Below are 55725 nucleotides of genomic sequence, written 5' to 3' on the forward strand. Positions count from 1 at the left end.
TACGAGGGCGCGCAACCTGATGCGTCTGGGCTTAAGCGAAGAGCGTGCCTGTAAATCGGCCTATAACGGCCGAGGCCCGTGGTGGAACTCGGGGGCGCCACATATGAATCAGGCGCTGCCGAAGAAACTATGGGATCGACTCGGACTGGTCTCGATACTGGATACGATCAACCGGCTTAGCCGCACAGCCTGAACCGCCGTGTACGGAACCGTACGCACGGTGGTGTGAGAGGACGGCGGGTGTGAACCCGCCTCCTACTCGATCCTGGGCCAAAAAACTCAATGACTTAGGTGATTTGCGGGCTGCTGAGCTCCGCGAAACCTTGCTTCGCGACGTCTCCAAAACACGCGCAGCCAAAGGCATGGCGCCAGTTTCCTAGCACCAGTGACCTGGGACAGTTATGCGCTATCTGCCCTGTTTCAGTTAACCATGTAGTGGCTCATTGCCATTCGTCGGTTCAAAACTTCGGGGAGGCACGGGCGTTGTACACAGTGCCTGGGTCAGCAGAATGAGATCGAGCAAAAGGTGGAGACCCTGTCGTCGATGCCATCAGGCTGAACAGAAGGCTTGGTTGAAAGAGATCTTCGGGCGGTAGCAAAGCACTGGCACAGCTCTGCCTGAACTCAATCAGCAGATGTTCTGGTGCCGAGCAGCCACCTCCTAGATGATCTTGTTCGATCGTTAGTCGTCGACCAGGCTCTGTGCGGATACCGCTTTCACCTGGACGCGAATTTGGTGCACTACTTTCATCCACCCGACGTACAAGCCTTAATGCTCCCTGCTGCATGCTGCGCTCGTGCAATACGTCTCGCATGTGGTCATAGTCGGCTTCGATGGCTGATAGCGGCAGTCATCACGATCTGTCCTGGGTTAAACAGCGGTGCTGTGACTGGTTCGTCAACTTCGGGCGCTTCGTCAGTGCTCGCCGGCGAGGAACTGATGATCAGAACCTGGCCGTGATGCGCTGAGGAAGGCGTCATCTCCCAAGCACGAATGATTGGGATGAAGCGGTCGGTGAGGATCCTGACTTCTGAGACGTTACCCTTCTCGTCTTCGGTGAATTCGGTCTTGCGCACCTTGTCCTTGTAGGTATCACCCTTCACGACCAAGGTCCGCCCCAACTTCGAACGTACAACACCGGAGATTGCGCCGGCGGCCAGGGCCAGAGCGAGGTGCCAGCGGGAAAGCTCGCGGACAGGGGCTCGAGGTTGAAGGCCGGCTTGCCCGAAGTGCAAGTTGAAGTCGGGCCAGAGACCCCGCAACCGCAGAATCTCGGCGGCGAATTGCTCCGGCTCTCCGCCCGCGCATTGATCGGGTCGGCCCGCTCCCCTTGGCCCTGGATTTAGAGAATTAAAACTGTCCCTGCGAAGGCAGGATTTCCGGGGCCTCAAGCCAGCTCTGAGGGAAACGCAAAACTGTCGCAACCCCCAAGAAAGCCTATATAGACACATGCTCTAGAGAATTAAAACTGTCGAAGCCAGGAACGACGCAATCTTACGCACATCCATTGGGACCTGTGGCTGTTAGGTTGCGGGTGTAGGATTTTTCAAAATGGCCCAGCACCTCAACGTCAGCCAGGGACGTGAATGATCCAAATGATCTGAAAGGCCGCCGCTACAGCTTCATGCTGACGCCCCAGCGGGTGTCACGGGTTGTCTTGTCGTAAGCATTGAGGGCGGTGAAATACCTCACCGTGAAGAAATTATTCACTGCGGTACCGATACTCAACGTCGCCCCCTCGCTAGCTCCCCAAGCTCCCGACACAAACCCAAGGTTCAGGTACGGGCGGCAAGCTGATGTCGAAGGCAATTCTCGATGTTCCACCCATACAGCCATTGAACTGCATCATAGAATTGATCTTGGCTTCGACCAGCCCAGAGCTGATTGCGCACCAAACGCTCGACTCCTTTCGCATGATACAGACGACCCATTTCTCGCGCCGACCACAGCACTCGCGCCGTGCGCGGAATGCGGATCGACTCGTACAGGCGGAAGGCTGCCTGCAGGTCGTGTTCGCAAGCCTTTACCGCCTGGCCCAACACCACTGCGTCTTCCAATGCCATGCACGCACCTTGGGCAAGGTACTGGGTCATCGGGTGGGCGGCATCACCAAGGAGCGTCGAACGACCTTCACCCCACTGGTCCACTGGATCGCGATCGGCAGTGGCCCAGCGGCGCCAAGAGGTGGGCCGGTCAAGCATCTGATGCGGACGCTCGTGAATGCCTTCGAAGTACGACAACACTTCTTCTTTGCTGCCATCAGTGACGCCCCACTGCTCCTCGTTGCGGCTGTGGAAGGTGACCACCAAGTTGTACTGCTGACCACCACGCAGGGGGTAATGCACCAAGTGGCAACGTGGCCCCGCCCACAGCATCGGGGCGTTGACTCGCAGATCTTTGGGCATGTTCTCGACATCCACCACGGCGCGATACACCACGTGACCGGTAACCCGAGCCTGGTCGCCGACCATGCGCTCGCGGATTACCGACTTCACGCCGTCGCAGCCGATCACCGCATCAGCCTGATAGCGATTGCCCTTGCAGTCGGTCAGGGTAACGCCATGATCGTCCATTTCCATGCTGACGATGCGAGTCGAAGTCTGGAAGCGGATCAGTGGGTTCTTCTGAACTGCTTCCAGAATGGACAGGTGGATATCGGCCCGGTGGATTACGCCGTAGGGGTTGCCAAAGCGTTGGCGGAAGCGCTCACCTACCTCGATGCGTCCTACCTCATGGGCATCGATGGCGTCCATCATGATCAGGTGGTCGGTGAAGACCGAGCGGTTTCGTGCTGCATGCCCAACGCCCAAGGCGTCCAACGCCGCATAGGCATTTGGACCAAGCTGGATACCAGCGCCGATCTCACCGATATGATCTGCCTGCTCTAGCAGGAGAACCTCTATGCCCTGAGCGGTAAGAGCTTGGGCTGCCGCCAGCCCTCCAATGCCACCGCCGACGATGATGATTTTTTGTTGTTTTTTGACAGTCATGATTCGGATCTCCGTTCAGGCGTGAACCTTTACTTCTTATTGAGTGAAATCAGGTTGCTGGCTGGGTGCAGCGCGCTGGAAGGCCGGTTGCGCTTGGCAATGATCGTACACAGCCACAACCCTTGGGTAGGCTCTGAGATCGCACCCCATCCGCTCGGCATTGGCTACCTGGGGCACCAGGCAGCAATCAGCGAGGGTCGGTTGCTCGCCGAAGCAGTACGGGCCGCTACCATGGCGCTGCAACAATACTTCGAGGGCAGACAAGCCTTCGGCAACCCAGTGCGCGTACCAGCGGTCCTTTTCCTCAAGGCCCACTTCCAGCACGCGCTGCAGGTAACCCAACACGCGCACGTTATTGAGTGGGTGGATATCGCAGGCAATTAGCTGGGCAACTTCAAGTACCCGCGCACGCAACAGTGGTTCCGTAGGCACTAATGGGGCCTGAGGATAAAGGGCATCAAGATAGTCGATGATGGCCAACGACTGGGTCAGAGCTACGCCATTGTCGTCAACGAATACCGGCACTCCGCCGATCCGGCTGAGTTCCAGGTGCTGCGCCAGACGCTGCTCGCCAGCGCGCAGGTTGACGCCGTGGTACTCCACCTCCTGTCCCTTAAGCGCCAAGGCGATGCGCACGCGATAAGAGGTGGAACTGTTGAAAAAGCTATAAAGCTGCATGGCAGTCATCCTGGTTTTTCAGAGGGGAATCGGTGCTTCTGCGCGCAGCTGATTTCCCGCTTGCACGCCTTTGAAAAGGATCGCCAACGCCGCCACGATGGCGGGCAGCATCAATACCGCGAACAACATTTCGAAGGACAGTCCGGCGTCCACCAGTAATGCGCCGCCGAAGGTGCCGCATACCGAACCGATGCGGCCTACCCCGTGTGCCCAACTGACGCCAGTGGCGCGGCTGCTGGTGGGATAGAAGGCTGCGACCAGGGCGTTGGCACCCACCTGCGAGCCGCTGATACAGAAGCCCATGCCCGCGACGCTTAGGCCCAGCAGTACATAGTCGTCGTGCAACTGGCCGATGGCGAACAAGCAGCCTGCGCCGCCGAACAAAGCTATCACCAGGACTTGGTGCGGATCGAAGCGGTCCATGGCTGCTCCCAGACACAACGCGCCGATCGTGCCGCCGATCTGGAACAACGCACTGATCAGCGCCGCCTGGCTCAGGCTCAGGCCGGTGTCCTTGACCAGCAGGGGCAACCAATTGGTCATGCCGTAGATGATCAGCAGGCTCATGAAGAACGCCAACCATAGCGCCAGGCTGCCCCGGCGCAACGGTTCGGCCAGGATTTGCCTTACCGGCGACTGGTGTTCGACGATCTCATCAATCCGCACGCTTTGGCAGCCAACCGGTAACAAACCGATCCTTTCCAGGATGGCCTGGGCAGCTGCGGGTTGGCGGCGTGCGAGGAAGCCTACTGATTCAGGTAGAGCCAGTATCAGCACCGGCAGCAAGGCTAAGGGCAGCACGCCACCCAAGACCAGCACGCTGCGCCAACCGAACAGCGGCAACAGCTGCGCAGCGACTACTCCGCCCAGCGCAGAGCCGAGAGTGAAACCGCAGAACATGCCGGTAACCATCAGCGAGCGGCGCCGTTGCGGACAGTATTCAGAGGTTAAGGTAATGGCGTTAGGCATCGCGCCGCCCAGACCCAGGCCGGTGAGCAGGCGTAACAGCGCCAGGGTGTGCAGATCCTGAGCGAACGCGGCGGCCAGGCTGAACACCCCGAAGCAGGCGACCGATAACAGCAGCACACGCTTGCGGCCAAATCTGTCGGCAAGTGGTCCGGCCATAAATGCACCGAGCATCAGACCGATCAACGCGGCGCCCAGCACCGGACCCAGTTCAGCGGCACCGATCTGCCAATGCTCGCGCAACGCCGGCGCGATGAAACCGATGGCCGCTGTATCCAGGCCGTCGATGGCCGTGACTAGGAAGCACAGCAAGAGAATACGCCACTGGAAGGCGCTTACCGGCTGGCTGTCGATGAAGACTTGTACATCCACAGTGTTGTTTTTGTCAGTGGAAGACATGAGCGAAACCTCCGAGCCTGCGCAGGCGCGGGCTACGTGAATAAAAACGGAGGAAAAGGCCGGCGATGCCGGCCCAATGCAGTCAGATGACGCGAACCTGCAGCTCGCCCAGCCCATCGACGCCGCCGACCATCAGCTCGCCGGCCACGACCGGGCCGACACCCTCGGGGGTGCCGGTCATGATCAGGTCACCGGGCTGCAGCTCGAAGAAGCGCGATAGATAGGCGATGGTTTCCGGCACCGACCAGATCAGTTTGTCGATGTCGCTGCGCTGGCGGTCCTGGCTTTCTACTTGCAGCCAGATGGCGGCCTGGGTCGGGTGGCCGACCCGGCTGGCCGGGTGTAGTGGGGCGATCGGCGCGGAGGCATCGAAGGCCTTGCCAATTTCCCATGGGCGGCCCATTTCGCGCATCTTCATCTGTAGGTCACGTCGGGTCATGTCCAGGCCAACGGCATAACCGAATACGTGTCCATTGGCCTGCTCCAGTGGGATGTCACGGCCCCCCTTACCGATAGCCGCGACCAGTTCGATCTCGTAGTGGTAGTTATTGGTTTCAGCCGGATACGGCAGTTCCAGGGTCTGGCCGTCGGCCACTGGCACCACAGCATCGGCCGGCTTGCAGAAGAAGAACGGCGGTTCGCGATCCGGGTCGAAGCCCATTTCACGAGCGTGGGCGGCGTAATTGCGACCCACGCAGTACACGCGGCGTACCGGGAAGCGCTGGTCGCTGCCGGCTATAGGCAGGCTGATGGTGGCGGCAGGTTCGAACAGGTAAGTCATGGCAAGGTTTCCTCGGGTCATTATTGTTCGCGGACTTCGCGCAGCAGCCCGAGGGCCTCCTGCACCGGCCGGTCGGAATAGCTGAACAGCACGCACTCGTCGTCGGCCTGCAAGCTCAATGCTGCCCAACTCGGCACCATGAAGGTGTCCTTGGGCTCGAAGTGGAAGGTTTGCCCGCCAATGATGGCGCGCCCCCGGCCCTCGACCACTGAATAAACGGTGGCGTCGGTGCAGCGAGCGGTCTTGCCGACAAAGCCACGTGGCAGGAGTTGCATGCAGGTGCCGATGGTCGGCATCGCCCACCCGCCGGTGGCCGGGTTGACATAGCGCAGCTTGACGCCGTCCCACGCATCAATCTCGGCCTGACGTTCGAGGGTGGCCAGGGCCTCTCGGGTACGGGTATAGGGGTAGCTGAAAATCGGTGATGTAGCCCCATTAACTTCATGACGCAGCGGCAGCATATTGGCGCCGTAACGGGCCAGGCTATTACCTTCCGGACGGCTGACCGGCTGTACGGCCTCGGGGTAGTTTTCGGCGAAACCAGCGCCGTAGAAACGCACCGTGGGGATGTCCAGGCCATCGAGCCAGATCACTGGCTCACCACCTTCGGCTTCGCTGAGATTGCCGTGGTCGTGCCACGTCCAGGACGGGGTGATGATGAAATCGCCCGGGTGCATGGTGGTGCGTTCGCCGTCCACTGCGGTGTAGGCGCCCTTGCCTTCGACCACGAAGCGCAGTGCTGATTGACTGTGACGGTGGCTGGGGGCGATCTCGCCCGGCAGGATCAACTGTAAACCGGCATACAGGCTCGGGGTGATCGAGGCTTGACCGCGAATACCGGGGTTCTCCAGCACGAGCACCCGGCGCACGGCCTCTTCTGCGCTGATCAGTTGCCCGGCTTCCATCAGGTAGGGCCGTACCTCGCTGAAACGCCATAGGGCAGGCACACACGCCGTGGTTGGCTGGGGCGGCACCAGGTTGTGTAGCTGCTCCCACAGCGGGAACAATTCCTGACTGTCGATGCGTTGATAAAAGTCGGCGCGGGCCGAACCGATGTTGTCTTTGTTATTCATCGCTTCACCTGTGGTGGGCTGTGATTTGGGGCTCACGGCATCATTAACGCCCCTATGTCGATGCGATTAAACGCCCGCTCTACATACAAAAAAAATGATATTTTTATATGCATCCATATGAAAAACCTGATGGGGTATCAACGTGCATTGGACTCGACGCTTACGCCCACGCCACCTCCAGCTGTTAGTTACCCTCGCTGAAACAGGCAACCTCAGCGACACAGCGCGTCAGGCGTACACAACCCAGCCGGGACTCTCAAAATTCTTGAAGGATCTTGAGGAAGATGCGGGAACACTCTTGTTCGAACGGCACGCTCGTGGGCTACGCCCAACCACGGAAGGCACGCTATTGGTCAACCATGCACGGCGTATCCTGAGCGAGATGGAACGGGCGCAATCGAACTTGGATGCGCTTCGCGAGGGCAACACTCACAGCGTCGCCATCGGCACCTCTCCAGCTGCGGCACCCAGTCTGGTACCCGATGCCATCCTGTACTTCCTCAAGCGACACCCCAAGGCTCAGATTTCGCTTCACGAAAGCACCATGGACGTACTGCTCGAACGGTTGAGACTGGGACATCTGGATGTGGTGGTAGGACGGATCGACAACTACCAACCCAGCCATGACCTCAACAGCGAGATGCTCTTCCGTGAACCGATGCAGGTGGTCGGAAGGCAGGGACACCCGCTGTTGCAGCGCCAGGGTCTTGCCTGGAGCGATCTCTACGAATATGAGTGGCTGCTGTGGCCACCCGGGTCGCCGATACGCAATCGCCTGGATGCAGCGCTGACTAATGCTGGCCTCAAACCGCTGCCTTGCAGAGTGGAATCCTCTTCGCTGATGGCTAACCTCTGGCTGATGCAAAACAGCGACATGCTCTCCGCAGTTTCCGGTCGGGTTGCTGAGCATTTCCATGCGCGAGGCTTGGTGCGCCGCCTGGACTTCGAACTGGAGGCGGAAGGCGCAATCGGCATGTGCTGGCGTGATGAGTCTCACCCAGACACTGCGGTTCTGGATCTTCTCGATAGCTTGCGCGAGGCAGCACAACATCCGATCCGAAGAAGACTCCTAGGCGTAAGCGAAATTGGAATTGACCCAAGCTAAGGAAACTCCGAACAAGTTGCTCATCAGTCGGAAATGTGCGGTTTAGGGATGCCGAAAAGCCCGCTTTTCAGTCGCCGATTATTGGATAACCAAGGCAAAGCCTTGGTTATCTGGACTCACGGGCGCACCTCTCCCGCAGCAGGCAATAATTGCCGGCGCACCATCCACAGATTCGACAGGGCAAACAGCGTGGTCAGTTGCGCCGTATTCTTGGCCAAGCCGCGAAAACGAGTCTTTACATAGCCGAACTGGCGTTTGATCACCCGGAACGGGTGCTCCACCTTCGCACGCACTTGCGCCTTGGCCTTTTCGATCTTGCGCTTGGCTTGGTAGAGCACGCTGCGTTTGCTCAAGTGTTTGTAGGTGCTGCGGCGGGCAGCGACCTGCCATATCACCTGCCGTCCCTCGTGTTCTGGCCGCTTTTCCACGCCTGTGTAACCCGCATCCGCACACACGACATTATCTTCGCCATGCAATAGCTGAGCGACCTCCGTCACGTCAGCTACGTTCGCGGCGGTACCATGAACGTGATGCACTAGACCCGATTCAGCATCCGCGCCGATGTGGGCCTTCATGCCGAAATAATACTGGTTGCCCTTCTTCGTTTGATGCATTTCAGGATCGCACTTGCCTTCCTTGTTCTTGGTCGAACTGGGCGCGTGGATGATGGTAGCGTCGACAATGGTGCCCTGGCGCAACGACAGGCCCTTGTCTTGCAGGTAATTGTTGATGGTTTCCAGAATGCCGGCCGCCAACTGATGCTTCTCCAGCAGGTGCCGGAAGTTCATGATCGTCGTGTCTTCGGGGATCGGAGCGCTGAGCGTCAGACGAGCGAACTTGCGCATCGAAGTAATCTCGTACAGCGCCTCTCCCATGGCTGGATCACTCAACGAGAACCAGTTCTGCAACAGGTAAATGCGCAGCATGGTTTCCAGTGGATACGGCTTGCGGCCACCGCCAGCCTTTGGGTAATGCGGCTCGATCAACGCCACCAACCCGCTCCACGGCACCACCTGTTCCATCTCGGCCAGGAAACGCTCGCGACGGGTTTGCTTGCGCTTACCGGCGTTGTCGAAATCGGAAAAGCTCATCTGGCTCATGGGATGGCGGGCTTGTAGAGGGCAGTTGGACGGAGGGCTATTTCAGCACAGGTCAGATGGCCTGTGCTGACTTGATCGGAGAATCCTTAGGCTGGACTCATTCAGTGCGGTAGACACGCCATCTGGTTGAGGACCCCATCCCTGATGTCTAGGCTGTAGCCGTATGTTCAAAATGGAGGTCCTGAACTGAGGCTTGGAGGTGTATAGGAAACCAGGGGCGATTCACACTTAATGCCCCTCAGGCCAAGCTCACAGTACTGCATATCTCGACTCGAAGCGTCGATCTGAGCAGCAAATCAAGGTCGATTCATACATAATTCACAACAGTTACGTGCGTAGCACTCAAAAAGTTCTGTTGGAAAATACATTACACTCGCGAATGGACTAGAAGTGCCTAGTAACATCTGCGGTTTATACAATCGTCAGCCTCCATATTCTCTTCATTCCCATACAAAAACGAGCGTTAATACTTGCATGCATGATTCAAGACAGCGCTACCTCGGCTCTTCCGGGTTGCAGGCCTGCACGATCACCTTCGCGCTGCTCAGTGGCTTGGCATTGGCCAGCCCAGCCTCGGCAACGGATGCGTTCGATAGTCAATCGCCCTACATGTTCGGCAACTGGGGCGGCACGCGTGACGGCCTTGCGCAACAAGGCATCGAGTTCAACGCCAGCTATGTCGGTGAAGTCGGGGCCAACCTGGGCGGGGGCTACAACAACAGCCGCGCCACCCGTTACAGCGATCAGTTCGCCTTCGGCGCCAAGTTCGACCTGCAGAAGCTGCTGGGCTGGCACTATGCGGCCTTTCAGCTGACCGTCACCGATCGCAACGGCGACAATATCTCCAACGACCGCGTCGGCGATCCACGGGTCGGCACGCTGAGTTCCTCCCAGGAAGTCTGGGGGCGCGGCTCGCACTGGCGCCTGACGCAGATGTTCTACCAGCAAAAATTCCTCGACCAGCGCTTGGACATCAAGGTCGGCCGGTTCGGCGAAGGCGAGGACTTCAACACCTACGACTGCGACTTCCAGAACTTGGCGTTTTGCGGCTCGCAGGTCGGGAACTGGGGTGGCATCTGGTACAACTGGCCGGTGAGCCAGTGGGCCGCACGGGTCAAGTACGCGATCACCCCCGAGCTCTACGCGCAGATCGGCGCCTACGAGCAGAACCCCTCAAACACCGAGTCGGGCAACGGCTTCAAGCTCAGCGGCAGCGGCACCGAAGGTGCGGTGTTGCCGATCGAGCTGGTCTGGCAGCCACGCCTCAATGGCCTGCCGGGCGAGTACCGCGCGGGCTACTACTACAGTACCGCCGATGCCAAGGACGTCCTCAAGGACAGCCATGGCCAGCCCGCTGCCATTTCCGGCAACGACTACCGCAGCGCGTCGAGCAAGCATGGCCTGTGGTTCGGCGTGAAGCAGCAGGTCACCCAGGTGGGGGCCGACACCTCGCGCGGGCTGAGCCTGTTCACCATGGCTACCGTACATGACAAGAAGACCAACCTGGTCGATCACTACGTGTCCGCGGGTGCCATCTACAAGGGCCTGTTCGATGCTCGCCCGCTGGACGACATCGGTTTCGCCGTGTCGCTGATCCACGTGAACCCTGCCTACCGCAAGAATGCCAAGGCATCGAACCTGGCCAACGGCGTCTACGATTATGACGACCCAGCCTACCTGCCGGTGCAGGACACTGAGTACAACGCCGAGCTGAACTACGGGGTGCATGTCACCAACTGGCTGACCGTTCGCCCGAACCTGCAGTACATCCGTCACCCCGGTGGCGTGTCCCAAGTGGACGATGCCTGGGTCGGTGGCCTGAAGATTCAAGCGTCTTTCTGACGTGAAGCGCGCCGGCCCCGGTCGGTTTTTTGACCAACTCTAAATGGAGTTTTTTCTATGAGCACTCAGGGTGCTTCGAACCGTAGCCGACTGCTACCGAGCCTGCTCGGTATCGTCCTGCTACTGATGGGCCTGGCCCTGGTGGCGGGCGGTATCAAGCTCGCTACCATCGGTGGCTCGCTGTATTACCTCATCGCCGGCGTGGGCATTGCCCTGACCGGTATCCTGCTGCTGGCCGGCAAACCAGCGGCGTTGTGGCTGTATGCCCTGGTGCTGTTTGCCAGCACGGTCTGGTCGCTGGTCGAAGTGGGCCTGGACTGGTGGCGCCTGGTGCCACGCCTGGCGCTGTGGTTCGTGCTCGGCATCGTGATGCTGCTGCCCTGGTTCCGTCGTCCGCTGCAGGCCAGCGAAGCGGCAGGCAAGGGTACCGGCGCACTGGGTTTCGCTGTGGTGGTGGCGGGTCTTGCGGCCCTGGCCAGCCAGTTCGTCGAGCACCGTGAAATCAACGGTACCCTCGACCGCGACAGCACCGACGTGACCCACAGCGCACCGGCCCAGCCCGATGGCGACTGGCAGCACTACGGGCGTACCGCGTTTGGTGACAAGTACTCGCCGCTCAAGGAAATCACCCCCGAGAACGTGCACAAGTTGGTGCCGGCCTGGACCTTCCGCACCGGTGACATCCCGACCGAGAACGACCCGGGCGAGACCACCGCGGAAAACACCCCGCTGAAGGTCAATGGCATGCTCTATGTGTGCACCCCGCACAGCCAGGTGATTGCCCTGGATCCGGACAGCGGCAAGGAGATCTGGCGCTACGACCCGAAACTGTCGACGCAGAACGCCGACAACTTCAAGGGCTGGGCGCACATGACCTGCCGTGGCGTGGCCTACCACGACGACGCGGCCTATGCCGAGGCGTCTGCCGAGCAGAGCCCGAGCACCGACGCCGCTGCCAATGCCTGCCCGCGTCGCCTGTTCCTGCCGACCGCCGACACCCGCCTGATCGCGCTCAATGCCGACACCGGCAAGGTCTGCGAAGGCTTCGGCAACAAGGGCCAGATCGACCTGACCACCAACATAGGCACCTTCGCCGCGGGTGGTTACTACTCCACCTCGCCGCCTGCGGTGACCAAGGACCTGGTGATCATCGGCGGCCACGTTACCGACAACGTCTCCACCGACGAGCCCTCCGGCGTAGTGCGTGCCTATGACGTGCACGATGGCCACCTGGTGTGGAACTGGGATCCGGGCAAGCCGGACGCTACCGCGCCGATCGCTGCCGATGAGTTCTACACCCGCAACTCGCCGAACATGTGGTCGGTGGCTTCGGTCGACGAAAAACTGGGCATGGTCTACCTGCCCATGGGCAACCAGATGCCTGACCAATGGGGCGGCAACCGCACCCCTGAGTCGGAAAAATACAGCGCCGGCGTGACCGCCCTGGACCTGGCCACCGGCAAGGTGCGCTGGACCTACCAGTTCACCCACCACGACCTGTGGGACATGGACGTCGGCGGCCAGCCGACCCTGATGGACCTGAAGACCGCCGACGGCGTCAAGCCGGCGCTGCTGGCTTCGACCAAGCAGGGCAGCATCTACGTGCTGGACCGTAGCAACGGCCAACCGATCGTGCCGATCGAGGAACGTCCGGTGCCGCAGGGCGCCGTGGAAGGCGACCACACCGCGCCGACTCAGGCCTTCTCGGACCTGAACTTCTCGCCGACCACGCTGAAAGAAAGCGACATGTGGGGCGTGAGCCCGTTCGACCAGATGCTCTGCCGCATCCAGTTCAAGTCGCTGCGCTACGAGGGCATGTTCACGCCGCCGTCGCTACAGGGCTCGCTGGTGTTCCCAGGCAACTTCGGGGTGTTCGACTGGGGCGGCATTTCGGTCGACCCGGTACGCCAGGTGCTGTTCGCCAACCCGGACTACATGGCCTTCGTCTCGACCCTGGTGCCGAGCGCAGACGTGGCTGGCGGCCCGGCTCGCAAGTCCGAGACCGAGGGCGTGCAGCCTAACAAGGGCGCGCCGTACGGTGTGATCATGTCGCCGTTCCTGTCGCCGGTCGGCCTGCCTTGCCAAGCTCCGGCCTGGGGCTATGTGGCCGCGGTCGACCTGACCACCCACAAAGTCATCTGGCAGCACAAGAACGGCACCGTTCGCGACAACTCGCCACTGCCGCTGGCCCTGCCGATGGGCGTACCGAGCCTGGGCGGCAGCTTCATGACCGCCAGCGGCCTGGCGTTCCTGTCGGGTACCCTGGACCAGTACCTGCGCGCCTATGACGTGCGCGACGGCAAGGTGCTGTGGGAAGGCCGCCTGCCGGCCGGCGCGCAAACCACGCCGATGACCTACCAGGGCAAGGACGGCAAGCAGTACGTGCTGGTCATGGCCGGTGGTCATGGCTCGCTGGGCACCAAACAGGGCGACTATGTGATCGCCTACAAGCTTGCCGATTGATGGAAACGATCCAGTGAAAATGCCGCTCTTGAGCGGCATTTTCATTTTCTGCGAAGTAGCCAACCTGACGTCTAGCCATTGCAGTTACACTTAACCCCGAGCAACGCACGCTGGCTGACGGACGCGCAAAAGCAGGCGATCGAAACGGCCTTGGCCGAGGAAGACGCAATCGCAAATCCGGCGGGCACCAGCGCTTCATCGAAGCCCTGGGCGACCGCAAGGTGTGGTTCATCACCTTGGCCTACTGCCTGAGCATCATGTGCACCGGCAACGTCACCAATATCTGGGCGCCGTCGATCATCTGCGACGCCGGGGTCAGCAACCTCGGCCAGCTCGGCCTGTTCTCCGCCCTGCCCTATGTGGTCGGCGTCGGGGTGATGCTGTGGGCCTGCCGTCACTCCGACTTGCAATCGGACACCAGAACCCAGGTCTCGTCCGTGAGTTCGTAACGCTTTGCCATCACAGTATTCCTTTCAGCCGCTGGCGGAGGACGAACGGGTTATATCGCTGATCGAATCGATGGTGCCTGCGGCCGAGGTCTACTCGATGAATGCTTCGCTGATCTCACTGGCGTGCAGGGGAGTCTGACCCAATTCGGCCGGGAGGTACGCGCCAAGGTGCTGCGCTGCACTGGCATCCCTGTCGGTGTGGGGATCGCCCGTACCAAGACCCTGGCGAAGCTCGCCAACCACACAGCGAAGCGCCTGCAGGCGCATACGGGTGAGGCTGAAGTCGTAAACAACAGCCGATGTTTCGCAAAACGGGCTGGTGGCTTAGGCCCAAACATAGGAACGATGAGTTTTCTTCGTGCCCGGCATGAGCATTTGCACCGGCGTTTCATCAACATGAACGACCGGCTGCTCAAGCACCACTTCGCGCAGCGCATCGACCAGTGGCTGCAACTGTATACCGCAGGCGCCAACCCATTGGGCGAGAGTAGAACGCGGGATAGCCAGGCCGGCGCGGCCAAACATGGCTTCCTGACGGTACAGCGGTAGGTGGTCAGCAAATTTCGCAATCATGACGTGGGCCAACAAGCCCGCAGTCGGGATGCCCTTGTCGATCACCTGCGCCGGCACCGGTGCCTGAATCAGTGTTTCGCAACTGTCGCAGACCCACTTACCACGGATATGGCGCTCCACGGTGAACACGCCGGGTGTGTAATCGAGCTTCTCGCTGACATCTTCACCGATGCGTTTGAGCGCGCAGCCACAGGCACACTCCCTGTTGTCCGGCTCATGATGGATCAGCGTGCGGGGAAACTCAGGCGGCAAGGCGCGACGTTTGGGTTTCTGCTTTTCCTGGGTAGGTGCCGGAGTAACTTGCAGCGACTCCAGCTCTGCTTCAATGGCAGCGATATCGGTATCGATCAGATCGTCGAGCAAACTGGCCTATTCCGGGCTCATTTGCTCGCTGCGTTTGGCGAACTTGAAGCGCTTGAGCTGGGCGATTTCGTGGCTGAGTTTTTCGATCAGCGTTTTGTCTTGATGGATCTTCTTGTCCATGACCTGAACGGTCTTGCCCATCGTTTCGACTTGCTCGTCGAGCGCCGAGACGCGTTGCAACAACTGCGCCGCCAGAGCGCGCAGTTGTTCGGGATTCAGGTGGTCGAGGTCAGGGATCGAAGTCATGCCGACAATCTTGCGAGATCAGCATAAACAAGACGACAGGCTGATCGGACAATTGCACTGCCGGATGGGGCATGGCTCGATTCAGATGATGGAAATGGCGTTTCCGGGGCCAACTCTTTGCCAAGGCAAGCCCAGTATCAAGGCGTGTAGCTGTTCGGCGCTCAGCTCCATTTGTGAACCTTGGCGCGTGCCAGGCCAGGCGAATTTTCCTTGGTGAAGCCGACGTGCCGCCAACCAGATACCCAACCCATCATGCACCAGAACTTTCATGCGGGTGGCGCGGCGATTGGCGAACAGATAAGCACAGTGCGGCTGCGCCGCACCGAACACCGCGATCACGCGGGCCATGGCGGTGTCGGTGCCGGCACGCATGTCCATCGGCTCGGTGGCGAGCCAGATGGTATCGATGCGGATCATCTCAGTAGCTCTCGAAGAAAGCTCGCGCAGGCGGCTGCGCTTTCCACTGGCCAAGTCATCTTAATGGGCGTTCGCGGGTGCTGGATGTCAAGGCTGATACTGGAGGGCTGAGCATGCGTGCCAGCGCCGAGCATCTGCGGATGCAGCGGGATGAACGCAGGCTGAAGCGCCACGGCTTTTTGATTATGCAGCCGAATCCATTTATGGACGAGGTTGGCATTAAGGCTGTAGCCCAAGGCGATGTTTGCGATGGAGGCACCGGGCTCTAAGCACTCTTGGATGACCTGGGCTTTGAAAGATTTGCTGTAGGTTCGGCGCTGAGGGTGCATAAGAAATCCGCTTGAGAGGCCAGAAATGGTGTCCGCTTAAATTAGGTGGACACCATGGCCTTCGGCGGTTGCGTCAGGAAGATGTGTTGGCCGGACGGATACATTCATGGACCTGCTTTGCAGACCTTTCGCTGCCACGGGCCGCTCCCACAAAAGCAGTCTGTGCACTTCAGGAAGCAGGCCAATTTTGAAGCTTAGAACATCAACCCGGTAACAGGTCAGCGCGCAAAAGTAAGTAATGGCCATCTGAACGTGGCTGATTAGGAGGCGTGATGCGTGCTGCTTACCCCTAGTGGTTTCCTGCTGCCGAGCATCTGTAATTGGAGCAACGCTTTGTAATCGCCAGCCTGTGCCTGTGTTCATCGCATCAAGCTGTGAGACCGGTAGGCTTAGGTGGGAAACTGTAAGCCATACCTACAGAACGTGGTGCCGTGTGAATGAAACCAAACTGTGCGTAAAGGTCTTGTGCTTGGCCATCCGCGATAAGGCTGACGTACCCACTTTCAGGGACGTTGGCTTGAATGTATTTAATGATTTCAGCCATGATTCGTTTTCCTAAGCCTTTGCCTTGATGCGCGGGAAGGACGGCTATATCCACAACTTGGAAGAAGCATCCTCCGTCACCGATTACGCGCCCCATTCCCACGGGTACCGTCCCATAAAGGATCTGAACGGCGAAGAGCGTATTGGGCAGGCCTCGTTCAGAGGCTTCATCCGTCTTGCCGCTAAGGCCGGAGCCCCTCCGTAGTGCTTGGTAAGTCTGCACTGACGGCAGTTCCAGTAAACATGAATATGAGGTCATCCGCGCCACCGTCCTACAAGGACTCTCAAGAGTAATGACATAGGTGCGTCCATTTATGCGGCAACACCGGATAAATTTCAAATGCTTGCTGCGTAGCAAGCCGCACTAGCAATACACAGCGCAACGCGTGCTGGATAAAGCGGTGCATTACCTTTCGGCGCTGGAGGGGGGCGCCTTAGCTCCAGGCCCCTATTGGCATTGCGATCAATACTGGAGTCACGCCGCAACAACTGCGCCATGTGAGTCGGCTGTTGGCCGAGCAAGTCAGTGCAGAAGCATCACGGCGTACCACCGATGCACTGAAGTTGCAGATTGCTCCACAGTAAGCACCGTCAGTAACCCCTTCCCGGGGCTACTTCCCCAAGCATCGGTTGCCCATGCTGGTAGTTGCGCAGGTTGTCCAGCAATACCCAGAATGCTGATTCTGGGTGGGTCACTGCACCAATGTGCGGAGTCACCCACACATTGGGATGTTGCATGAGTTTATGTTCCGGCTGCGGTGGCTCATGGACCAGCACATCCACGATCGCTTGGCGCAGGTGACCGCTGTCCAGTGCCTGGATCAAGTCTTCCTCTACCAGGTGAGCACCGCGTCCGAGGTTGATAATGCTGGCGCCCCGCGGCAGGGCGGCGAACAGGTCGGCATCGAGGATCGCGGTGGTGTGTGGGGTAAGCGGAAGCAGGCAGATCAGAATTTCACAACCGTCGAGAAAGTCCGCTAAGCCAGCGTCACCTGCATGGCAAGCAACCCCCTCCAACTGTTTCAATGTGCGCGACCATCCCCGCAAGGCAAAGCCAAAACCCTGCAACCGGCGCAGTACCGCCTGGCCCAGATTACCCAGCCCCATCACGCCAACGCTGCGCTGCCGGGCTGGCACATTTTGCTGCACATGCCATCGCCCCTCGCGCTGCTGTTGAAGATAACGCGGCAAGTCTCGGTGCAGTGCCAGTACCGCCATCGTCGCGTACTCGACGATGCCCTCGGCGATACCGGGATCAAGCATCCGCACGATCTGTACGCTCGATGACAGTGCAGTGGTGTCGAACTGATCGACGCCTGCCGACGTCGCGAACAGCACCTCAAGGTTGGGAAATCGCTCGGCGATACCTTCCGGGGGTTGCCACGTGGCAAGGTAGCGGATATCCGTGGGTTCGCCGACCTCCGGCCAGAGCCGCACTTCGATATCCGGCGCGTGTTCGGCGAACAGGGCTTTCCAGGCCCGGCCTCGGTCTGGGTCGACTTTGAAGAGCAGTGCCATGGTGCTCGCTTCCTGGGTAGCTGAAGGGGCCTCAAGCATGTCAGAGGTGCACGCAACATTCGTCTGGGCGCCAGGGGAAATTCAGCAGGTTATGCCTGCCTCGAACGGTGAAAACGGAACATTGGCGCAGGTGATGGCGCCGATACTGTTTGCACACCGTCACTCACCCCAGCGGAGCGCCCCATGTCCTTCACGTCATTCAAAGCCTTGACCTTCGATGTTGTCGGTACCCTGATCGATTTCGAGGCTGGCATCCTCAATCATATCCGTGGCGTAGTCGCCGAGGCCGCCAAGCCCTACACCGACGACGAAATCCTCAAGGCCTACCGTGAAGCCCGCGCGGAGTCGGATGCAGGCTGGTGGCCTGACGACCTGGAGCGTTGCTACCACCGCATCGCTGCCAAGCTCAACCTCCCCGACAGCGCCGAATATGCGCGGGGCCTTGCGCTGTCGGTAGAGAATTTCCCGGCATTCCCCGATTCGGTAGAGGCCCTGCAACGCCTGCGTAAGCACTTCAAGCTGGTCGCCACCACCAACTCACGCATCTGGGCGCTCAACCACATGGCCCGTACCCTGGGTGAGCCTTTCGATGTGCGGGTCACCGTGGACGATGTGCGCTTCGAAAAGCCCGACCCGCAGTTCTTCGCTTACACCCGGGGCGTTCTGGCTACCCAGGGCATCGTCTTCGAGCAAATCCTGCATGTTGCGCAAAGCCAGTACCACGATATCGGTGTGGCCAAGCGTTTGGGTTACCAGGTGTGCTGGATCGAGCGCCGCCATGCGCAGAAGGGTACCGGCGGAACGCTGGAGTCCGAGCGCACCGAGCCCCACTACCACTTCACCTCACTGGCGCAATTGGCCGATGCGGTGGAGAAGGAACTGGGCTGAATTGGAGTGGGGCCGCATTGCGGCCCCGGTGTCATGACATTGCGGACGAGTGCATCATGAATATCCAGTCTCTATGGGCCGCCACTGCCGAGCCCGACGTGCCGCTCTCGTCGCTGCAAGGCGATCGCAGGTGCGACGTGGTCATTATCGGTGGCGGCTATACCGGCCTCAGCGCCGCCCGCCACATCGCCGACAGTGGCCGTGAACCGGTGGTGCTGGAGGCCAACAGCCTGGCCTCCGGTGCCAGTGGGCGTAATGGCGGCGTGGTGTCGCCGAAGTTTCGCGTCAGCTTCCAGAGCGTGATGCAACGTTTCGATCGCGACACCGCACTGCACCTGTATCGCACCGGCTATGACGCGGTAGACAGTGTGATAGAGACCGTCGATACCCTGGGCTTGAGCGAGGCCAAGCTGACACTCAATGGTCACATTGCGGCGGCCCACAATGATAAGGCGCTCGCTGGCCTGCAGGCGACGTCGCAATGGATACGGCAGGAAACCGGTACTCGCAGCTCGGTAATGCTGGATGCCGAGGAAGTCGCGCAGATGACGGGTTCCCAGCGCTTCAGGGGAGGCATGTTGACCCCCAAGGCCGGGGGGCTGCACCCGCTCAATTTTGCCCGTGGTATCGCACGCCATTTGCACGGGCGCGGGGTTCAGGTGTTCATCGACAGCCCGGCCCAGCGTGTGGAGTGCCGCGCCGATGGCGTGGTGGTTGAGACTGCCCAAGGGCGCGTGCACGCCCAGCAACTGGTGTACGCCACCAATGCCTACTCCGACCTGACCCCCGTCACCGCCAGCTTGCACCGGCGTATCGTGCCGTTTTGCAGTGCGATCATCGCCACCGAGCCACTGCCGAGCGCAGTGCTGGCCAGCCTCCTGCCCGGCGGCCAAGTGTGCGGGGATACCAAGCGTATGCTGCGCTGGTTCCGAGTGATTGGTGACCGCCTGATCTTCGGTGGGCGCGGGGCATTCGGCAAGGATGGCAGCAATGCTGCCTACAAGGCGCTGGAGGAGAACATGGCGGAGATCTTCCCGCAGTTGTCTGGCCAGCCGATCGCTTATCGCTGGTCAGGTTTGGTAGACATGACCCTGGACGGCTTGCCCCATGCCGGTAAGTTGGATGAGCGGCGTTTCTATGCCATCGGTTACAACGGTGGTGGGGTCGCCATGTCGACCTATATGGGCGCCCGCCTGGCCGAGCTTACCGCAGGTCGTCCGCTTGACTTGCGTCTTCTGGCTGGCGAGCGTCTCAACCCGATCCCCTTGCATGCCTTCCGAGCGCCGGGTGTGCGCCTGGCCGCCGGCTGGCAGCAGTTTCTCGATGCCATTGGCCATTGACCAGGAGCTTTCATGGCGCAGGTTCTGCATTACCGTCCAACCGATCCGATCAGCCATCAGTATGGGCCAGGTTACGAGGTGGGCCGTGGCGAAGGCGCGCAAGCGCTTCGTTGCGCAGCATTGGATGCTGTGCTGCTGGGGATGCTCGAAGAGGGCGAACTGAAGCTGAGCGGGGAGGGTTTCGTGTTGCAGCTCAAGGCAGGTGACTGCTTTGTGGTGCCCCAGGGCGTGGCGCTCGACTGGCAGGCGCAAGGCGCGCTGCGTTATTGGTTCATTCGCATTCCGGGTGTGGAGGGGGCTGCCAGCCATGGCCAGCCGCTCAAGTTGGCACTCGATGGTCGCTTGCAATCCTGCAATCCGCCGTCCGCCAACGTACTGCTCAGCCCCACGCCAAGCGCCTGGAGCCAGGCGGTGTTCGAGCAGGGCGCGTTACGCATTGGTGTATGGGCGTGCGAGCCGTACCAACGGCGGCAGGTGGAGCCGGGTTACAGCGAGCTGATGCACATCATCGATGGCCAGATCACGCTGACGGAGAGTGATGGCACCCAACACACCATTGCCGCGGGTGAAACGGTAGTCGTGCCGGCCGGAGCCACCAACGCCTGGGCCAGTGAAGTGCTGGTGCGCAAGGTCTATTGCATTTACGGTTAGGCCGAAGGCTGCCTCATCGCCTTATCCAGACACGTCGGAAAACGGTCAGATTTAAAAACCCGGTTGGGCTCACGCAGATAGTTACCGAGCCCACCAGCCCCCAGCGAGCATTTCTACTGCGCTTCGATGATCATACGGCTTTGACCAGGCTACGCACTGGCACGGTGCTCTTGACCACGGGCGACTTGATCACGATGTAGCTGAAGTATTTCTCGATGCCGATGTCCTTCTCCAAAATCGATTCCATCAGTTCCTGGTAATGCTGGATGCTGCTGCACAGGAAGCGCACCAGGTAGTCGTAGCCCCCACTGATCAGATGACACTCCAGCACCTCATCGATGTTGCGGATACTCGATTCGAACTTCACGAAATCCGCACGCTTGTGGTCCTGCAGGGTAACTTCTGTGAACACGGTGACCGAGTTGGCGAACTTGGCCAGGTTCACGTGGGCTTCGTAGCCACTGATATAACCCGCTGCCTCCAGGCGTTTGACGCGCTGCAGGCAGGGGCTGGGGGAGAGCCCCACGGCTTCGGCGAGGCTGACGTTCGTCATCCGCCCGTCCTTTTGCAACTGGACAAGAATGTTGATGTCGATGCGATCAAGTTTGGTTGCCGCGTCCATCGTTGAGTCCTCAGTTGATTGCGCGCCGATCTGCCTGCTTCAGGCCCTCAGTGCCCATTGGTGGGCATGGGCCATGTCGGCCAGGCTTGCGTATTCACAACGTTTGGCGTCGAGTGCCGAATGCGTGAGGTTCCAGGGGGTGGACTGTGCGCGCCGCAGGGTACAGATCGGGAAGTCGACCAAGCTGTTCCAAGGGTCGTCCGGTTCACTGCTGCGAACGGGCAGCATGCCCATCCGTTGTACTTCAATCTCCTGCAGAGCCTGTGCCAAGGCCGGCCGCCAGTCGTCGTCAGCCGGTTCAACGACAGCATCGAAGGCCACCGGCAAGCGCCGGGTCAGGCTTTCGATATCGATGCCGTGCCGGGGGGCGATGAGCACCAGGCGATAGAACTTGCTCAGGTACTGCAAGGCGCCAGGAGCGTCCTCGTAGATCGGCCACTGCGCTGCAGCGCTACCAAACGCCACACTTGCATCCCAGTCCGGAACCACAAGCAATTGCTGCGCCAGGCGTTGGTACAGTTGCCCGTGCAAGGCGGCCGGGCTGTTGGCCTGGCGCGCCAGTTGCAGTGTCAGCTGGCGATAAGCGGCGAGTAACTGTTGGTCGTTGAGCCGCTGGGCAGATTGCGCCGCAAGGGGGCGCAGGCCTTCGAGAATGCCCCGTTCGCGGTCGACCAGGGTGGCATACGACAAGCCCAGTGCCTGGTAATGCGTGATTTTCATGGGTATTGACTCCTGTGATGGTTCAGCGGGTCCGTCCGGGGCTATAGCCAGGGCCGCGTCAGCAGCCCTGGGCGATTCATCAGGCACCCGCGGCATCCAGTGCCTGGCCAAGCATCTGCAAGGCCTCGGCCAGCTGCGCCGGGGTAGTGACCAGTGGCGCCAGGAAGCGCACTACGTTGCGGTGCACGCCACACTTGATGACCAGCAGGCCGGCATGCCGGGCCTCATCGATCACGCGTTGCGCCAAGGCAGCGTCCGGGCTGTTGGCAGCATCCCCGGTAACCATCTCGATCGCTTGCATGAAGCCCAGGCCGCGCACCTCGCCGATACGCGGGTGTGCCTGTTGCAAGGCCAGCAACCCTCGGTGCAGTTGCTGCGCCAAGGCTTCGCCCTGTGCCAGCAGGTCCTGGCTTTCAAACAGGTCCAGCACCGCGAGTGCGGCCGCGCAGGCCACACCGTTGCCGCCGTAGGTGCCGCCCAGCCCACCAGGTGCAGGGGCGTCCATGATCGCTGCACGGCCCACCACACCCGACAGCGGCATACCACCGGCCAGGCTCTTGGCAACAGTGACCAGGTCAGGCTGGATGCCGGCGTGCTGGAAACCGAACATCTTGCCCGTGCGGCCGAAACCGGCCTGGATCTCGTCAAGGATCAATACGATGCCGTGGTGATCGCAGCGCTCGCGCAGCCCTTGCAGGAATGCTTTGGGTGCGGCGATAAAACCGCCGTCACCTTGAACGGGCTCGATCAGAATGGCCGCGACCCGGTCTGGCGCAACATCGGTGGTGAACAGTTCATCGAGGCGCGCCAGGGCTTCATCACTGTCGATGCCGCGATAGGGGTTGGGGTAGGTGGCATGGTAGATCTCGGCCGGGAAGGGGCCGAAGTTCTGCTTGTAGGGTTGGCTCATGCCGGTCAGCGTCACGCCCAGCAAGGTGCGGCCGTGGAAGCCGCCGGTGAAGGAAATGACTGCAGGGCGGTTAGTGTGGCCACGGGCGATCTTGATAGCGTTTTCTACGGCTTCGGCCCCGGAAGTGAACAGTGCCGTCTTGTAATGCTCACCGTTGCCTACCAACGCGTTCAGGCGTGCGGCGACTGCGATATAGGGCTCGTATGCAACCACCTGAAAGCTGGCGTGTGAAAGCTGCTGAACCTGGCGTTGCACCGCCTCCACCACCCTGGGGTGGTTGTGCCCGGTGTTGAGTACGCCGATGCCGCCAACGAAGTCCAGGTAGCGACGCCCGTCGACATCCCACAGTTCGGCACCGCTGGCACGCGCTGCCACCAGCGGATGGGCGGTGGCGATGCCGCGTGGCACGTTCTCTTCGCGCCAGGCAAGCAGGCGTTGGTTTTCGCTCAAAGGTGGATTCATGGTGATCTCCGGGGCAAGTCAGGGAGTGGGGAGATTTCAGGATAAAGACTGGCCGGGGTGACAAGCGCTGAAGTTGGGGGAGGCGGTGGCGAGATCGGTTGTTTTGCAGGGGGGTTACGAAATATTACGCTGGTCAGTGGTCCTGGCTGGATGGCGAGGACCACGCCAGGCCACTCAACTCGCCTGGGGCACCACGATGGTGTCTTGCGGGTGCAGACGCATCCACAGGGGCGCGCCGACCTGCGGCAGGCTCAGGTTGCCTTCATGATGGCTGGGCTGACGCAGGCTGATGGTCGGCCCATCATCGAGGTCGACGAACACCTTCAGGCTCTCACCCTGAAAGACGATGTCCGAAACCCGGCCGTGCAAGCGGTTCCATTCCGGCCCTGCGCTGCCATTGTCCAGCAGCAGTTTTTCCGATTGCAGGGCCAGGAACAGCGCACCACTGGCCGGGACTTCGCGGCTGGTGCGCAGCGGGGTCGCGCCCAGGCTAAGGCCTGTAGCGCTGCGTTGCAGGGGCACCAGTGTGCTTTCACCGATGAAGCTGGCGACGAAGTCATTGGACGGGTGGTCGTGAAGCCTGCGCGGGGTGTCCACCTGCACCAGTTTGCCGCCACGCATGATTGCGATGCGGTCGCTCATGGTCAGGGCTTCGCGCTGGTCGTGGGTCACGTAGATCATGGTTGCCCCCAAGCGTTTATGCAGGGCACGCAGCTCGATCTGCATGGTTTCGCGCAGTTGCTTGTCCAGCGCAGACAATGGCTCGTCCATCAGGATCAACTTGGGTTCGAAGACGATTGCCCGGGCCAGGGCCACGCGCTGGCGCTGGCCGCCCGACAGGGCGCTGATCGCGCGGTCTTCATAGCCGGCCAGTTCCACCGTGGCCAGGGCCTTGGCTACCTGCTCGCGGCTGTTGCTGGCACTGATGCCGCGGGCGCGCAAGGGAAACGCAACGTTCTGCCCCACGGTCATGTGCGGGAACAAGGCGTAGTTCTGGAATACCACACCGATGTCACGCTTATTGGGGGGCATCAATGTGACGTCACGCTCGCCAAACAAAATGCTGCCCGAACTCACCCGCAAAAAGCCGCCAAGGATACTCAGCAGCGTGGTCTTGCCTGAGCCGGAAGGCCCCAGCAACGACATGAATTCCCCGGCCTCGACCTTCAGGTCGACCTGATCCAGCGCCTTGAGGTTGCCGTAGTGCTTGCTTACCTGGTGAACGGTGACCGATTCGAAACCATCAGTGAAATGCATCGCGAATTCTCCTGCACTGGGCAACTGGGCTAGCGGGCTGTGTTCATCTGAGCACAGCCGGCCACCCGGTTCGTGCTGTTTTGCTCCGGTTCAAAAGTCAGATCTGCTGAGTCGGGCTCAGCCCAGGCCACCCATGTGCCAGGCTTTGATCTCCAGGAATTCGTCCAGCCCGTACTTGGAGCCCTCGCGGCCGGTACCCGACTGTTTCATCCCGCCGAACGGCGCCACTTCCATGGAGATGACCCCGGTGTTCAGGCCGACCATGCCGAACTCCAGGCGCTCGCCGACGCGCCAGGCACGGCGCATGTCTTGGGTAAAGTAGTAGGCGCCCAGGCCATAAGGCGTGGCGTTGGCGATTTCCAGCGCCTCGGACTCTTCAGTGAAGCGGAACAGCGGCGCCACCGGGCCAAAGGTCTCTTCGCTGGCCAGGAGCATGTCGGGGCTGGCGTCGCGCAACACGGTCGGCTGCACGAACAGGCCATCGCCTTGAGGCAGGCCACCGGCGATCACCGAGGCGCCCTTGGCCACGGCGTCGTCGATGTGCCGGCGTACCTTGTCCACGGCGGCAGTGTTGATCAGCGGGCCGAGGGTGACCCCGGGGGTGAAGGCATCGCCGACCTTGAGCTTGGCCACCTCGGCGCTGAGGCGTTCGGCGAACCGGTCATAAATGCCGTCCTGCACCAGAATGCGGTTGGCGCACACACACGTTTGCCCGGCATTGCGGAACTTGCTCTGCATCACGCCCTGGATCGCCAGTTCAATGTCAGCATCGTCGAACACGATGAAGGGCGCGTTGCCACCCAGTTCAAGGCTCAGCCGCTTGATGGTGGCCGCGCACTGGCTCATCAGCAGTTGGCCGACCTTGGTCGAGCCGGTGAACGACAGCTTGCGCACGCTGGGGTTGGCCGTCAGCTCGCTGCCGACGCCAGCGGGCAGCCCGGTCAGCACATTGAATACCCCGGCGGGAATCCCCACACGCTCTGCCAGCGCTGCCAGCGCCAGCGCCGACAGTGGCGTCAGCTCGGAGGGCTTGACCACGATGGTGCAGCCCGCCGCCAGGGCCGGGGCGCACTTGCGCGTAATCATGGCATTGGGGAAGTTCCACGGGGTGATGGCGGCCACCACCCCGACCGGTTGCTTGAGCACCAGGATGCGCCGGTCGCTGCTGGGCGCGGGGATGGTGTCGCCGTAGATACGCCGGGCTTCCTCGGCAAACCATTTGACGAAGCTGGCGCCGTAGCCGATTTCGCCTTTGGCTTCGGCCAGTGGCTTGCCTTGCTCGGCACTCATGATCACCGCCAGGTCGTCCTGGTTGGCCAGAATTGCCTGGTGCCAGGCTTCCAGCAAACGGGCCCGCTCCGCCGGCGGCACGTCGCGCCAGGCCTGGAAGCTGGCTTCGGCGGCGGCGATGACGCGGCGGGTTTCGCTGGCCCCAAGTGCCGGAACATGGGCCAGCGTCTGACCATTGGCCGGGTTGACGACAGCCAGGGTGGCGCCATCGTCGGCGTCGATCCACGCACCATTGGCGTAGGATTTCTCCATCAGTAGAGACGGGTCACGTAATTGGGCTTTCAACATAGGGTTACCTGTAGCTCGGTTGCCGTGATAGGCAAAGTGTAAGAAGCCGGCGCCAGCGCCCGATGCCAAGTTGGCCCGGGCGGGCAGCCAGAGATGCCGAATTGAGTGAGGTGACAGCAGGACCTGCCGCTACGCTCGAAGCGAAGCGGCAGAGGGTCAGGCCTGTTTGTTGCGCCCGGCGATGACCACCAGCAGCAGGGAGGCGAGGATCAGCATGGAGCTGATGGCCGCGATGGTCGGGTCGATTTCGTCACGCAGTGCCGTGAACATGCGCTTGGTGATGGTCTGGTTGTCGCCGCCCGAGATGAACAGCGCCACCACGGTTTCATCCAGCGAGGTGATGAAGGCGAACAAGGTGGCCGATACCACGCTGGGTTTGATCTGTGGCAGGGTCACCGCCATGAATGCGCGAAAGCGGTTCATGCCCAGGCTACGCGCCACCATTTCCTGGGACATGTCGAAATTGCGCAGGCCTGCCAGCAAGGCAATGATCACGTAGGGCAGCGCCAGCATGATATGCGCCAGCACCAGGCCGGTCAGCGAGCTGACCAGGCCGACCCGGGCGTAAACGAAAAACACCCCAGCTGCGATCAGGATGATCGGCACCATCATCGGCAACAGCAGAATGATCTGCAGGGTGCGGATGATCTTGAGCGACGAATTGTTGATCGCATAGGCCGCGGCCATGCCCATGGGCAGCGAGATCAGGGTCGTGGCCAGGGCCGTGATCAGGCTGACCTTGGCGGCGCTCATCCACTCGATGCTCTGGAAGAACGCCGCGTACCAGTTCAGCGACCACTCCTTGGGCGGAAACTGCAGAAAGCGTGCTTCGGAGAACGACATCGGCACCACGATAAGCACCGGCACGATCAGGTAGGCGAGGATCATCGCTACCAGCAGCCCGAACACAACGTTCGAGATGCGCAGGTTGGAAAACAAGGCTTTCATGTCAGCGCGCTCCCAGAACACGTTCGATCGGGATGAAGCGGTTGATGCCCCAGAAGATCAGGAACACCACCAACAGAAGGACCAGGCCTACAGCACTGGCAGCGCCCCACGCGTGGTACAGCTCGACATTGCGTTGCACCAGCATCGACACCAGGATGGTGCGCCCGCCACCCAGCAACTCGGGTGTGATGAAGAAGCCCAGGCAGATCACGAACACCAGGATCGAGCCTGCCATGACGCCGGGGGCAGCCATGGGCAGGAACACCCGGCGGAACGAATAGAACGGCGAAGCACCGAGGCTGCTGGAAGCTTGCAACAGGTCCTGGGGGATCTTGCGCATGACTGCATACAGCGGCAGTACCATGAACGGCAGCATCACATGCAAGGTACCGATCACCGTGCCGGTGGTGTTGTGCATCAGGTTCAGTGGCCTGTCGATCAGGCCCAGGTCGAGCAGGGTCTGGTTGACCAGGCCGCGTCGCTGCAGCAGCACCAACCAGGCATAGGAGCGCACCAGCACGCTGGTCCAGAAGGGTATGATGACGCAGACCAGAATCAAGTTGCCCCACAGCCCCTGCAGGCGCGCCGCGGCGTAGGCAATGGGGAAGCCCAGCAGGATCGACAGCACGGTGACGATCAGGCTGATCTTGAAGGTCAGGGCGAAAGTGTCCCAGTAGATGCGCTCCTCGAAGATGCGCAGATAATTGGCCAGGGTGAAGCCATCATCACCCTGCACCGACTGCATGGCCAGCCAGCCCAGGGGCAGGATCAGCAACACCGCAACCATCAGCAACGCCGGCAGCAGCAAAAGCAACATGCTGGCGTGCTCTTTGCGCTCTTCACGCTGCAGTGCCTCGGGCGTGGTCATGGGGGCTGCCCCTGAGTCGGGTATCGAGTGTGTGAGATAAGCCTGTGTCATGTCGCCTCCGATTACTGCTTCTGCACGAACGACAACCAGCGTTCTTCAGCCTTGATTCCAGCGTCCGATGCCCACCACTGGGCCGACAGCAGGGCCTGGCGTTGCATGTTGCCGGGTGAGGAGGGCAGTTCTTCAGCACGTTGGGCCGGGATGACGCCGGTTTCGAAGGCCTTGGGGTTCAGCGGGCCGTAGTCGATGATCATCGGCAAAGCGGCCTGCAGGCGGGCATCGATCAATTCGTTGACGAACTTCATCGCCGCATCACGGTGCTTGGTGCCTTTGAGCACGCACAAGGAATTGGTTTCGAGGATGCCCTGGTCGTAGGTGAACTTCACCGGTGCACCGTCTGCTTGCACGGCGCTGATACGGCCGTTCCAGGCCTGGATCATGTCCACTTCGCCGTCGCTGATCAGCTGCGCCGATTGCCCGCCGGAGGTCCACCAGGTGGCGATGTGGGGTTTGATCTGTTCGAGCTTCTTGAATGCGCGATCGACGTCCAGCGGGTAAAGCTTGTCGGGTGCCACGCCGTCAGCCAGCAGGGCGATCTCCAGGGTAGGGCGTGGCAGGTTGCGCAGCGAGCGTTCGCCCGGGTACTTGTCGGTGTTCCAGAAGTCGGCCCAGGTTTTCGGCGCGTTGGCCTTGTCGAAGGCATCGGTGCGGTAGGCCAGCACGGTGGAATAGCTGATGTAGCCGACGCTGTAGTCATCCTTGAGGGCTGCCGGCAGTTGCGCGGCATTTGGGATCATGGCGAGGTCGAGCTTTTCGAACAGGCCTTCCTCTTCACCGCGGATACAGTCGCCGGTGGGAAGGTCGACCACGTCCCAGCTCACATTGCCACTTTGCACTTGGGTCTTGATGATCGGGTAGGCCTTGGGCGAGCTGTCCTGCTTCAGGGTCAGGCCCAACTTCTTGGCCGCAGGCTCCAGGATCGCCTTGCTTTGTGCTTCCTGATAGGCGCCGCCCTGTGAGACGAAGGTGATCGAATCTTCAGCCTGGGCAAGCGATGCGCTGCCGATCAGCAAGGCGAGGGTGGAAACTTGCAGGGTGCGTAGCGTGGATATTGTCATGTGCATAACTCCCATTCGGATGTGGGCAGGTGCAGGAGGCGAGCAGGGCGGTCTTGTTGGGCCGCTGAATGGATGACCCCTCGGTCTAATGTACCGGCAGGTCCCAGGCGCAAGGGCGCACAAATGGGCGCTGCAAAAGTGCTTTATTGCAAAAACCGAGGGGTTGACGGCATATCGTGCGCAGAGGCCCCAGATATGCCGGTTTCAACGCGAACAGTGCTCAATCGAGCCGGGCCAGGGTGTCACTGATGGCGGCGCCCACCTGCTGGGTGGAGAGTGAACCCCCCATGTCAGGTGTGACCGAACCCTCGGCGATCACGCGTTCGATGGCCTGGAGCATGTCGTCGTGGGCGCGCTGGTAACGCTCATCGCCTTGGCCCAGAAACTCCAGCATCATGGCCCCGGACCAGATCATTGCGATCGGGTTGGCGATGTTCTTGCCAAAGATGTCTGGCGCAGAACCATGCACCGGCTCGAACAGTGATGGGAAGGTGCGCTCGGGGTTCAGGTTGGCCGACGGTGCGATGCCAATGGTGCCCGCACAGGCCGGCCCCAGGTCCGACAGGATGTCGCCGAACAGGTTGGACGCCACCACTACATCGAAGCGCTCGGGCTGCAGGACGAACCGGGCGCAGAGAATGTCGATATGCTGCTTGTCCCAGGTGACCTGCGGGTAGTGAGCCGCCATCGCTTCGGTGCGCTTGTCCCAGTAGGGCATGCTGATGGCCATGCCGTTGGACTTGGTGGCCGAGGTGACATGTCTGCGCTCGCGCTTTTCGGCGAGGTCGAAGGCGTACTTGAGGATGCGGTCGACGCCACGGCGGGTGAAGATCGATTCTTGGATGACGAATTCGTTCTCGGTGTTCTCGAACATGATGCCGCCGATGGACGAATACTCGCCTTCGGTATTTTCCCGCACCACCACGAAGTCGATGTCGCCGACCTTGCGGTTGGCCAGAGCGCACGGCACGCCCGGGAAGAGCCGCACCGGGCGGATGTTCACGTACTGGTCGAACTCGCGACGGAACTTGAGCAGCGACCCCCACAGGGAGACATGGTCAGGCACCTTGTCAGGCCAGCCTACTGCGCCGAAGTAGATGGCGTCGTAGTGCTTGAGTTGCTCGGCCCAGTCGTCGGGCATCATCTTGCCATGCTGCAGGTAGTAGTCGCAGCTGGCCCATTCGAACGTGTCGAACTGCAACGCCAGGCCGTGCTTGTGCGCCGCGGTTTCCAGTACACGAATGCCCTCAGGCAGGACTTCGAGGCCGATACCATCACCAGGGATGGCAGCAATGCGAAAAGGGTGCGTGATCATGGGCAGGGGCTCTGTTCGATGAAGGAAGCCCTAGGCTAATCTTATTCATTTCGGACAAAATCAGCTCCTACGTTGAAACTTGGTTTCTGAATCGTGAACAATCTACCTAACTTGCACGACCTTGAGGTATTCCTGCTGGTCGCCCGTCGGTCCAGCTTCACCGGCGTCGCAGACGAACTGGGGATGTCACCCGCGTTCGTCAGCAAGCGTATTCGGGCACTGGAGCAAGACCTGAATCTGCGCCTGTTGCACCGCTCCACCCGCAGCGTGACGCTGACCGACGAGGGGGAGCGGGTCAGCCGCTGGGCGCAGCAACTGCTGTATCAGGTCAGCCAACTGGGTGATGAGATCGATGCCCTTCACGGCGAGCCCAAAGGTTTGCTGAAGGTAGTGAGTAGCGCCGGCCTGGGGCGGCGGATGGTGGCGCCGGCATTGGCGGAGTTGGGCGCGCGCTACCCGGGCCTGGATATTCGCCTCGATGTTCACGACCGCTTGGTCGACTTGGTGGAGGAGGGCGTGGACCTGGACATCCGGGTGGGTAACGACCTTGCCCCCCATGTCATCGCCAAGCCGCTGGCGCAGAATCATCGCGTGTTGTGCGCCAGCCCGCAGTACCTGCGTGCCCATGGCACACCTGCTTCGCTGGCGGATCTCGGGCACCACGATTGCCTGGTGATCAAGGAGCGCGACCACCCCTTTGGCGTATGGAACCTGACGGGCCCCCGAGGCCCGGAGACGGTGAAGGTGACCGGCAGCTTGTCGACCAACAACGGTGAAATCGCTCGGCAGTGGTGCCTGGATGGCCGTGGGATATTGCTGCGTTCGAGGTGGGACATCAAAGATGACTTGCTATCAGAACGGTTGGTGCAGGTGCTCGGTGAGTATCGGCAGGCTGCGGATATCTGGGCCGTATACACATCACCGTTGCTCAATTCGGCGAAGGTGAAAGTAACGGTGGAGTTTCTCAGTGAGTACTTCAGGGGCCGTTGTAGTTAAGAGGCTGCAGACAACGTCAAGTGACCCCCAGCGGACGAAAGTGCGCGTGAATTGCGCGCACATTGCTGCGAACCGCTGGCCCACCTGGGCTGAGAAACCAACCCCACACTGCTGCGCCATTGCCCGAGCAGTGTGGGGTTGGTACGACATTGCCTAGAGCGCCCCGAAACGCACCTCCACCGACAGGCTGCCCAGGTTATCGCTCAGGCCAGCCCCATACCGCCCAGCCAGGTCGTCGTTGATGCACAGCTGCAATTCACCCTGCTGGCCGCGCGGCAATTGCACCTGATCACCCACCAGGAACGGCACGCCGTTGCTGCCGATGCGCCCGATCAATGCTCCTTCGTTCTGCCCCGGCAGGGTGTAGCCCGGCTTGGCGATCAACGCCGGGTTGCCCTTCGCGCCTACCATGCCGGTGGCCGGGTTGGCCGTCCACTGCCCGCCCGTACACACCGCCAGCTGCCAGCTTTGCCCATTGACCTGCATACCCGTGGCCTGCCATCCCTGGTTGGCCTGCACCTGCACCGTGCGTTTGAGCAGGTCGCTGGCCACCACGTCGGCCGCCTGGAACGTCAGTGCGGTGATGGTCAAGGTCGGGTTGGCCGTGCCGGTGGTGGGGAATACGCCGTCGCCGACCAGAAACAGGTTGGGGTGGTCCCAGCTGCGCTGGTCCTTGTCCACCACCGATTTGGTGCGGTCCGCGCCCATGCGGTAGGTGCCCATCAGGTGGCCAGCGCCGAAGAACGCGTAGTTCTGGCCGTCGTAGTTGAACACCGTTTGCGAACCGGGCTTGAGTTCAGGGTTCAGGTTGGTCAGCTCGGTGGCGCCCATCAGGTTGGTGATGATATGGGTGGCGGCCAGGCGCGCTTGTTTGAAGCCCTCCTTGGTGTAGTCGGACAGCGCGTAAGTGATCTGCGGGCGGGGCAGGCCCAGGCCGTCGGTGAACTCCGTGCTGCGCTCCACCCGGCACAGCGCATGGTGAGGGTCTTCCTCCACCTGCTCGATCAAGAAGCCCAGACGGAACTGGCGGGTCAGCACGCTGTTGAGCTGTTGCACCAGCGCCTCGCCAGACAACGCCAGGTTGTTGGGGTTAGCGCCGCCGTCGTTGGTGCCGTCGATGAAATCGCAGACCGAGGCGTAGGGGTCGTTCACCGACCAGTTCCAACCTTCGTTGCCGATCTCGATACGCCAAGCGGCACGCTGGCTGCGGAACGGGCCATCGCGCATATCCTCGATCCCCGAGGTGGACAACGGCCCGCGGAACGGGAACAGCGGCTTGCCTTCGGGCATCAGGCCCCAGGCCAGGTACACCGGGTGATCCGCCAACGCCTGGCCAACCTGGCCGCTGCTGTTGGCGACCCCTTTAGGGCTGTTGGGGCCGATGGAGTTGAGTAACAGCTTCGGCGTTTCGATCGCGTGGGCGGCGATCACGTAGCGTTTGCCCTGGGCCGTGCCGTTCTGACGCGTGCCATTGTTCTGGTACTGGATGAAATCAATCCCCGTGACCCCATTGGCATCGACCTGCACCTGGCTCGCCACGGTCTGGTAAAGGATGCGCACATTGCCGGTATCCAGTGCCTTGGCCATGGTTACGGTGGCGTCGTACTTGGCCTGGATCGGGCAGATCGGCGTGCAGCTGGTGTTACCGGCACACACCCGGCGGCCGTTGTCGCTCTGCGAGTTGCGCCCGGCCGGGGTCTGCCGGACGTTGAGCGTGACACCGGGGTACGGCTTGCCGTCCGGTGCTTTCTCCGGGCTCTGGTACACCGCGCCCGTGACGTTCTTGCCCAGGCCCTGGTCGACCAGCGACGGCGGGATGCCGTGCATGCTGTATTCATACCCCTGCGGGAAGGTCACGCCCAGGTAGGCCTGCGAGGCGACATCCGCGGACACGCCCATTTCCTCCTCGGCGCGGCAGTAGGCGGTCTGCAGGTCGTCGTAGCTGATCGGCCAGTCGACCCCGACGTTGTACGCAGTGCGCATGCGAAAGTCGTTGGGCAACAGGCGCAGGGCGGTGCCCATCCAGTGCCACATGGTGCCGCCGCCTACCCGTTCGTAGGTGCTGGCGAACAGTTGCGGCCCCTTCTGTACCAGGTAGCTTTTCTGCACCTTGTCAGGGTCGGTGCTGCCGGCGGTGATCAAGTCCTGGATCGTCGCGCGCGGGGCGAACTGGGTGGCCGGGGTCTGCTCGGTCTGCTCCGGCGGGTAGGGCGACTCCGGCGACTTGAGCACGGCGGTGTAGAAACGCTCCAGATACTCGCTGCGGTTGGGCGGGATTGCCGGGCCCGACTCGAGCACCAGCACTTTCAAGCCGGCCAGGCCCAACTGGTAGGCCATGACGCTGCCGGCCATGCCGGCGCCCACCACGATCACATCGGCGGTTTCGATATTCTGGGTGTGTACGTTGCTCATGGCTGCTGCCCTTCCTTGGCGTCGACACCGGTGAATTGTTTGAGGGTCGGTGGCTGCTCTGCCCAGTAGCCGAAGTGGTACTGGCTATAGCCCATGGGGTGAGACTGGGCGATCTTCCACGCCCAGCTTTGCTTGTAGGCTTGGTCAGACACCACGCGGGTGTCACCCTTGCGCTTGCTGCCTTGGTCATACGGCTGGTACCAACTGCCGAGCAGCCACAGCTTCATGATCGAACGGGCGCCTTGGGCGATCTGCGGGTCCGCATTGCCGAGTACGGCGCTGGCGATTTGCCCCGGGGTTTGGCGCTTGATACTGACGTACAGCTCCAGCAGGTTGCTGAACGCTGCGGTCCCCATCCCTTGCTGGGCGGTGGCGAAGAACACCGGCGGCAGGTTGATCGGGTCCACCGAAGGCGCCAGCAGCTCTGCTGACAGGCCGGTGAGGATGGCGGACAGGTCGATGAAGTTCTGCAGGTTAGTGTCGCTCATGGCATCACTCCTTGGCGCCAGTTGATTGGGCACGTTCAAGCAGGAAGGTGAAATCGGCGAAGCTGGTGCGCGGTGACTGGGTCACGCGGGTGGTCGCGTTGTTGTGGCACTCCATGCAACTGGATGAAGCTTGCGGCGTAGTGCCCTGGTTGTAGGTTTCCAGCGTGGCGTTGGCCAGGAAGTTCGGCGCAGGCGTGCCCAGCGGATTGGTTGGCGACGGTACTTGGCAGTCCTCGGCGGCGTCGGTCGGCCACTGGGTGCTGATCAACTGGTAGTTGGCCCACACAGTGCCCTTGAGCGCGCCTTGCCACTGCGCGTTGAGCTGCTGGGTCGCAGCGGTGAGCGGGATCTCGCGCACAATCTGCGAAGGCGTGGCTTTCTTCGAGGGGTCCCACGGCTGCGCTGGCGGCTCGTTCACCGGGCGGTCGCTGGCCTGGGCGTCGTAGAACAGGTAGGGGCCTTTGCGCTCGTTCATCGGCGTGGTCTTTTCCGGCACGTTGCGCACGTGTTCGAAGCTCGACCATACCCACTGCGGCGCGCTCTTGGTCTTGTGCACGATGTGCAGGCCGACCAGCCCGACCTTCTGCGCGCTGCACGACTCGGGTATCACCGCGCCCTTGTTCGGGTCGGCGTTGCCGGGCGTGTAGACCAAGGCGTCGACGGCGTGGAAGTCCTGGGCGTTGTCGTTGCCGCCGAGTACCTTCCAGGACGACTTGACCATGATCGCGCCGACCTGTTGGGCCTCTTGCGAGCCGCAGGCAAAGGCGATGCGGTTATCGGCCTTGCTCAGGAACGCTTGCTGGCCCTCCTTGCTGTATAGGCCATTGTTGACGATGTCGTCGAACATCGGCTGGTTGACCATGATCGCGTTGCGCGTGTAGGTGCCGTTCTGGTCCACCAGTGGGCCGGTCTTGAATGGCTGGATGAATTCGTCGAGCACACCGGCGACCTTTCCCATCTGTTGCAGCACGGGCAGGTCACCCTTGCCTTGGCAGGCGGCGGGCAGTGGCGCCTTCTGGTTCCAGGCGACCGGCTTCTGGCCTTGGGGCAGGAAAATCTCGTAGCTCTCCTTCCACGACTCCCACACCGTTTGCCCCGGCGCGCCGATCTTCGCCGAGGTGTTGGCGCTGCCGTCGGCGCCGGCGGGCCAGTTCAGGGCAACGAATGTCTGCCACGACAGCACGTCGAAAGCGTGTTGCAGGTTGTCCAGGGTGAAGGGGGATGTAGCGTTGACGTCGAAGGGAATTGCAGGTGAAAGCACCGGCGGGCTGGCCGCATCGGCCATGGCCAGCGCACTGGTGAAGCTCGCTCCCAGGCACGCCAACCGTTTCAGGGTTATTTTCATTATCGTCTCCTCAGCAGATAAAGCGTCGGGACGACGAGGCGTACTGGCCCTTCATGGACCGAATGTTCAGCGTTATCCCTGACGCTAGGCTGGAGGCTAGCCGTTGCTTCAGAACGCTCAGAAATATCCGACTAGCGGTAGGGGTATCACCGAGCAGGGCACCTGCAGATCAGCGCCAAGCGGCACCCCCGTGCTGTTGGCGCGCCTTATTCAGCCCACTCAGGGTCTGCGGTAAACACGACCGTCAACCAGCGGTCCGGCCCCTCACCACCCAGCGCATCGCCGACTTCACAGCGCAGCGCATCCCACGCTTCGATGCTTTTGGCTGGAAGGTGTTTGGGCACGATGAAATACAGTTCGATCTCCCGAGAGCGGCCAACCTTGGCCACATACGCCCGATAGGATTCCAGGCCGTGGCGTGCGACAAACGCACGGGCCACCTCGTCCACGTGCAGCATCAGGTCGCCAGGCGTAACCAGGAAGATGTCCGCCATGGCCTGGCGCACCACCGACAAGGGCAAGGGAATGATGACCAGGCACACCAGCGCGAGCACCGCCGGGTCGATGTACGGCGATACCCACGCCCACTGCGTACCCTGCACGGCAAAGCCAAAGCAGAAGGCGACGAGCAACGCTGCGGTGATGCTGGCCGACATTACCCAACCCTTGACGTCCATACGCACGAAATCCGAGTTCAACTGGCGGTTGGCTCGGGCTTCGACCGCAGCGATGGTCGCGCAGGCGATCACGGTCAGCGCCGCATAAACCATGGCGATGCCGAACTCCAGGTGGCGGCCGCCTTCGAGCAGGCTGCTGACGGCGTTGATCAGGGCGTACAGCGCCACACCGCTGAGCAGGACGCCATTGAGCGCCAGCACCATCGGCTCCAGGTGCCAGAAACCCATGGTGAAGCGTTCGCGCAGCTTGCGTGACACGTGCCGGCTGGTGGCATGGGAAGTGATCAGCTTCACCACCACCAGCGACAGGCCACTCATGCCGGCGTCGGCCAGCGAGTAGACACCGTCGAAAATGATCGAGAATGAGCCGGAAGCCAGACCGAAGGCGATGCCGATAGTGGCGATGAACAGGGTGACGGCGATCGAGGTGCGTAGCAGGCCCTGTTCGCTGGTGATGTCGAAGAAGGCGGATCTGTTGGGTGTTTCCATGGGTGAAACTCATTCAAAAGGTGGGTTGCCTGGGCGGGCTCCATTGCCGGCGAGCCGGTGATGGAGCCCGTACAGACTAGACGCGAAACTGCTCCATCAACGCCTGCTGCTCATTGGCCAAGCGGTTCAGCGCTTGGCTGATGCGCGCCGATTCGTCCGCCTGGCCCGAGAGCGATTCAGTCACGTCGCGGATGCCGGCCACGTTACGGTTAACTTCCTCGGCCACCGCGCTTTGTTCTTCGGCGGCTGAAGCGATCTGCAGGTTCATGTCGCTGATCACCGCCACGGCTTCACCTATGCGCTGCAGCGTCGGCAGTGCCTGTTCCATTTGCAAGGCGCTGGCCTGCGCCTGTTTCTGGCCATCGTGCATGGCGCCGACCACATCCTGAGTGCCTTGCTGCAGGCCCTCGATGACCTGGCGGATTTCCTCTACCGATACCTGGGTGCGCTGCGCCAGGCTACGCACCTCGTCGGCCACCACGGCAAAACCCCGCCCGGCCTCGCCAGCGCGGGCCGCTTCGATGGCGGCGTTGAGGGCCAATAGGTTGGTCTGCTCGGCAATGGCGCGGATCACCTCCAGTACCGAACCGATCTGCTCGCTGCGCTGCTCCAGTGCGCGTGCCTCGCCCATGGCGGCATCCATCCCGCTTGCCAGGTTGTCAATCGTCTGGCGGGTGCTGGCGATCAGTTCCAAGCCTTCGCGGCTTGCCTGGTCGGCGCCACGTGCGGCCTGGGCTGCTTGCGCTGCGTTGTGGGCGACATCCTGGGCCGTTGCGCTCATCTCGTTGGCGGCGGTTGCCACTTGCTCGATCTCGCGTTGCTGCTGCATGCCACTGCTGGTCTGGCTGGCGATGGCAGCAGACTGGTCGGCGGTGCCGCGGGCTTCGAGCAGCGAGCCTTTGACTTGGGCAATCACTGGTTGCAGTTTGTCGAGGAAACGGTTGAACCAGCCGCTCAGCAGGCCCAGTTCGTCCTGGCGCGCGTAGTCCAGGCGCCGAGTCAGGTCGCCCTCACCGCTGGCGATATCCTCCAGGCGTGCCGCTACGGCCAGGATCGGCCGGGTCACACCGCGTGCGGTCAGCCAGACCAGCAGCAAGCCGACGATCGCGGCGCCCAGGCCGATCAACAGGCTGGTCAGATTGGCGCTTTGGTTGTGTTCGCTCAGCCTCTGGTTGAGAGCGAAGGCGGGGGCTTGCAACACGGCTTCGGGCAATTCCAGCAGCACCTGCCAGGGGGCAGCGCCTGGGATTGGCGCGAACGGGCGACCGACGCGAAGTACTCCCTGCGCCACGTCGTTGTCCAGCGGTTTGCCCAGCTTGCCGGCGTCGCGGCTGTGGCCAGCCAGCAAGCCGGTATCGCTGACGATGCTCACCTGGCCCTGGCCATCGAACAACTCTTGGCGGCCCGCCAGGCTCAGCTGCTGCAGGTTGTCCAGGCCGATGTCCAGGCCCACCACGCCCACTACCTTGCCGCCTTCCAGCAGGGGTAGGGCGATACTCGTCATCAATACCTGGCGGCCATTGACCTCATCGAGGTAGGGCTCGACGACACAGGCTTTGGCCGTATCCTGCGGGCAGGTCAGCCAGCGGTTCTGTGCTACGCCGTTGGCGCCGATCGTGCTGTCGGCCAGCATCGCTTCAGGCATCGCCTCCTGCTCAAGGGTGCCGGGGCTCGGTTGCGACCAGTACAGCGAAAATCGCCCGCTGTCGTTGCTGCCCACCGCGTCTTGGGCGACGAACTGGCTGTCCTGGTGGTCCAGCCCGTTGGGCTGGAACACCACATAAAGCCCGATCACGTCCGGGTTGCCAGCCAGCGCGGTGCGCGCCTGGCGGGTCAATTCGGCGCGCAGGTCGCTAGCGCCGTGGGCTTTGAGCACCTGCACCAGGCGGGCAAAGCCGTTGGCATACTGGTAGGCGTCCATGAAGTAGCGCTGAATGCGCAGGGTCTGGGTCTCGCCTTGCGCTTGCAGGCGCAGGCGTGCGCTGTGGTCGAGCATTTCACTGTTGGCTTGGCTGACCAGGGCTGCACTGCGCTGCGCCTGGGTCAGCGAGGTGGCCACCAGCAGTGCGACGATGGCCAGCAGGCACAGGCCGGCAAGCAAGGTGATCTTCCACTGGATGGAAAGGCGACGCAGCGGCATGAGAACGTTCCTTTTCGAGCAAGGACAACGCCCGCGTTCAGGCGCGGGCGGTGGAGATGGCAAGTGTCATTCGGCAACGTAGTTCGGCGGGGCGGCAGTGAAGGCCTTGGTCAGCCAGGCCAGATACACCAGGCCAAGAAGCGCCCATACCCCGCCGAACATCAACGAGTGTTCGTTGAGGTCCAGCCACAGCGACACGATGATGCAGAAACCGATGGTCGGCAGTACCAGGTACCTGAGCTTGTTCGCCAGCCCCCGGCGATTGCCTTCACGCAGATAGCAGTGGTTGATCACCGATAGATTGACGAAGCTGAACGCCACCAGCGCCCCGAAGTTGATGATCGAGGTGGCGGTAACCAGGTCGAAGAAGATCGCCGACAGCGATATCAGGCCGACCACGGCTATGTTCAGCACCGGTGTTTTGTAGCGCGGGTGCAGGCGAGCGAAGATGCCGGCCGGGATCACCTTGTCACGCCCCATCACGTACAACAGGCGCGAGACGCTGGTCTGCGAAGCCAGGCCCGAGGCGATGGTGTTGATCACCGTGCAGGCGATGAAGATCGACTGGAACAGCTTGCCACCCACGTAGAGGGCGATTTCTGGCAGCGCAGCTTCCTGGTCATGGAAGCGTGCCATGGTCGGGAAGTAGGCCTGGATGAAGTACGACACGGTGATGAACACCAGGCCGCCGATCATAGCAGTCAGGAAGATCGCCCGTGGGATGGTCTTGGCCGGGTCGCGGGTTTCCTCGGACAGGCATGTCACGGCGTCGAAGCCCAGGAACGAGAAGCACAGGATGGTCGCACCGGCCGCCAGGGCGCTGAACTGGGTCTGGCTGTCGGCGAACGGCAGCAGGCTCCACGCGGTCCCCAGCCCTTCACCCTGGTCCAGGCCACGCACGCACAGGTAGATGAATACGGCGATGATCGCGACTTGCACGGCCACGAACAGCAGGTTGAAGTGTGCCACCAGGTTGACGCTGCGCATGTTGATCAGGCTGATCAGGGTGACGAAGCCCGCTACCCAGATCCACTCCGGCACTTCGGGGAACATGGCCGACAGGTAGAGCTTGGCCAACAAGGCATTGACCATCGGCAGCAGCAGGTAGTCGAGCAGCGACGACCAGCCGACCAGAAAGCCCACATGAGGGTTGATGGCGCGCTGTGTGTAGGTGTAGGCCGACCCCGATTGCGGGAAGCGGCGCACCAGGGTGCCATAGCTCACGGCGGTGAACAGAATGCCGGCCAGCGCCAGGATGTAGGCACTGGGCACATGCCCTGCGGTAATCCCTGAGACGATGCCGAAAGTGTCGAACACGGTCATCGGCGTCAGGTAAGCCAGGCCGATGATGATCACGTGCCAGAGGCGCAAGGTTTTACGGAGTTGGCCGTTGCCGTTGGCGCTGTGGTCAGGCTGCATACTGGCATGGCTCCTTCGGCTGGGCGTGAACGGCGGGCGAGTTGTAGTGCGCATGCGGCAATGGCGAGCGGGTGGGCTCCATGTTGTTCACCTTTATTGTTGGAGCAGAGGTAGACGCAGGCGATGCGCCGGGGTCGAGCTGGCAGTGCCTGGTCTAGGAAGGTGGAGCGTGCGGGCAGGGGCGGTGAGGCATCATGACGGCGCGTCTGTTCTTCTTCGTGGAGTGGCGCTGGGCAAGGTGGTGAAAATAAAAAACGATGGGTAGGTTGGTGTCAAGTTAAACATGACAAGATGTTGCTATATTGAAATAATTATCGATTTATTGGCCTAAATGTTCGGTTTTTGCGCGCTTTTTTGCGGTTATGATCGATGCAGATGTTCGTAAAATTTAACGAATAGGAAGATTCCCAAGCGTGCGTCAGGCAGGTCGCGATTGCCCATTGCGTCCGCGTGGGACCCTCGGGCCAGGAGTAGGAGTGATACTATTCTGCTCCCGCGCAGCTCCTGGCTGTGAACACGCCCATATGGACATCAATCGGTTCTATTCATGAAGAAATCAGTAGGCATCCTTTCCGGCCTGGCCATCGCCATTGCCGTCGTAACCACCGCCGGCGCCTGGTACACCGGCAAGCAGCTGCCTGCGCAGCTGGAGCGCACCGTCAACCAGAGTAATGCTCAGTTGAAGAAGGCCCTTGTCGGGGTTGGCGGCAGCATGACCATCGAAGTGGCCTCGCTTGAGCAGCACCTTTTCACCAGTACCGCGCACTACCGCCTCAAGGTCCGCGACATTCGCCTGTCTGACGGTGAACCGGTCAGTTTCGAGGTGGGTGTCACCGACCATATCGAGCACGGCCCTTTCCCTTGGTCGCGGGTCAAGGCCTTCAAACTGATACCAGTGCTGGCAGCCAGCAACAGTTCGCTGGACAAAGACGACTTCACCGCGCCTTGGTTCGCCGCCGCCGGCGACAAGGCCCCGGTCAGCTCGCGAACCAGCCTGGGCTTTGACGGCAGTGTCGATGGCCGCATCCTCCTGGCGCCGGTCAAGCTGGCCGAAGACAACGGCACTAGCCTCGATTTTTCAGGTATGCAGTTGCAGGTCAGTGGCGACAGTGAAGGTAAAGTGTCGAAATTCCATGGCGCTGCCGATCGTTTCGAAATGAAGAGGGTTGGGGTGGATCACCCACCGGCCACGTTCGAGCTCAAGGGGCTGAAAATCGGCGGTGAACTGGCCGCCACCCAGCATGATGCGATCTATGTCGGTAACGTCGATGTGTTGCTGGCCGAAGCCAAGGTGACGCTGGGGCCCAAGCAGCAGGTCCTGCTGCTCAAAGGTCTGGAGCAGCACGCCGTGCAGAGCCTCGATGGCCCCGACACCGTCGGTGGTCGTGTGGATTACAAGGTCGCGGACATCAATTGGGATGGCCGCGCAGTTGGCAGCGGGCAGATGGCGGTCAGCATCAAGTCGCTCAACGCTCCGGCCTTCCAGTCGCTGTCGCAGTGGTATCAGGCCCATCTGCCGGAGTTCGAGCAGGCTGCCGCTGCAGGCCAGCCTATCCCGCAGATCCAGATGGGTGAACAGGAGAAGGCGGCTTTTCAGGGCGACTTGAAGCAGCTGTTGGCATCCAAGCCGCAGGTGGCGGTGGAGAACCTTTCGTTCAAGACGGCCAACGGTGAGAGCCGGTTCAACCTGGCGATGGACTTCGCCAGCCCCACCTCTTTCGACCTGCCGCCTGACCAGTTGAGCAAGCAGTTGATCACTCAGGTGAAGAGCAAGCTGTCGCTGTCCAAACCGATGATCGGTGACCTGGCGACCTTGCAGGCGTTGCTGCAAGGGCAGACCGATGCCCAGGCGATTGCCATGCAATCCAGCCAGGCGGGTGAGATGGTCGGCCTGATGGCGCTGCAGAGCGGCATGGCCACCGTGCAGGGCAATGACGTGGTGGCTAGCCTGCATTACGTCGATGGCATGGTCGACTTCAATGGCAAGAAGATGACCGTTGAAGAATTCGCCATGATCCTCGCGGCGCACTTTGCGGCGATGCAGCCGCAGGGCTGATTGCTTGAGCCTGTACCGGCCTCATCGCCGGCAAGCCGGCTCCCACTGGTGCGCACGGGCCTTGAGCCTGTAGTCGTTCAGCGGGCCCCACTGGTGTGCGCATGCCCGGGGCGTGCACTAGCCGGTGGGAGCCGGCTTGCCGGCGATGAGGCCGGTACAGGCCACACAAAAACCGCTTTAGAAATCCCCAGATTGTCTGTAGCCTTCGGCGTCCGATAATAATCCGCGCCCGCAGAGGGCCGTGGCGGCTTGCCTGCCGTCCGGCGCCCTTAGCCGATCTGTCAGGGCCGGGTGATACACTCGATTTGACGCGCATGCGCGCCTGCAGGTCCAGCGATCATGACCCAGATATCCGAACGCCTGTTGGTTCAGGCCCACCTCGACGCCAAGCAGCCCAACCCGCTGACAGCCGAGCAGGAGGCCGAATACCGTGCGGCCATTGCTGCCGAGCTCAAGGCGCAAAATGCCGTGCTGGTTGCCCATTACTACTGTGACCCGGTGATCCAGGCGCTCGCCGAAGAGACCGGCGGTTGCGTGTCCGACTCGCTGGAAATGGCCCGTTTCGGCAAGAACCACCCCGCCCAGACGGTGGTCGTCGCCGGTGTGCGCTTCATGGGCGAGACCGCGAAGATCCTCACCCCGGAAAAGCGCGTGCTGATGCCGACCCTGGAAGCCACTTGCTCGCTCGACCTGGGTTGCCCTGTCGAAGAGTTCTCGGCCTTCTGCGACCAGCACCCCGAGCGCACCGTGGTGGTGTATGCCAACACCTCTGCCGCCGTCAAAGCGCGGGCCGACTGGGTCGTGACCTCGAGCTGCGCGCTGGAAATCGTCGAAAGCCTGATGGACAACGGCGAGACCATCATCTGGGGCCCGGACCAGCACCTGGGCCGTTACATCCAGAAGCAGACCGGTGCCGACATGCTGCTGTGGGACGGTGCCTGCATCGTCCACGAAGAGTTCAAGTCGCGCCAGCTGGCAGACATGAAAGCGCTGTACCCCGATGCGGCGATCCTGGTGCACCCGGAGTCGCCAGAGGCAGTGATCGAGCTGGCCGATGCGGTAGGTTCCACCAGCCAGCTGATCAAGGCGGCGCAGACACTGCCCAACAAAACCTTCATCGTCGCCACCGACCGCGGCATCTTCTACAAGATGCAGCAGCTGTGCCCGGACAAGGAATTCGTCGAGGCCCCCACCGCCGGTAACGGCGCGGCCTGCCGCAGCTGCGCGCACTGCCCGTGGATGGCCATGAATACCCTGGAGCGGGTGCTGGAGTGCTTGCGCAAGGGGACTAATGAAATCTTCGTCGACCCGGCGCTGGTGCCGAAAGCGATCAAACCCTTGAACCGCATGCTGGACTTTACCCAGGCTGCTCGGCTGAAGCTGTCGGGTAACGCCTGAGGTTCAATCGCCGGCGCCCTTGATATCCGCAGCGCCGCTGTACCCTGGGGGAGCCACCGTCTTGCTCAACTTCTAAAAGCTGGCGCGATCCCTGTGGGAGCCGGCTTGCCGGCGATTGGGCTGCGAAAGCAGCCCCTTACCGCCCCATCATCTCCTGCACCATGCGCTGCTGCTCCATGATCTCGCGCTGACGCTGGTCGATCTGTGACGCCAGTGGGAAGTTGCTGCCGGCACGACGCTTGGCGTAATCCAGCTGCTGGATCGCCTGGTCGAAGTCCCCCACCAGGGTAAAGTACTCTGCCCGCGCCCGGTGCAAGCCAATGGTATTGCCCGCCAAGCCACGCACTTCGGCCATTTCGTACCAGACATCCGGGTCATCCGGGCGGTTCTTGATCAGGTCGTTCAGCACCTTTTCGGCCTCGGCGGGCTTGTTCTGCTTGATCAGCAGGTCGGCACGCACTTGCTTGAGCGGGTAGTTGCCCGGATACAGACCTTGCATGCGCTCCGCCCGCTGCTGCGCATCGGCCAGGCGGTTGTTGGTGATGTCCAGGTCGATCTGCGCCAGGTTATAGGTGATGTCATTGGGCGCCTTGGCCAGCAGTGGCTTCAGGTTCTCACGCGCTTCGTTGAGCTGGCCGCCTTTGATCTGCGCCAGGGCCAGGCCATAGCGGGCAGCGTCCAGCTTCGGATCTTCATCCAGCTGCGCGCGGAAGCGTTTGGCTGCCAGGCCCGGTGTGCCTTCATAGATGAGGGCCACGCGGGCGCGGATCAGCTGATAACGCTGGCTGTCCTCGACGCCGCCCTTGGGGGCCTGTTCGGCACGGTTGCGGGTGTCGGCGATACGCGATTCGGTGACTGGGTGAGTCAGGAGGAATTCCGGTGGTTTGGCGTCGTAGCGGTACTGGCGCGCCAGGCGCTCGAACATGGTTGGCATGTTGCGCGGGTCGTAACCGGCCTTTTCCAGGTTCTGGATACCGACCCGGTCGGCTTCCTGCTCGTTCTGCCGCGAAAAGCGCCGCTGCTCCTGGATCGCCGCTGCCTGAGTGCCGGCAATCATGCCGATGCCAGCATCACCGGCGCCCCCAGCCGCCAGGACGATACCGGCCAGCAACGCCGCCATCATCGGCAGCTGCATGCGTTGTTGGGCTTCCACGCCACGGGCGAAGTGGCGCTGCGACAAGTGCGCCAGTTCGTGAGCCAGTACCGAGGCGTATTCGCCCTCGGTCTGGGCGTTGAGGAACAGGCCGCCGTTGACCCCGACGATACCACCCGGAGCGGCGAAGGCGTTCAGCTCGCGGCTGTCGATGAGGATGAATTCCAGGCGCCGGTCCTGCAGCTGGCTGGTTTCGGCCAGGCGGTACACGGTGGTTTCGACGTAGTCCTTGAGCTGGGGGTCGTTCAGCTGGTTGACCTGGCCACGCAGCAGGCTGAGCCAGGCACGCCCGAGCTGGTGCTCCTGCTGCGGCGAGACGATCGCGGAACTGGCGTCGCCCAGTGAAGGCAGGTCGCTAGCATGGCCGGGAACGGCCATCAGGCAGGCCAGCGTCAACAGGGTAGGGCGCAGTAGATTCATGCACGAAGCTCGCGTCGGGTCAAAGCCCCTACTGTAGCCGGCTCACACGTTGGCGACCAGTGGCGGTATGCTAGCCAGCCTGTTACCAAAGACGTCTGTTCCACGTTTGGAGACCCCCTGATGACCAGCACCCTGACCTGCGACGCCGAACTCGACGCCAGCGGGCTGAACTGCCCCCTGCCTCTGCTCAAGGCGAAGATGGAGCTCAACCGACTGGCCAGTGGCGCGGTGCTGAAGGTCATTGCGACCGACGCAGGCTCCCAGCGCGACTTCCGCACTTTTGCCCAGCTGGCCGGTCATACGCTGCTGCATGAAGTGGCCGAGGCCGGCACCTATACCTACTGGCTGCGCAAGGCCTGACCCAACCAAGGATCGTCAATGTTCAAAGTGCTTCGCGACTGGATAGAGCGCTACTTCTCCGATGAGGAGGCTGTGGTGCTGGCGGTCCTGCTGTTTCTGGCCTTTACCGCGGTCCTGACCCTGGGCGGCATGCTTGCGCCGGTGCTGGCGGGCATGGTGCTGGCTTTTCTGATGCAGGGGCTGGTCAATGCCCTGGAGCGCCTTCGGGTGCCGACGCGGCTGGCGGTGATGGTGGTGTTCGCTCTGTTCATGAGCGCGCTGGCGGTGTTCCTGCTGGTGCTGGTGCCGTTGCTGTGGCATCAGTTGATCACGTTGTTCAACGAGTTACCGGGCATGCTCGGCAAGTGGCAGTCGCTGCTTCTGCTCCTGCCTGAGCGCTACCCGCACCTGGTGTCTGACGAGCAGGTGCTGCATGCCATCGAATCGGTGCGTGGCGAGATCGGCAAGTTCGGCCAATGGGCGCTGTCTTTTTCGCTGTCGAGCCTGCCGCTGCTGGTCAGTGCCATGATCTATCTGGTGCTGGTGCCGATTCTGGTGTTCTTCTTTCTCAAGGACCGGGAGCAGATCGGCCGTTGGGTCAGTGGCTACCTGCCGCGCCAGCGGACCTTGCTGAACCGGGTTGGCAATGAGATGAACCGGCAGATCGCCAACTACATCCGCGGTAAGGGCATCGAGATTCTGATCTGCGGTATTGCCACCTACATCGCGTTCATCAGCCTGGGCCTCAATTACGCCGCGTTGCTGGCGCTGCTGGTAGGGCTATCGGTGGTGGTGCCTTATGTAGGGGCGGTGGTGGTGACCGTGCCGGTGACGCTGATCGCGTTGTTCCAGTGGGGTTGGGGGGATCAGTTCATCTATCTGATGACGGTGTACGCCATCATCCAGGCGCTCGATGGCAACGTGCTGGTACCGCTGTTGTTCTCAGAGGCAGTGAGCCTGCACCCGGTGGCGATCATCTGCGCGGTATTGCTGTTTGGCGGGCTATGGGGCTTCTGGGGGATCTTCTTCGCCATCCCGCTGGCTACGCTGATCAAGGCCGTGCTCGATGCCTGGCCGCGGCACGAACCTGCCGTGGCGCCCATGCTTTGAGGTTAAGCGGCAAGCTTCGAGCTGCAAGCTGCAAGTAAAAGCAGATAGCGGTGTCCATGCGATCCGCTTTTGCTTGAAGCTTGCAGCTTGCAGCTTGAAGCTCAGCGCTGGTTCAGCGCTTGGGCCGCTGCCAGGACGGCATCCACATGGCCTGGTACCTTCACGCCACGCCACTCCTGGCGCAGTACGCCATCCTTGTCGATCAGGAAGGTGCTGCGGTCCACGCCCATGTATTCCTTGCCATACAGCTTCTTCAGCTTGATCACGTCGAACAGCTGGCACAGGGCCTCGTCCTTGTCACTGATCAGCTCGAACGGGAAGCCCTGCTTGGCCTTGAAGTTCTCATGCGACTTGATGCCGTCGCGCGAGACACCGAACACCACGGTGTTGGCCGCCTCGAACGCTGCGTGCTGGTCGCGGAAGCCCTGGCCTTCGGTGGTGCAGCCTGGGGTGCTGTCCTTTGGATAGAAATACACGACTACCTGACGGCCCTTGAGCTCGGCCAGGCTGACGGACTGGCCACCGGTGGCCAGGGCCTGGAAGTCGGCGACGGGTTGGTCGAGTGCTACTGCCATGGATGCATTCCTTAAACGGGGTTCTGTGGGCGCCAAGGCTCGATCAGCGCGTCCAGGTTGAGGGCGTCGGCAAAGTCGAGGAACTGGTCGCGCAGCCAGCTGATCTGGGTGCCGGCCGGCAGGATCACGGTGAACTGAGCGTTGAGCATGCTGCTGCCGGTCTGCGGTGCCAGGTAGGTGTCGCAGGTCATGGCTTCGAGCTCGACACGGTGGTCGAGGAAGAACTGGCACAGCTCGTTGATGATGTCCGGGCGGTAGGCCGCACTGACATAGGCCACATACGGCAGCGCCTGCGGGCGCACTTCCTGGTCGGCGCTGCGCACCACGTCGAGGGTCAGGCCGTGCTTCTTGCCCAGGCCGGGGAGGGTGGACTCAAGGCGTGCCAGGGCATCCCAGCTGCCACCGACCTGCAATACCAGGGCGCTGGTCTCGCCATGGCGGCTCAGGCGCGAGGTGACGACCGCGCAGCGGTTCTCGAAGGCAGCGCGGCTGAGGACGTTGGCCAGCTCCATGGGGTTGGGGCCCAGGGCACTGATGACAAGGAATTGTTCGCGGACGGTGGGGGTGGACATGCAGCATTCCTAAAGCGATGAGCGGTCGGCACAGGACGGGCGAAAGCCTCCTGTCGGCAGGGCCCGGGGCTCGCATGCGAGGACGTGGACGCTGGCCGGGGAGCAAGGTCGACGGCCCGGCGGGCCGCGCTGCACCGATCAAAGGGTCAAGGGTAGCGAAATAAGGCGCCGAGGGGAATGCTCCACCCGCCTGCTTCGCTTGTGCAAGGCCGATGCCCCCAGTACCATTACCGCTCTCTTTTTCCGGCAGGAGCGTTTACATGATTGCGGGCAGTATGGTGGCATTGGTCACACCCATGGATGCACAAGGGCGTCTTGATTGGGGCAGCCTCGGCAAACTTGTAGACTTCCACCTGGAAAACGGCACTCACGCGATCGTCGCCGTCGGCACCACCGGCGAGTCGGCCACCCTGAGCGTCGAAGAACACATCGAGGTCATCGAATTCGTGGTCAAGCGGGTCGCTGGCCGCATTCCGGTCATCGCCGGCACCGGTGCCAACTCCACGTCCGAAGCCGTGCACCTGACCCAGAACGCCAAGGATGCCGGCGCCGACGCCTGCCTGCTGGTGGTGCCGTACTACAACAAGCCGACCCAGGAAGGCCTGTACCTGCACTTCAAGCACATCGCCGAAGCCGTCGACATTCCGCAGATCCTCTACAACGTACCCGGCCGCACCTCCTGCGACATGCAGGCCGAGACCGTGATCCGTCTGTCGACCGTGCCCAACATCATCGGCATCAAGGAAGCCACGGGCGACCTGGCCCGTGCCAAGGCCATCCTCGATGGCGTCAGCGAGGACTTCATCGTCATGTCCGGCGACGACCCGACTGCCGTCGAGCTGATCCTGCTGGGTGGCAAAGGCAACATTTCGGTCACTGCCAACGTCGCCCCGCGCGAGATGGCCGACCTGTGCGAGGCCGCCCTTGCGGGCGATGCCGAGAAGGCCCGCGCGATCAACGAAAAACTCATGCCGCTGCACAAAGACCTGTTCTGCGAAGCCAACCCGATTCCGGTGAAATACGCGCTCGTCGAAATGGGCCTGATGCAAAAAGGCATTCGCCTGCCACTGACCTGGCTGAGCGAAGGTTGTCACGAAAAAGTCCGTACTGCCTTGCGCCAGTCCGGCGTACTGGTTTAATCGAGGAAGTACACCGCATGAAGCGACTGGCTGGTCTTTCCGCGCTCGCCCTGATCATTTCCAGCACCAGTGGGTGTGGCTGGCTGTGGGGCGAGGATGGCTATTTCCGCGACCGCGGCAGCGATTACCTGCAGGCGCACCCGACTGCACCGATGCAGCTCCCCCAGGACGTCAGCAACGTCAAGCGCCTTGACCCGCTGCTGCCGATCCCGCGCAACGTCGCCGACGACACCGCCAAGGGCGAGTTCGAAGTGCCGCGTCCGCAACCGCTGTCGGCTGGCGCCGATGTCAGCGATTTCAGCCTGCAGCGCAGCGGCAGCAGCCGTTGGGTGCTGGCCCAGCGTTCGCCGGCCGAAGTCTGGCCTGTAACGCATCAGTTCTTCGAAGACAATGGCTTCCGCATTGCCGAAGAGCGCCCGCAGACCGGCGAATTCACGACCACCTGGCAGCGTTTCGACGAACTGTCGGCATCGCTCGGCCAGCGTCTGGCGAGCACCACCAGCAGTGGTGACAGCGAAGTGCGCGTGCGTGTGCGCATGGAGCCTGGCGTACAACGCAACACCTCCGAGGTGTATGTCGTCAGTATCGAGCGCCCGGCGGGCAGCACTGCCGAGCCTGAGTTCCCGTCCACGTCCAGCAACACGGCCGCCGATGCGCTGCTGGTCGACGAAATGCTCGCCAGCATGAACCGCAGCGCCGAGAAGGGCGGTTCGGTGTCCTTGCTGGCTGCGCGCGACTTCGATGCGCCGAGCCGCGTCAGCCTGAGTGAAGACGGTAGCGGCAACCCGGTGCTGTTCCTCGGCGCCGACCTGGACCGCGCCTGGTCCGGTGTGGGGCGTGCCCTGGAGCAGGGCGGTCAATGGCGTGTGGAAGACATCAACCGCAGCCTGGGCCTGTACTACATCAACCTGTCCGAGAAGCCCGACGACAAGCAGAACCAGCCGGGCTTCTTCAGCCGGATGTTTGGCAGCGAGCCAACCAAGGAAGAGCTTGAAGCCCGCGCCGAGCGTTACCAGGTGCGCCTGAGCAAGGTTGGCGAAAGCGTGCAGGTTACCGTCGAGAAGAACATCAACACCGTGGCCCCGCCCGATGTCGCTCGCCGCGTGCTGAGCGCCATTCAGGACCACCTGGGTTAAGTGCGCTTCGCGGTACTGGGAAGCGGCAGCCAGGGAAATGGCACGCTGATCGCCAGTGGTGACACGTTCATCCTGGTCGATTGCGGGTTTTCACTGCGTGAAACCGAGCGGCGCCTGGCGCTGCTCGGGGTGCAGGCGTCTCAACTGAGCGCCGTGCTGGTCACCCACGAACATGCCGACCATGTGCATGGGGTGGGGTTGCTGTCACGGCGCTACAATGTACCGGTCTACCTCAGCCAGGGCACATTGCGCGGCATGCGCAAGCCGGTGGAGGCGGCCGGTTTTCTTGCTTGTGGCGACAGCCTGCATATCGGCAGCCTGCAGGTGAGTGCGGCGCGGGTCGAGCATGATGCCTATGAGCCGCTGCAGTACGTCATCAGTGACGGTCGCCGTCGCTTTGGCATGCTGACCGACCTGGGGTCGTACGACGCGCTGTTGCTTGAGCGCTATCAGGGCCTGGATGCACTGCTGATCGAGGCCAATCATTGCCGCGACATGCTGGCGCGCGGGCACTACCCGTACTTCCTCAAGCAGCGGGTCGGCGGCATGCAAGGACATTTGAACAACCACCAGGCCGCGCGCCTGGTGGACGAGTTGGGGTGGAGCAACCTGCAGCACCTGGTGCTGGCCCACCTCAGCAGCAAGAACAACCTGCCACATCTGGCCCGCCAGTGCTTCGTCGACACCCTTGGGTGCGACCCGGACTGGCTCCAGGTGGCGAATCAGGAACACGGGCTCGACTGGCGCGAAATCGCCTAGCCCACCCACTCAAGCAAGCGGAGCCCAATCATGGAAAAACGCGAAGAACTCTACCGCGGCAAGGCCAAATCGGTTTACAAGACCGACGACGCCGACCGCTTGATCCTGCTGTTCCGTAACGACACCTCGGCGTTCGACGGCAAGCGCATCGAACAACTGGACCGTAAAGGCATGGTGAACAACAAGTTCAATGCCTTCATCATGCAGAAGCTCGAAGAAGCCGGCGTGCCGACCCAGTTCGACAAGCTGCTGGGCGACAACGAGTGCCTGGTCAAGAAGCTGGACATGATCCCGGTCGAGTGCGTGGTGCGTAACTATGCCGCCGGCAGCCTGGTCAAGCGCCTGGGCGTGGAGGAGGGCATCAAGCTCGAGCCGTCCACCTTCGAACTGTTCCTGAAGAACGACGAGAAGGGCGACCCGTTCATCAACGAATCCCACGTTGTGGCGTTCGGCTGGGGCACTGCCGAGCAGTTGGCAGAGATGAAGAAGCTTTCGCTGAAGGTCAACGAGGTACTGAACAAACTGTTCGATGACGCCGGCCTGCTGCTGGTCGACTTCAAGCTGGAGTTCGGTGTATTCCACGGCCAGATCGTCCTGGGTGACGAGTTCAGCCCGGACGGCTGCCGCCTGTGGGACAAAGAAACCCGCAAGAAGATGGACAAGGACCGCTTCCGCCAGGGCCTGGGCGATGTGATCGAAGCCTACGAAGAAGTTGCCAAGCGCCTGGGCGTGCCGCTGTAAGCGGCGCATTCACGCAAGCGCCTGATACCACGCGATTTTTTTGAAAATAAAGGTTTGCGTTTTCAGAATTCGCTGGTATGATGCGCGGCATTGGAGAGATGCCGGAGTGGTCGAACGGGACGGATTCGAAATCCGTTGTACTGGCAACAGTACCTAGGGTTCAAATCCCTATCTCTCCGCCATATTAAAGGCCCCGAGCGCTGTATAGCCCTCGGGGCCTTTTTCATTTGGGGGAATTTTGGGGGAATGGGGGAGCGTGTATTTCCCCCAAGCGTTCGCTATCATTCCGCCATGGCCTACTACGAAAAGCGCGGGGACGCCTGGCGCGCCCAGATCCGCCGCAAAGGATATCCAACCCTTTCCGCCACCTTTGATACCAAGGCAGAAGCCCAGCGATGGGCAGCCGAGATCGAGGGTGACATGTCGCGCGCCCGCTTCGTGGATATGCGAGAGGCCGAGAGCACCACGCTAGCCGAGGCCTTGGACCGATACTTGTCAGAGGTCACTTCCACCAAGAAGGGTGCTAAGCAGGAGCAGGTCCGCATCAAGAAGTGGAAGGAGCACAAGCTGGCCAGCAAAGGCCTGGCTGCCATCCGCTCGAGCGACATGGCCGCGTATCGCGATGCTGAACTGAAGGAAGGGAAGTCGACGGCGACAGTGCGCCTCAACCTGGCGGTGATCAGCCATCTCTACACGGTGGCCACCAAGGAATGGGGAATCGAAGGACTGACCAACCCGTGCCGAGCTATCCGGATGCCCAAGGGCAGCAAGGAAAGGGATCGGCGCCCGACGCCAGCGGAGCTCACAGCGCTGTATAAGGCAGCCGGCCAGATGAATGCCCAGCTCCCGGTGTTTATCGAGCTGGCGGTGGAAACGGCGATGCGCCGGTCTGAGCTGCTGATGCTGCGCCGCGACCAGGTGCGCGGCAAAGTGGCGTACCTGGAAGACACCAAGAATGGCGAGCGGCGCGCTGTGCCGCTGTCCTCCCGGGCGATCGCCCTGCTGGAAGGGCTGCCCACGCCGATCGGTGGCGGCCGGTACTTCAACCTTGCGCTCAACACGATCAGCAACTACTTCCCCAGGGCCTGCGTGTCCGCTGGGATTGAAGGCCTACGCCTTCACGACTTGCGCCATGAGGCGACCAGTCGTTTCTTCGAGCGCGGCTTCACTATGATGGAAGTCGCGAGTATCACGGGCCACAAAACCCTTGCGATGCTCAAGCGATACACGCACCTCAGTCCCCATGACTTGGCTGAAAAATTGGGTTAAAGTCCGTTCCCATAAGGAACATAGAATATTTTTAAAGCATGGAGGAGCGCATAATTGTTCAGTGAGAAAAAGGCGCATTGGCTTATTTATACAGCCATATTCGGTATGGTGCCTATTTTTATGAGGCTATTCGCCTCGGCGTTGGTGAATGGTGGAAAAATACCAATGTTAAGTTCTTCTGACTTTATATCGCTAGGTATAGTTTTGCATATATCGCTTCTTGCGGAAATTCGATATAACGATGATCAGGAAGCTGTGTGGAAGAAATCTATTGCCGGAATTTCAGTTTTGGCGGTTGTTTTCTACGCTGTTTTATATGTCTTCTCAATGCTCGCTGATGTTTTTTCTGACATAAATTCGCGCTTTATTTTGGTGGCGTCAATAGTAATGGCTTTCGGCTCATTCATCATGTGCTGGGCAGTTTATGATCGTTTGACCTACACTCCCGGTGACGGGAAAGAGGTGGCGGCATGATCAATTTTTTGGTAATTGCTATCGGTATTGTATTTGCTCTAATATCTGGCGGCTTTGCTTTGTGGTCAGCTAAAAATACGCGCAAGATAAATACTCGCCAGAAGTATTATGATGAATTCATGGAAAGGAAGTCTAAGCGTGAAAAGCTTCATATACCTAGATGAACACAAAATGTACTCACTTTCTTCTCAATTGATGAAGGGAGTAACGGATTACATTGTGCAGCAGTCTCAGCGAGCAGAATCTGATGTCACCGAACAAAAGGGGCCTGAAGATAGTGGTCGGGAGCTGGCTGAAATAATTGAGACTGTTTCCTCGGATGTAGAAAAGCGTTTTTTACACGATTATGCTTATGCGTTGTTCGAGGATAAGCTTAAAGAAAGCGGAAAGATTATTAGCGTGACTGCAGCTGATGATTTTTCTACGGTCGCTAATGATCCTGAGGGTCGTAAATTTATTAGACTGAAGGCCAAGGCAAGCTTTTTAGATGCCCTAGAGATCATGCATAATATGGAGGTGTTGGTTGATATTCAAGAATCGATATCAATAGTTTCAAATAATGAAGTGCGCGAGCTTTTGCTTAGCGAAATCGATGGATTGGCTGATAACTCAAGTAAAAAGGCCAAGCTGGGGCAGTTAAAGTCCGAGCTAGAAAAGCTGTCTAAGTCGCAAATCCCTAAAGATAAGGCCGCTAACGATCGTCTGCAATACAAAAGCACTGCGGTAGTGCTTAATCATGGATATAGAGGTCGCTTGGATCTTTCCATGGATATGAATGATTGTAGAGTGAATGCGGATCTCAAAAGAGAGTGTTTGAAGGACTCTGAGGATTTTGTCTTTAAAACCTATTCCCGAATGGCAGAAGTAGAGTTGGTCCTTGTCGGCATGGTTACGCAATGTCGGGAGTATGACGAAATGGCCGAGTCGGAAGATGGATCCGCAGAATTTCACGACACGGCAATGAGCGAAATTATCCGTAACACCACTAGGGCGCTTCAAGAGCTCGAGTCGCATTTTCATCGGCCGCCTGTGAACCAGATAATTGTCCATCCGATAGCACTCTATTTAGAATTGTGATTTTTCAGAGCTAGGCGACTTTGAGTGATGGCGGTTCTTTCCGCTTCCGCCCTGGCTTCACCTTCTGGTGCTCCCCGTCCCTGAACTCGCGCAGGAACTTGCGAACATCCTCCTTCAGCCAGCAGTGCCGGTTGCCCATCTTGAAGCTCTTGGGCAGCCACGGCACGCCGCGGCGAATCCCTTCCCTAATCGACGCCTCGGTGCGGCCCAGCAGCTTGGCCAAGCCCTCAACCGTCAGCACCTCGTTTTCTTCGCTCATTCCTTCCTCCCAACCTGACGCGTCAGGTTCTCTTCTTCAGCCTGACCTGTCGCGTCAGCGCTTTTCAATTCATCCACCACAGACTCGATGCCGGCCGCGTAGCTACCTGGTCGGCCCGTTGCGGCACCGGTCAAGCGCTCGACTACTAGGTCGACAGGTGCAGCCCGGAGAGAGGCGACCATGTCGATCGCCCACTCACGCCCCTGAAGGAACATATACCGGTTGATTGGTCCGGTGATGGTCACATCTTCGGGCGCTGGCGCCTTAGGAGCTCCCAGGGCGGACGTGCACGGGCTTGCAGTAGATCGGGATTGAACCGAGTTCAGTTGCCCGCGTGCTCGCCGGAGCGCCATGGATGCGAGGATGTTCATGGGCACCCCCGAAAGTGTTCGGCCAGCACCCGGCGACCGTCCAGGCCGCAAGCGGCAGACAAGTCGAACACCTGCCCGAAGGTGGTGTCGCGCTGCTGCAGGGCATCCCACAGCAGCAGGAGAAGGCCGGCCTGGGTCATAGCGGCTTCACCTGCACCCCCTGCACCTCTGTGAGGTGACGAATAGCCGCATCGACTCGCTCGTCGAGATCATCGCAGCCTCGCAAAGTCGTGATGCCTCCGGCTTTATCGAACACCGCAGGGGTGAAGCCGGAGGGCGACGATGAGGCGTAGTCGCGCAGCCACCGATATCTGCGACCGTCCGCAGCCATGCGAACGTGCTCGTCGATATCGAAGCCCTTGCAGAAAGCTGGCTCGCCCTTTTCGGCCATGTAGCGC

52 protein-coding genes, 1 tRNA gene and 5 pseudogenes (1 of these 58 only partly in view) are annotated in these 55725 nt (G+C 61.1%); 23 read left to right on the top strand and 35 right to left on the bottom strand.

The genetic code is table 11. From position 1 onward, the window contains the following. Window positions 1-193 (top strand): annotated as a pseudogene (locus tag ACIPZC_RS23960) (group II intron reverse transcriptase/maturase); the annotation flags it as partial. Window positions 194-834: 641 nt separating this feature from the next. Here ACIPZC_RS23960 and ACIPZC_RS23965 read toward each other — a convergent pair. The 6 genes and pseudogenes from ACIPZC_RS23965 to gtdA all read right to left on the bottom strand — a co-directional run. Continuing rightward, window positions 835-1296 (bottom strand): annotated as a pseudogene (locus ACIPZC_RS23965) (class I SAM-dependent methyltransferase); the annotation flags it as partial. A gap of 480 nt (window positions 1297-1776) precedes the next feature. Further along, the gene (locus ACIPZC_RS23970; protein ID WP_400629928.1) at window positions 1777-2991 is read right to left on the bottom strand and encodes a 3-hydroxybenzoate 6-monooxygenase; all 1215 of its coding nucleotides are present in this window, start codon (window positions 2989-2991) and stop codon (window positions 1777-1779) included. A 36-nt stretch (window positions 2992-3027) separates the two neighbouring features. After that, window positions 3028-3669, bottom strand: coding sequence for a maleylacetoacetate isomerase (gene maiA / locus ACIPZC_RS23975; protein ID WP_400629930.1), 642 nt, complete (start codon window positions 3667-3669; stop codon window positions 3028-3030). Window positions 3670-3687: 18 nt separating this feature from the next. Beyond that, complete coding sequence (locus ACIPZC_RS23980; protein ID WP_400629932.1) at window positions 3688-5034, bottom strand: MFS transporter; 1347 nt, start codon at window positions 5032-5034, stop codon at window positions 3688-3690. 82 nt (window positions 5035-5116) lie between these two features. Continuing rightward, entirely contained in the window at window positions 5117-5815 is a 699-nt protein-coding gene (locus ACIPZC_RS23985) for a fumarylacetoacetate hydrolase family protein (protein WP_400629934.1), read from the bottom strand. Between the two features lie 20 nt (window positions 5816-5835). Next, a complete protein-coding gene (gene gtdA / locus ACIPZC_RS23990) occupies window positions 5836-6888 on the bottom strand; it encodes a gentisate 1,2-dioxygenase (RefSeq protein WP_400629936.1) in 1053 nt (350 codons plus the stop codon). 142 nt (window positions 6889-7030) lie between these two features. On the opposite strand from gtdA, the gene ACIPZC_RS23995 reads away from it, so the two are divergent. Continuing rightward, window positions 7031-7993, top strand: a complete 963-nt coding sequence (locus tag ACIPZC_RS23995; RefSeq protein ID WP_400629938.1) for a LysR substrate-binding domain-containing protein — start codon at window positions 7031-7033, stop codon at window positions 7991-7993. Window positions 7994-8109: 116 nt separating this feature from the next. Here ACIPZC_RS23995 and ACIPZC_RS24000 read toward each other — a convergent pair whose 3' ends face one another. Then, window positions 8110-9093 carry an IS5 family transposase gene (locus tag ACIPZC_RS24000; RefSeq protein ID WP_400629940.1) on the bottom strand — a complete coding sequence of 328 codons (984 nt, stop codon included), beginning with the start codon at window positions 9091-9093 and terminating at the stop codon, window positions 8110-8112. A 474-nt stretch (window positions 9094-9567) separates the two neighbouring features. On the opposite strand from ACIPZC_RS24000, the gene ACIPZC_RS24005 reads away from it, so the two are divergent. From ACIPZC_RS24005 to ACIPZC_RS24020, 4 genes and pseudogenes are all read left to right on the top strand, one after another. Next, the gene (locus ACIPZC_RS24005; protein ID WP_400629942.1) at window positions 9568-10935 is read left to right on the top strand and encodes a carbohydrate porin; all 1368 of its coding nucleotides are present in this window, start codon (window positions 9568-9570) and stop codon (window positions 10933-10935) included. Between the two features lie 57 nt (window positions 10936-10992). Continuing rightward, on the top strand, window positions 10993-13398 hold the full coding sequence (locus tag ACIPZC_RS24010) for a glucose/quinate/shikimate family membrane-bound PQQ-dependent dehydrogenase (RefSeq protein WP_400629944.1): 2406 nt from the start codon (window positions 10993-10995) through the stop codon (window positions 13396-13398). Between the two features lie 221 nt (window positions 13399-13619). After that, window positions 13620-13847 carry a hypothetical protein gene (locus tag ACIPZC_RS24015; protein ID WP_400629946.1) on the top strand — a complete coding sequence of 76 codons (228 nt, stop codon included), beginning with the start codon at window positions 13620-13622 and terminating at the stop codon, window positions 13845-13847. A gap of 43 nt (window positions 13848-13890) precedes the next feature. Continuing rightward, a pseudogene (locus ACIPZC_RS24020) lies at window positions 13891-14120 on the top strand (DNA polymerase V subunit UmuC); the annotation flags it as partial. Between the two features lie 54 nt (window positions 14121-14174). On the opposite strand, the pseudogene tnpC reads toward ACIPZC_RS24020, so the two are convergent. From tnpC to ACIPZC_RS24045, 5 genes and pseudogenes are all read right to left on the bottom strand, one after another. Next, a pseudogene (gene tnpC, locus ACIPZC_RS24025) lies at window positions 14175-15029 on the bottom strand (IS66 family transposase); the annotation flags it as partial. Window positions 15030-15110: 81 nt separating this feature from the next. Continuing rightward, window positions 15111-15446: an IS66 family insertion sequence element accessory protein TnpB gene (gene tnpB / locus ACIPZC_RS24030; protein ID WP_387524068.1), complete on the bottom strand. Its 336-nt coding sequence runs from the start codon at window positions 15444-15446 to the stop codon at window positions 15111-15113. After that, window positions 15443-15775: an IS66-like element accessory protein TnpA gene (tnpA, locus tag ACIPZC_RS24035; protein WP_400629948.1), complete on the bottom strand. Its 333-nt coding sequence runs from the start codon at window positions 15773-15775 to the stop codon at window positions 15443-15445. Before tnpA ends, tnpB begins: the two co-directional genes overlap by 4 nt. 367 nt (window positions 15776-16142) lie before the next feature. Then, entirely contained in the window at window positions 16143-16577 is a 435-nt protein-coding gene (locus ACIPZC_RS24040; protein ID WP_400629950.1) for a GNAT family N-acetyltransferase, read from the bottom strand. A gap of 332 nt (window positions 16578-16909) precedes the next feature. Next, window positions 16910-17836 carry a 2-hydroxyacid dehydrogenase gene (locus tag ACIPZC_RS24045; protein WP_400629952.1) on the bottom strand — a complete coding sequence of 309 codons (927 nt, stop codon included), beginning with the start codon at window positions 17834-17836 and terminating at the stop codon, window positions 16910-16912. A 183-nt stretch (window positions 17837-18019) separates the two neighbouring features. Here ACIPZC_RS24045 and ACIPZC_RS24050 point away from each other — a divergent pair, with 183 nt between their 5' ends. Genes ACIPZC_RS24050 through ACIPZC_RS24060 form a run of 3 tightly spaced genes read left to right on the top strand, consistent with a single transcriptional unit; the run spans window position 18020 to window position 20715 of the window. Then, window positions 18020-18724 carry an HAD-IA family hydrolase gene (locus ACIPZC_RS24050; RefSeq protein WP_267818119.1) on the top strand — a complete coding sequence of 235 codons (705 nt, stop codon included), beginning with the start codon at window positions 18020-18022 and terminating at the stop codon, window positions 18722-18724. Window positions 18725-18780: 56 nt separating this feature from the next. After that, entirely contained in the window at window positions 18781-20064 is a 1284-nt protein-coding gene (locus ACIPZC_RS24055) for an NAD(P)/FAD-dependent oxidoreductase (protein WP_400629954.1), read from the top strand. Window positions 20065-20076: 12 nt separating this feature from the next. After that, complete coding sequence (locus ACIPZC_RS24060) at window positions 20077-20715, top strand: cupin domain-containing protein (RefSeq protein WP_400629956.1); 639 nt, start codon at window positions 20077-20079, stop codon at window positions 20713-20715. Between the two features lie 130 nt (window positions 20716-20845). Here the strand turns inward: ACIPZC_RS24060 and ACIPZC_RS24065 are convergent, their stop codons facing one another. The 9 genes from ACIPZC_RS24065 to ACIPZC_RS24105 form a co-directional block, all read right to left on the bottom strand. After that, entirely contained in the window at window positions 20846-21337 is a 492-nt protein-coding gene (locus tag ACIPZC_RS24065) for an Lrp/AsnC family transcriptional regulator (protein ID WP_267818113.1), read from the bottom strand. 39 nt (window positions 21338-21376) lie between these two features. After that, window positions 21377-22057 carry a hypothetical protein gene (locus ACIPZC_RS24070; RefSeq protein ID WP_267818111.1) on the bottom strand — a complete coding sequence of 227 codons (681 nt, stop codon included), beginning with the start codon at window positions 22055-22057 and terminating at the stop codon, window positions 21377-21379. Window positions 22058-22136: 79 nt separating this feature from the next. Further along, entirely contained in the window at window positions 22137-23429 is a 1293-nt protein-coding gene (gabT, locus tag ACIPZC_RS24075) for a 4-aminobutyrate--2-oxoglutarate transaminase (protein WP_400629959.1), read from the bottom strand. 174 nt (window positions 23430-23603) lie between these two features. Further along, window positions 23604-24686, bottom strand: a complete 1083-nt coding sequence (locus ACIPZC_RS24080; protein WP_349974717.1) for an ABC transporter ATP-binding protein — start codon at window positions 24684-24686, stop codon at window positions 23604-23606. A 117-nt stretch (window positions 24687-24803) separates the two neighbouring features. Beyond that, window positions 24804-26264 carry an NAD-dependent succinate-semialdehyde dehydrogenase gene (locus ACIPZC_RS24085; protein WP_267818105.1) on the bottom strand — a complete coding sequence of 487 codons (1461 nt, stop codon included), beginning with the start codon at window positions 26262-26264 and terminating at the stop codon, window positions 24804-24806. 156 nt (window positions 26265-26420) lie between these two features. After that, on the bottom strand, window positions 26421-27212 hold the full coding sequence (locus tag ACIPZC_RS24090; RefSeq protein ID WP_267818103.1) for an ABC transporter permease: 792 nt from the start codon (window positions 27210-27212) through the stop codon (window positions 26421-26423). A gap of 1 nt (window position 27213) precedes the next feature. Next, complete coding sequence (locus tag ACIPZC_RS24095; protein ID WP_267818101.1) at window positions 27214-28080, bottom strand: ABC transporter permease; 867 nt, start codon at window positions 28078-28080, stop codon at window positions 27214-27216. 62 nt (window positions 28081-28142) lie between these two features. After that, entirely contained in the window at window positions 28143-29198 is a 1056-nt protein-coding gene (locus ACIPZC_RS24100) for an ABC transporter substrate-binding protein (protein ID WP_349974714.1), read from the bottom strand. A 220-nt stretch (window positions 29199-29418) separates the two neighbouring features. Then, entirely contained in the window at window positions 29419-30513 is a 1095-nt protein-coding gene (locus ACIPZC_RS24105) for a tartrate dehydrogenase (RefSeq protein ID WP_400629963.1), read from the bottom strand. A 93-nt stretch (window positions 30514-30606) separates the two neighbouring features. Between ACIPZC_RS24105 and ACIPZC_RS24110 the strand changes: the two genes are divergently transcribed. Then, on the top strand, window positions 30607-31509 hold the full coding sequence (locus tag ACIPZC_RS24110; RefSeq protein WP_349974712.1) for a LysR substrate-binding domain-containing protein: 903 nt from the start codon (window positions 30607-30609) through the stop codon (window positions 31507-31509). Window positions 31510-31662: 153 nt separating this feature from the next. Here ACIPZC_RS24110 and ACIPZC_RS24115 read toward each other — a convergent pair whose 3' ends face one another. The 7 genes and pseudogenes from ACIPZC_RS24115 to ACIPZC_RS24145 form a co-directional block, all read right to left on the bottom strand. Then, entirely contained in the window at window positions 31663-33921 is a 2259-nt protein-coding gene (locus tag ACIPZC_RS24115; RefSeq protein ID WP_400629965.1) for a GMC oxidoreductase, read from the bottom strand. Next, window positions 33918-34409, bottom strand: a complete 492-nt coding sequence (locus ACIPZC_RS24120; RefSeq protein ID WP_400629967.1) for a sorbitol dehydrogenase — start codon at window positions 34407-34409, stop codon at window positions 33918-33920. Before ACIPZC_RS24120 ends, ACIPZC_RS24115 begins: the two co-directional genes overlap by 4 nt. Window positions 34410-34413: 4 nt before the next feature. Further along, window positions 34414-35754 (bottom strand): cytochrome C, encoded by a 1341-nt coding sequence (locus ACIPZC_RS24125; RefSeq protein WP_400629969.1) that lies wholly within the window; start codon window positions 35752-35754, stop codon window positions 34414-34416. Between the two features lie 206 nt (window positions 35755-35960). Then, window positions 35961-36920, bottom strand: a complete 960-nt coding sequence (locus ACIPZC_RS24130) for a cation transporter (protein ID WP_349974709.1) — start codon at window positions 36918-36920, stop codon at window positions 35961-35963. A 76-nt stretch (window positions 36921-36996) separates the two neighbouring features. Then, entirely contained in the window at window positions 36997-37749 is a 753-nt protein-coding gene (locus ACIPZC_RS24135) for a methyl-accepting chemotaxis protein (protein WP_400630046.1), read from the bottom strand. Between the two features lie 102 nt (window positions 37750-37851). Then, window positions 37852-39060: pseudogene (locus tag ACIPZC_RS24140) on the bottom strand (HAMP domain-containing protein); the annotation flags it as partial. Between the two features lie 66 nt (window positions 39061-39126). Beyond that, on the bottom strand, window positions 39127-40479 hold the full coding sequence (locus ACIPZC_RS24145) for an APC family permease (RefSeq protein ID WP_400629971.1): 1353 nt from the start codon (window positions 40477-40479) through the stop codon (window positions 39127-39129). Window positions 40480-41026: 547 nt separating this feature from the next. On the opposite strand from ACIPZC_RS24145, the gene ACIPZC_RS24150 reads away from it, so the two are divergent. Beyond that, complete coding sequence (locus tag ACIPZC_RS24150) at window positions 41027-42535, top strand: YdgA family protein (RefSeq protein ID WP_400629973.1); 1509 nt, start codon at window positions 41027-41029, stop codon at window positions 42533-42535. A gap of 339 nt (window positions 42536-42874) precedes the next feature. Beyond that, window positions 42875-43933 carry a quinolinate synthase NadA gene (gene nadA, locus ACIPZC_RS24155; protein WP_267818079.1) on the top strand — a complete coding sequence of 353 codons (1059 nt, stop codon included), beginning with the start codon at window positions 42875-42877 and terminating at the stop codon, window positions 43931-43933. Between the two features lie 136 nt (window positions 43934-44069). On the opposite strand, the gene ACIPZC_RS24160 is transcribed toward nadA, so the two are convergent. Next, a complete protein-coding gene (locus ACIPZC_RS24160) occupies window positions 44070-45506 on the bottom strand; it encodes a M48 family metalloprotease (protein WP_241805986.1) in 1437 nt (478 codons plus the stop codon). 120 nt (window positions 45507-45626) lie between these two features. Between ACIPZC_RS24160 and ACIPZC_RS24165 the strand changes: the two genes are divergently transcribed. Beyond that, entirely contained in the window at window positions 45627-45866 is a 240-nt protein-coding gene (locus ACIPZC_RS24165; protein WP_241805987.1) for a sulfurtransferase TusA family protein, read from the top strand. A gap of 18 nt (window positions 45867-45884) precedes the next feature. After that, the gene (locus tag ACIPZC_RS24170) at window positions 45885-46955 is read left to right on the top strand and encodes an AI-2E family transporter (protein ID WP_241805988.1); all 1071 of its coding nucleotides are present in this window, start codon (window positions 45885-45887) and stop codon (window positions 46953-46955) included. A gap of 101 nt (window positions 46956-47056) precedes the next feature. Here the strand turns inward: ACIPZC_RS24170 and ACIPZC_RS24175 are convergent, their stop codons facing one another. Further along, entirely contained in the window at window positions 47057-47530 is a 474-nt protein-coding gene (locus ACIPZC_RS24175) for a peroxiredoxin (RefSeq protein WP_400629977.1), read from the bottom strand. 11 nt (window positions 47531-47541) lie between these two features. Continuing rightward, on the bottom strand, window positions 47542-48102 hold the full coding sequence (locus ACIPZC_RS24180) for a glycine cleavage system protein R (protein ID WP_008097509.1): 561 nt from the start codon (window positions 48100-48102) through the stop codon (window positions 47542-47544). A 260-nt stretch (window positions 48103-48362) separates the two neighbouring features. Here ACIPZC_RS24180 and dapA point away from each other — a divergent pair, with 260 nt between their 5' ends. The 9 genes from dapA to ACIPZC_RS24225 all read left to right on the top strand — a co-directional run bounded on the left by dapA (window position 48363) and on the right by ACIPZC_RS24225 (window position 54697). Continuing rightward, window positions 48363-49241, top strand: coding sequence for a 4-hydroxy-tetrahydrodipicolinate synthase (gene dapA / locus ACIPZC_RS24185; protein ID WP_400629979.1), 879 nt, complete (start codon window positions 48363-48365; stop codon window positions 49239-49241). Window positions 49242-49258: 17 nt separating this feature from the next. Continuing rightward, window positions 49259-50377, top strand: a complete 1119-nt coding sequence (bamC, locus tag ACIPZC_RS24190; RefSeq protein ID WP_400629981.1) for an outer membrane protein assembly factor BamC — start codon at window positions 49259-49261, stop codon at window positions 50375-50377. After that, window positions 50378-51136: an MBL fold metallo-hydrolase gene (locus tag ACIPZC_RS24195; protein WP_241805992.1), complete on the top strand. Its 759-nt coding sequence runs from the start codon at window positions 50378-50380 to the stop codon at window positions 51134-51136. Window positions 51137-51166: 30 nt separating this feature from the next. Further along, window positions 51167-51877 (top strand): phosphoribosylaminoimidazolesuccinocarboxamide synthase, encoded by a 711-nt coding sequence (purC, locus tag ACIPZC_RS24200; protein WP_012315794.1) that lies wholly within the window; start codon window positions 51167-51169, stop codon window positions 51875-51877. 92 nt (window positions 51878-51969) lie between these two features. Further along, window positions 51970-52059 (top strand) — tRNA-Ser (locus ACIPZC_RS24205). A gap of 109 nt (window positions 52060-52168) precedes the next feature. Continuing rightward, window positions 52169-53146, top strand: a complete 978-nt coding sequence (locus ACIPZC_RS24210) for an integrase (RefSeq protein WP_400629983.1) — start codon at window positions 52169-52171, stop codon at window positions 53144-53146. Window positions 53147-53200: 54 nt separating this feature from the next. Continuing rightward, window positions 53201-53620, top strand: a complete 420-nt coding sequence (locus ACIPZC_RS24215; RefSeq protein ID WP_400629985.1) for a hypothetical protein — start codon at window positions 53201-53203, stop codon at window positions 53618-53620. After that, window positions 53617-53784, top strand: a complete 168-nt coding sequence (locus ACIPZC_RS24220) for a hypothetical protein (RefSeq protein WP_400629987.1) — start codon at window positions 53617-53619, stop codon at window positions 53782-53784. Before ACIPZC_RS24215 ends, ACIPZC_RS24220 begins: the two co-directional genes overlap by 4 nt. Then, window positions 53759-54697, top strand: coding sequence for a hypothetical protein (locus ACIPZC_RS24225; RefSeq protein ID WP_400629989.1), 939 nt, complete (start codon window positions 53759-53761; stop codon window positions 54695-54697). The genes ACIPZC_RS24220 and ACIPZC_RS24225 overlap by 26 nt, the downstream gene beginning before the upstream one ends. A gap of 10 nt (window positions 54698-54707) precedes the next feature. Here the strand turns inward: ACIPZC_RS24225 and ACIPZC_RS24230 are convergent, their stop codons facing one another. The 4 genes in view from ACIPZC_RS24230 to ACIPZC_RS24245 are tightly spaced (each overlapping or abutting the next) and all read right to left on the bottom strand, a layout consistent with a single transcriptional unit that may run on beyond the window. Beyond that, window positions 54708-54956 (bottom strand): helix-turn-helix transcriptional regulator, encoded by a 249-nt coding sequence (locus ACIPZC_RS24230; protein WP_400629991.1) that lies wholly within the window; start codon window positions 54954-54956, stop codon window positions 54708-54710. Continuing rightward, entirely contained in the window at window positions 54953-55327 is a 375-nt protein-coding gene (locus ACIPZC_RS24235) for a hypothetical protein (protein WP_400629993.1), read from the bottom strand. The genes ACIPZC_RS24230 and ACIPZC_RS24235 overlap by 4 nt, the downstream gene beginning before the upstream one ends. Next, window positions 55324-55467, bottom strand: a complete 144-nt coding sequence (locus tag ACIPZC_RS24240; protein ID WP_023381865.1) for a hypothetical protein — start codon at window positions 55465-55467, stop codon at window positions 55324-55326. The genes ACIPZC_RS24235 and ACIPZC_RS24240 overlap by 4 nt, the downstream gene beginning before the upstream one ends. Continuing rightward, window positions 55464-55725, bottom strand: the 3' end of a protein-coding gene (locus tag ACIPZC_RS24245) for a hypothetical protein (RefSeq protein WP_400629995.1). 311 nt of this gene lie beyond the right edge of the window; the window shows 262 of its 573 coding nt (coding positions 312-573); its start codon lies off the right edge, out of view; it ends in the stop codon at window positions 55464-55466. Before ACIPZC_RS24245 ends, ACIPZC_RS24240 begins: the two co-directional genes overlap by 4 nt.

This window comes from Pseudomonas sp. NPDC089743 (assembly GCF_044748785.1).
GTDB classification, from domain to species: Bacteria; Pseudomonadota; Gammaproteobacteria; order Pseudomonadales; family Pseudomonadaceae; genus Aquipseudomonas; species Aquipseudomonas putida_X.

Excerpts from the sequence above, each read along its gene's own strand:
- ACIPZC_RS24000 (WP_400629940.1), bottom strand. The coding sequence starts at position 9,093 with ATGAGCCAGATGAGCTTTTCCGATTTCGACAACGCCGGTAAGCGCAAG.
- tnpA (WP_400629948.1), bottom strand. The coding sequence starts at position 15,775 with ATGCACCCTCAGCGCCGAACCTACAGCAAATCTTTCAAAGCCCAGGTC.
- ACIPZC_RS24045 (WP_400629952.1), bottom strand. The coding sequence starts at position 17,836 with ATGGCACTGCTCTTCAAAGTCGACCCAGACCGAGGCCGGGCCTGGAAA.
- ACIPZC_RS23970 (WP_400629928.1), bottom strand. The coding sequence starts at position 2,991 with ATGACTGTCAAAAAACAACAAAAAATCATCATCGTCGGCGGTGGCATT.
- ACIPZC_RS24085 (WP_267818105.1), bottom strand. The coding sequence starts at position 26,264 with ATGTTGAAAGCCCAATTACGTGACCCGTCTCTACTGATGGAGAAATCC.
- ACIPZC_RS24230 (WP_400629991.1), bottom strand. The coding sequence starts at position 54,956 with ATGAGCGAAGAAAACGAGGTGCTGACGGTTGAGGGCTTGGCCAAGCTG.
- ACIPZC_RS24175 (WP_400629977.1), bottom strand. The coding sequence starts at position 47,530 with ATGGCAGTAGCACTCGACCAACCCGTCGCCGACTTCCAGGCCCTGGCC.
- ACIPZC_RS24050 (WP_267818119.1), top strand. The coding sequence starts at position 18,020 with ATGTCCTTCACGTCATTCAAAGCCTTGACCTTCGATGTTGTCGGTACC.
- ACIPZC_RS24180 (WP_008097509.1), bottom strand. The coding sequence starts at position 48,102 with ATGTCCACCCCCACCGTCCGCGAACAATTCCTTGTCATCAGTGCCCTG.
- purC (WP_012315794.1), top strand. The coding sequence starts at position 51,167 with ATGGAAAAACGCGAAGAACTCTACCGCGGCAAGGCCAAATCGGTTTAC.
- ACIPZC_RS24125 (WP_400629969.1), bottom strand. The coding sequence starts at position 35,754 with ATGAAAATAACCCTGAAACGGTTGGCGTGCCTGGGAGCGAGCTTCACC.
- ACIPZC_RS24210 (WP_400629983.1), top strand. The coding sequence starts at position 52,169 with ATGGCCTACTACGAAAAGCGCGGGGACGCCTGGCGCGCCCAGATCCGC.
- dapA (WP_400629979.1), top strand. The coding sequence starts at position 48,363 with ATGATTGCGGGCAGTATGGTGGCATTGGTCACACCCATGGATGCACAA.
- ACIPZC_RS24130 (WP_349974709.1), bottom strand. The coding sequence starts at position 36,920 with ATGGAAACACCCAACAGATCCGCCTTCTTCGACATCACCAGCGAACAG.
- bamC (WP_400629981.1), top strand. The coding sequence starts at position 49,259 with ATGAAGCGACTGGCTGGTCTTTCCGCGCTCGCCCTGATCATTTCCAGC.
- gabT (WP_400629959.1), bottom strand. The coding sequence starts at position 23,429 with ATGAATCCACCTTTGAGCGAAAACCAACGCCTGCTTGCCTGGCGCGAA.
- ACIPZC_RS24080 (WP_349974717.1), bottom strand. The coding sequence starts at position 24,686 with ATGCATTTCACTGATGGTTTCGAATCGGTCACCGTTCACCAGGTAAGC.
- ACIPZC_RS24055 (WP_400629954.1), top strand. The coding sequence starts at position 18,781 with ATGAATATCCAGTCTCTATGGGCCGCCACTGCCGAGCCCGACGTGCCG.
- tnpB (WP_387524068.1), bottom strand. The coding sequence starts at position 15,446 with ATGATCCGCATCGATACCATCTGGCTCGCCACCGAGCCGATGGACATG.
- ACIPZC_RS24100 (WP_349974714.1), bottom strand. The coding sequence starts at position 29,198 with ATGACAATATCCACGCTACGCACCCTGCAAGTTTCCACCCTCGCCTTG.
- ACIPZC_RS24165 (WP_241805987.1), top strand. The coding sequence starts at position 45,627 with ATGACCAGCACCCTGACCTGCGACGCCGAACTCGACGCCAGCGGGCTG.
- ACIPZC_RS24040 (WP_400629950.1), bottom strand. The coding sequence starts at position 16,577 with ATGACCTCATATTCATGTTTACTGGAACTGCCGTCAGTGCAGACTTAC.
- ACIPZC_RS24090 (WP_267818103.1), bottom strand. The coding sequence starts at position 27,212 with ATGAAAGCCTTGTTTTCCAACCTGCGCATCTCGAACGTTGTGTTCGGG.
- ACIPZC_RS24220 (WP_400629987.1), top strand. The coding sequence starts at position 53,617 with ATGATCAATTTTTTGGTAATTGCTATCGGTATTGTATTTGCTCTAATA.
- ACIPZC_RS23980 (WP_400629932.1), bottom strand. The coding sequence starts at position 5,034 with ATGTCTTCCACTGACAAAAACAACACTGTGGATGTACAAGTCTTCATC.
- ACIPZC_RS24005 (WP_400629942.1), top strand. The coding sequence starts at position 9,568 with ATGCATGATTCAAGACAGCGCTACCTCGGCTCTTCCGGGTTGCAGGCC.
- ACIPZC_RS24240 (WP_023381865.1), bottom strand. The coding sequence starts at position 55,467 with ATGACCCAGGCCGGCCTTCTCCTGCTGCTGTGGGATGCCCTGCAGCAG.
- ACIPZC_RS24150 (WP_400629973.1), top strand. The coding sequence starts at position 41,027 with ATGAAGAAATCAGTAGGCATCCTTTCCGGCCTGGCCATCGCCATTGCC.
- ACIPZC_RS24235 (WP_400629993.1), bottom strand. The coding sequence starts at position 55,327 with ATGAACATCCTCGCATCCATGGCGCTCCGGCGAGCACGCGGGCAACTG.
- nadA (WP_267818079.1), top strand. The coding sequence starts at position 42,875 with ATGACCCAGATATCCGAACGCCTGTTGGTTCAGGCCCACCTCGACGCC.
- ACIPZC_RS24120 (WP_400629967.1), bottom strand. The coding sequence starts at position 34,409 with ATGAGCGACACTAACCTGCAGAACTTCATCGACCTGTCCGCCATCCTC.
- ACIPZC_RS24010 (WP_400629944.1), top strand. The coding sequence starts at position 10,993 with ATGAGCACTCAGGGTGCTTCGAACCGTAGCCGACTGCTACCGAGCCTG.
- ACIPZC_RS24070 (WP_267818111.1), bottom strand. The coding sequence starts at position 22,057 with ATGAAAATCACGCATTACCAGGCACTGGGCTTGTCGTATGCCACCCTG.
- ACIPZC_RS24135 (WP_400630046.1), bottom strand. The coding sequence starts at position 37,749 with ATGCAGCAGCAACGCGAGATCGAGCAAGTGGCAACCGCCGCCAACGAG.
- ACIPZC_RS24095 (WP_267818101.1), bottom strand. The coding sequence starts at position 28,080 with ATGACCACGCCCGAGGCACTGCAGCGTGAAGAGCGCAAAGAGCACGCC.
- ACIPZC_RS23985 (WP_400629934.1), bottom strand. The coding sequence starts at position 5,815 with ATGACTTACCTGTTCGAACCTGCCGCCACCATCAGCCTGCCTATAGCC.
- ACIPZC_RS24060 (WP_400629956.1), top strand. The coding sequence starts at position 20,077 with ATGGCGCAGGTTCTGCATTACCGTCCAACCGATCCGATCAGCCATCAG.
- ACIPZC_RS24145 (WP_400629971.1), bottom strand. The coding sequence starts at position 40,479 with ATGCAGCCTGACCACAGCGCCAACGGCAACGGCCAACTCCGTAAAACC.
- ACIPZC_RS24115 (WP_400629965.1), bottom strand. The coding sequence starts at position 33,921 with ATGAGCAACGTACACACCCAGAATATCGAAACCGCCGATGTGATCGTG.
- maiA (WP_400629930.1), bottom strand. The coding sequence starts at position 3,669 with ATGCAGCTTTATAGCTTTTTCAACAGTTCCACCTCTTATCGCGTGCGC.
- ACIPZC_RS24160 (WP_241805986.1), bottom strand. The coding sequence starts at position 45,506 with ATGAATCTACTGCGCCCTACCCTGTTGACGCTGGCCTGCCTGATGGCC.
- ACIPZC_RS24170 (WP_241805988.1), top strand. The coding sequence starts at position 45,885 with ATGTTCAAAGTGCTTCGCGACTGGATAGAGCGCTACTTCTCCGATGAG.
- gtdA (WP_400629936.1), bottom strand. The coding sequence starts at position 6,888 with ATGAATAACAAAGACAACATCGGTTCGGCCCGCGCCGACTTTTATCAA.
- ACIPZC_RS24065 (WP_267818113.1), bottom strand. The coding sequence starts at position 21,337 with ATGGACGCGGCAACCAAACTTGATCGCATCGACATCAACATTCTTGTC.
- ACIPZC_RS24105 (WP_400629963.1), bottom strand. The coding sequence starts at position 30,513 with ATGATCACGCACCCTTTTCGCATTGCTGCCATCCCTGGTGATGGTATC.